Origin of the sequence: Pseudomonas sp. R1-7 (genome assembly GCF_051132105.1) — a bacterium.
GTDB lineage: Bacteria > Pseudomonadota > Gammaproteobacteria > Pseudomonadales > Pseudomonadaceae > Aquipseudomonas.
Map to the genome: position 1 here is coordinate 5,523,015 of NZ_CP071661.1, position 55,838 is coordinate 5,578,852.

The window sequence follows — 55,838 nt, forward strand, 5'->3', positions numbered from 1 at the left end:
CTCGCCGCCAACGGCGCCAGCAGCTACGAATACCCCACGGCGCTGGACATGCAGGGTGGGCAACTGGAGCAGAAGTACATCCTCGAAGCACTCGGCACCGGGCTGTACATCAGTAACCTCTGGTACCTGAACTACTCGGACCAACCGGCGGCGCGCCTGACCGGCATGACCCGCTTCGCCACGTTCTGGGTCGAGAACGGCCGGATCCAGGCACCGGTGAGTACGATGCGTTTCGACGACAGCGTCTACAGCCTGCTCGGCTCGCAACTCGAAGCGCTGACCCGGGAGCGGGAACTTCTGCTCTCGGCCAGCACCTACAGCCAGCGGGCCACGGCCTCGATGTTGTTGCCGGGAGCGTTGGTGAAGCGGTTGACGTTGACGTTGTAGCATCAAGAAGGTGGCTTTGTACCTCAGTGGCGAGGGAGCTTGCTCCCGCTGGGGTGCGAAGCGCCCCCAAACCGGCCAACACGGTGTAGCTGAAAGACCGCGTCGCCTGGGTGCGACTGCTGCGCAGCCGAGCGGGAGCAAGCTCCCTCGCCGCAAGAGCTTCTCCGCCACAAGTAATTGTTCACTTTCCATCCAAGAGGTCCCATGCCCAACCGCGCTCCCCTCGATGCCGTCACCGCCCGCTGGCTCCCCTGGGTGGTGGCAATCGCTTTCTTCATGCAGTCCCTGGACGGCACCATCCTCAATACCGCCCTGCCCGCCATGGCCAGCGACCTGGCGGAAAACCCGCTGCGCATGCAGGGTGTGATCATTGCCTACATGCTCACCGTGGCCTTGCTGATCCCGGCCTCGGGATGGATCGCCGACCGCTTCGGCACCAAGAAAATTTTCTTCGGCGCGATCCTGCTGTTCAGCTTCGGCTCGCTGCTGTGCGCCTTGTCCAATTCGTTGAGCATGCTGATCGGCGCCAGGGTGATCCAAGGCCTGGGCGGTGCGCTGATGTTGCCGGTGGGGCGGCTGGTGGTATTGCGGGCCTATCCACGCTCGGAGCTGGTGCGGATCATGGGCTTCATCACCATCCCCGGCCTGCTCGGTCCGCTGATCGGCCCGACCATGGGCGGCTGGATGGTCGAATACATGACCTGGCATTGGATCTTCATCATCAATCTGCCGGTGGGTGTGATCGGCTGCTACGCGGTGTGGAAATTCATCCCAGACCTGCGCGGCACTGAGCGCACACGCTTCGATGGCCTGGGCTTCTTGTTGTTCGGCGCGGCAATGGTGCTGATCACCATCGCCATGGAAGGCCTTGGGGAACTGCACCTGCCTCATCTGCGGGTGATGTTGCTGCTGTTCGGCGGCATGGCCTGCCTGGCGGCGTATTGGTTGCGGGCGGGGCACGTCGAGAACGCGCTGTTTCCACCGTCACTGTTCAAGACCCGGACCTTTGCGGTGGGCATTCTCGGCAATCTGTTTGCGCGCCTGGGCAGCGGCGCCCTGCCGTTCCTGGTGCCGTTGTTGTTGCAAGTCGCCTTGGGTTATTCGCCCTCCCAGGCCGGGATGAGCATGCTGCCCCTGGCGGCCGCGGCGATGGTCGCCAAATCGGTCGCCCGGCCGCTGATCGAACGCTTCGGCTATCGCATCGTCCTGACCGCCAATACCCTGGCCCTGGGCGTGATGCTGGCGAGCATGGGCTTGGTCAGCGAGCAGACACCGTACTGGCTGTTGCTCGCGCATCTGGCAGTGCTGGGAGCGATCAACTCGCTGCAATTCACCGCGATGAACACCGTGACCTTGATTGACCTGGACGACGCCAGCGCCAGTAGCGGCAACAGCTTGTTGTCGGTAGTGGCGCAACTGTCCCTGAGCCTGGGCGTGGCTTGCGCCGGCGCCTTGCTCGGCGGTTTCACCGCCCAGGTCGGCAATGACGGCGTGGACACGGTGCTGGGCGCGTTCCAATTGACCTTCTTGACGGTGGGGATCATGGCGATGTTGGCGGCGACGATTTTCTCGCAACTGTCGAAGCAGGATGGACGGCGGCAGAAGCGGCCGGATGAGCATATCGAGCATTAAGCTGGGCTCAGCGGGCTTTTGTGGCGAGGGAGCTTGCCCCCTCGCCACAGGGCTCCGCGTTCTGGCTACACAGCTCGTCCAGATCTTTCGAAGAAAGTGGCACGAGGCTGTTACACTGCGCGACATTTTGTTTTGCAGGCCCGTCCCGTGACCACCATCGCCACCGCTTTTAATACTTTGCCGCTGTCCGCCGCCATGCTGGCTAACCTCGAATCACTCGGTTATGCCCAGATGACGCCGATCCAGGCGCAAAGCTTGCCGGTGATCCTCAAGGGCATGGACCTGATCGCCCAGGCCAAGACCGGCAGCGGCAAGACCGCAGCCTTCGGCATCGGCCTGCTGAACCCGATCAACCCGCGCTATTTCGGCTGCCAGGCCCTGGTAATATGCCCGACCCGTGAGCTGGCCGACCAGGTCGCCAAGGAAATCCGCCGCCTGGCCCGTGCCGAAGACAACATCAAGGTCCTGACCCTGTGCGGCGGCGTGTCCTTCGGCCCGCAGATTGCCTCCCTCGAACACGGTGCCCACATCATCGTCGGCACGCCGGGCCGCATCCAGCAGCACCTGCGCAAGGGTTCGCTGGTGCTCGACGGCCTCAACACGCTGATCCTCGACGAAGCCGACCGCATGCTCGACATGGGTTTCTACGACGCCATCGAAGACATCATCCAGCAGACCCCGGAACGCCGCCAGACGCTGCTGTTCTCCGCCACTTACCCGGTGGGCATCAAGCAACTCGCCTCCAAGTTCATGCGTGACCCGCAGCAAGTGAAGGCCGAGGCATTCCACTCCGACGCGCAGATCGAACAACGTTTCTACGAGATCTCCCCCGAGGAGCGCATGGACGCCGTGGTAAAGGTGCTGGCGCATTTCCGTCCGGCCTCCTGCGTGGCCTTCTGCTTCACCAAGCAGCAGGTCCAGGAAACCGTCGATCACCTGACGGCCAAGGGCATCTCCGCCGTGGGCCTGCACGGCGACCTGGAACAGCGTGACCGCGACCAGGTGCTGGCGATGTTCGCCAACCGCAGCACCTCGGTGCTGGTGGCCACTGACGTGGCGGCCCGCGGCCTGGACATCGATGCCCTGGACATGGTGATCAATGTCGAACTGGCCAGGGACTCGGAAATCCACATCCACCGTGTCGGCCGCACCGGGCGCGCCGGTGAGAAAGGCATCGCCATCAGCCTCGTGGCGCCGTCCGAAGCCCACCGCGCCCAAGCCATCGAGCAACTGCAGAAGTCGCCACTGAGCTGGGACCAATTGGACAACCTCAAGCCCCAGGGCGGCGGCCCGCTGCTGCCGGCCATGAGCACGCTGTGCATCGGCGCCGGGCGCAAGGACAAGGTCCGCCCCGGTGATATCCTCGGCGCCCTGACCGGCGAAGCCGGCATCCCTGGCGCCCAGGTCGGCAAGATTGCGATCTTCGATTTCCAGGCCTACGTGGCGGTGGAACGCGGCATCGCCAAGCAGGCACTGCAACGCCTGAACGATGGCAAGATCAAGGGCCGCTCGTTGCGGGTGCGGATCCTGTAACCGATCGCCTGACGAACAGAGATCAAACTGTGGGAGCGAGCTTGCTCGCGATGGCGGTGGATCAGCGGCATTAATGCTGCCTGACACGCCACCATCGCGAGCAAGCTCGCTCCCACATTCAGTTATGTGGGAAAGCCGAGAGGACACCGTTTTGCGCTCTACCGAAGTCGTGATCATTGGCGCTGGCGCCGCGGGGTTGATGTGCGCGCTGACCGCAGCCGCGCGCGGGCGGCAGGTGATGTTGCTGGACCACGCCAACAAGGCCGGCAAGAAGATCCTCATGTCGGGCGGTGGGCGCTGCAATTTCACCAACATGTACACCGAGCCGGGCAATTTCCTCTCGCAGAACCCGCATTTCTGCAAATCCGCCCTGGCCCGCTACACCCAGTGGGATTTCATCGCGCTGGTGGCCAAGCACGGTGTGCCCTATCACGAGAAAAAGCTCGGCCAGCTGTTCTGCGATAACAAGTCCAGCGACATCCTCGGCCTGCTGCTGGATGAATGCGACCAGGCCGGCGTCAAGCTGCACCTGGACACCTCCATCGAGCAGATCGAAAAGGCCGAGGGCGGCTATCAGTTGCAGACCACCCTTGGGCCCATCGCCTGCCAGTCCCTGGTGATCGCCACCGGCGGGCTATCGATCCCGACCCTGGGCGCGACCGGTTTCGGCTATCAAGTCGCGAAGCAGTTCGGCCATCAGTTGTTGCCGACCCGCGCCGGGCTGGTGCCGTTCACCATTACCGATCAACTCAAGGCACTATGCACCGAACTGTCGGGGACGTCGGTGGATTGCCTGGTGAGCTGCAACGACCAGAGCTTTCGCGAGAACATCCTGTTCACCCATCGCGGCCTGAGCGGCCCGGCGATCCTGCAGATTTCGTCGTTCTGGGAGCCAGGGGACACGGTGCAGATCAACCTGCTGCCCGACCACGACGTGCCGCAATGGCTGCAACAGCAACAAGCCGAACGCCCCAATAGCGAATTGAAGACACTGCTGGGCGAGCTGTTCACGAAGAAAATGGCCACCCTGCTGGCGGATACCTGGTTCGTCTCCAAGCCGATGAAGCAATACACCCACGCGGAGCTCGCCGACATCGCCGAAAAGCTGGCGAGCTGGAACGTGGTTCCGGCAGGCACCGAAGGCTACCGCACCGCCGAAGTCACCCTTGGCGGCGTCGACACCCGGGAGGTGTCGTCCAAGACCATGGAGTCGCTGAAAAGCCCGGGGCTGTTTTTCATTGGCGAGGTGCTGGACGTCACCGGGCACCTGGGCGGGTTCAATTTCCAATGGGCCTGGGCTTCGGGATATGCGGCGGCGCAGTACGTCTGACCCCGCCCCATGTTGAACGCGCTTCTGTGGCGAGGGAGCTTGCTCCCTCGCCACAGAGTAGAGGTGTGTCCTTCGCATGCCGGAACACTTTTTGCTGCCAGATGTGATCGCCGCCATTGCATCGGCGTCCTTACTGCCTCAACTTAGCGTCATTGCCCGTCAGGCCCTTGCACTTCATGTCATCGACCTCGTTTAGCCAATCACTGCGTCGCCTTTGGGCGCTGGACAAGTTCAGTTATAGCGTGCGGGTGTTCATCGCCCTGACCGGCAGCATGGGCCTGTGCTGGTACCTGGATGAGATGGCGATGCTGATTCCCCTGTTCCTGGGCATCATCGCCAGCGCCCTGGCCGAGACCGACGACAGCTGGCAGGGCCGTCTCAATGCGCTGGCGGTGACATTGGTGTGCTTCAGCGTTGCCGCGCTGTCGGTGGAACTCCTGTTTCCCTACCCGATCCTGTTCATCGTCGCCCTGGCGTTGGCGGCATTCGGCCTGACCATGCTCGGCGCGCTGGGCGAGCGTTATGGGGCGATTGCCTCCGCGACCCTGATTCTCTCGGTCTACACCATGATCGGGGTGGACCAGCGCGGTGGCGCGGTCACCGATTTCTGGCATGAACCCTTGCTCCTGGTGGCGGGCGCCGCCTGGTACGGCCTGCTCTCGGTGTTGTGGCACGCGCTCTTTTCGAACCAGCCCGTGCAGCAGAGCCTGGCGCGCCTTTTCCGTGAGCTGGGGCGCTACCTGAAGCTCAAGTCATTGCTGCTCGAACCGGTCCGCCAACTGGATGTCGAAGCGCGACGCTTGGAGCTGGCCCAGCAGAACGGCCGGGTGGTCGCCGCACTCAACAGTGCGAAGGAAATCATCCTGCACCGCGTTGGCAATGGCCGGCCGGGTTCGAAAGTCAGCCGTTACCTGAAACTCTATTTTCTCGCCCAAGACATCCACGAACGCGCGAGCTCCTCCCATTATCCCTATAACGCGCTGGCCGAAGCTTTCTTCCACAGCGATGTGCTGTTCCGCTGCCAGCGCCTGCTGCGCCAACAAGGCAAGGCCTGCCAGGCACTGGCCGAATCGATCCAGCTACGCCAACCGTTCGTCTACGACGACAGCTTCGCCGATGCCCTGAACGATCTGCATGCGTCCCTTGAACACCTGCGCATCCAGAGCAACCCGGCCTGGCGCGGCTTGCTGCGGTCGTTGCGAGCGCTGTCGGTGAACCTGGGCACGATGGACCGCCTGCTCAGCGACGCAAGCAACCCCGACGCCCTGGCCGATGCTACCGATAGCAGCCTGCTGGACCGTTCTCCGCGCAACCTCAAGGACGTCTGGCTACGCCTGCGCACACAACTCACCCCCACTTCGCTGTTGTTTCGCCACGCCCTGCGCCTGCCCCTGGCCTTGAGCATCGGCTACGCCATGGTGCACTTGATCCACCCTTCCCAGGGCTATTGGATCATCCTCACCACATTGTTCGTCTGCCAACCCAACTACGGCGCCACCCGGCGCAAGCTCGGCCAGCGGATCATCGGCACCGCCATCGGCCTGACGGTGGCCTGGGCACTGTTCGACCTGTTCCCCAACCCGCTGGTGCAATCGTGCTTCGCCATCGTCGCCGGCGTCATCTTCTTCACCAACCGCACCACCCGCTACACCCTGGCGACCGGCGCGATCACGATCATGGTGTTGTTCTGTTTCAACCAGGTGGGCGACGGCTACGGACTGCTGTTGCCACGGCTGTTCGATACCTTGCTGGGCAGCCTGATTGCCGGGCTGGCGGTGTTCCTGTTCCTGCCTGACTGGCAAGGGCGGCGGCTGAACAAGGTGCTGGCCAACACCCTGACCTGCAACAGCATTTATTTGCGGCAGATCATGCAGCAATACGCGGCTGGTAAAAGCGATGACTTGGCCTATCGCCTGGCCCGGCGCAACGCCCATAACGCCGACGCGGCGCTGTCCACCACGCTGGCGAACATGCTGATGGAGCCAGGCCATTTCCGTAAGGAAGCCGATGTCGGGTTCCGCTTCCTGGTGCTCTCCCATACCCTGCTCAGCTACCTGTCGGGCTTGGGCGCCCACCGGGGCACCGAGTTACCGACAGAGGTGCGCGAGTATCTGATCGACGGCGCGGGCGTAAAACTGGCGGCCAGCATCGATGAGATCGCCCAGGGGCTGGCGAGCAAACAGCCGATCGCGATCCAGAGTGACGAAGAAGAAGCCCTCGCCAGCAAGCTTGAGCAAATGCCCGATGAAATCGACGAAGGCCAGCGGCTGGTGCAGACACAACTGGCGTTGATCTGTCGTCAGTTGGGACCGTTGCGCACCTTGGCGGCGCATTTGATCAAGGACACCAGCGAGGCTTGAGGCCTTGGGTACCCAAGCTATTGCCATCGCGAGCAAGCTCGCTCCCACAGGGACATGCGTGTAACTGTGGGAGATTCTATGGTTGAGGGGAAGCCCTCAAGCCGCTTTTGGTTGGTATTCGCTTTGCCCTTTCAGCAGAGCGAATACGATCCGAGCAAGCTTGCGTGCCAGTATCACTAACGCCTGGGTGGTAGCGAAGCCTCGAGCTCTTAGTCTTTCATAAAAGCCTTTCCAGGCAGGCGTACGGCTGGCCGACATGGCTGCGTTGTGCAAAAGCCGACGAACTTCCGGATCGCCTCGTTTGCTCAAGCTTCGGCGGTCGTCTTTTTGTCCTGATTGGGACACTCGCAAATCCATCCCCAAGAAGGCAATAAAGGCGTCTGCATTTTTGAAGTCGCCCCGCTGAAACGCCGTAAGCAAGCGGGCTCCGGTCAGAAACCCGATGCCCTCGACCTTCAGGCAACGGTTCAGTTGCCCTAGCAAACCAGCATTTTTCAGATGATCCTTGATCGTCTTCTCGATCAATGCCTCAAGCCTTTGCATAGCTGCGATTTGCTCGGCGAAAGCGGTCTTGAGCAGCGGCTCATTGGCCCAGCTTTGTACCAGGGCGACTCGAGCCTGAACCAAGGCAGCGCGACGGCGGAAAAGGCTTAGAAGCTGGCGATACAACGGAGATGGCGGCGCCCATGGATGAAGCTCGTGCCCTTCGTTCTTCAGGTAACGAGCCAACAGCTTGGCGTCCAACGCATCGGTTTTGGCGCGGATTTTTACGCCTTTGCGGTAATGATGAAGTTCATAACCGCCCATCATGTAGATTGTGCAACCGGCCTCATAGGCCAAATCAGCAAAGTCCAAGTGATAAGTATTGGTCGACTCAATGGCCACATCGACGGGGCCCGGCAGTACTTTCAACCACCGTTTGATGGCCGCCTTGTCGTTGGGAATCGCTTCCAACACATCAAGCTCTGCGTGATAGATCACCAGCTCGTTCTTGGCGACATCCACGCCCACGATCGGCTTTGTGACAGAAACCGGCATTGCCATTGAAAATCCTCCGGGCTAAGGTTTGAACACTTGAAGGGGTCACCCAGAGGCGCAGGCTTGTCTCTATCGTCGATCCAGGCCGAAGCATTCTTTATCGGCGCTTGGGTGAAAGGAGGAGGGGCGAAATCTCCCACGGTCTGTACTGCGCGAACAGTCAGAATCGAGCCTTGTCCCTCCTCCTCCCTTCAAGTCCTACCATACAAGCGAGCTTGCTCGCGATGAGGCCGGCCCAGGCGCCCTCACATCCCATGCGCCTTCAATAGTCGCTGATAGCTCCCATCGGCCTTCATCGCCGCGATCTCGCGATCAAAGCCGGCCACGATCTGCTCATGCTCGGGGTTCTTCAAGCTGACCAGGATGTGCAGGCTGTTTTCGCTCAACGGCTTGGGCAGGAATTCCACGGCATTGCGCACCTTGGGGGACTCATGGGCCAGGTAGTAACGGGCGACGTACTCATCCTCCAGGGTCAGCTTCACCCGGTCGGCGGCCAGCATGCGCACGGCCATCGCGAAATTATGCACAGGGACCTTCTGCATCTGCGCATCCTCATCGAATGCCTTGGCGTAGGCGTAGCCGCGCACCACGGCGATGGGGTAGGCGTACAGCTGCTGGAGGTTGTCGAACTCGATGGCCGCGTCCTTGCGCTTGATGAAGCGCACGCGGTTGAGCAGGTACTCGGCCGAAAACTGACCCACATGGGTGCGCTCCTCGGCGTACCAGGCGTTGATCAGCACGTCATAGCGCCCTTCCCCTATACCCAGCATCGCCCGGGCCCAGGGCACCTGCTCGAAGTCGCTGGCATAACCGGCCCGTGCCAGCGCAGTGGTGACGATGTCAGTGGCCAAGCCGCCATTGACCAACGTCGAATCGGTGAAAGGCGGCCAAGCATCCGCGACCAGACGCAATTTCTGCGCGCAAGCGTGGTGGCTCAGCAACAGCAATCCGACCAAAGCAAGAGCTCGATGCAATCGCGGCATGCCAAACATCCTTGACGGGTTCAAAGCCCGGTTTGTTTTTAGCCGAAACCCAAGGATGTCCTGGGACATCCGGTCCTAACGTTAGCTCATCGAAACCGTTGCGCAGTGCTGAAATCAAGATTACACAAAGAAGACAGGGCCGCGACACATCCATGATGGCATTTTGGCCTTTATCCCAGATTTTTCGTCTAATCCCAGAAGAGACTTCCGACGCAAGGGCGCCTAATATCGGCATCAGGTTCTCAAGGAAATTCAAAAAATGGACATCGACTGGGTCTGCAAACATCACAACGACCTGAACAAGGAACAGCTGTACGCCATCCTCAAGTTGCGCGCCGAGGTCTTCGTGGTGGAGCAGAACTGCGCCTACCCGGATGTCGACGGGCTCGACCTGGAAGGCGACACCTACCACCTGATGGCTTGGCGGGACAATCGCCTGATTGCCTACCTGCGCTTGCTCGATCCACATTCGCAAAACAGCGACGTCGTCATCGGCCGGGTGGTCATCGCGCCAGAAGCGCGCGGCCAGGGACTGGGGCATATGCTGATGGAGCACGCCCTCCAGCAGGCGGAAAAGCATTGGCCGGGGACGTCGATTTCGCTATCGGCCCAGGCGCATCTGCAGGGATATTATGGGCGGTATGGGTTTGAGGTAGTGGGGGTGGAATATCTGGAGGATGGGATTCCACATATAGGCATGCATCGGCCCTGAGGACACCATCGCGAGCAAGCTCGCTCCCACGGGAGCATGCATTCCGATGTGGGAGCGAGCCTGCTCGCGATAGGGCAAGCCAGCCACTCTGAAACTTCAGGGATACCCAAGCACCGCCTTTATCCGCTCCAGGTTCTGCTCGATCCACCGCCGATCGATTGCCCCCCAATCATGAATCCGATACTGCCCGGCATGGTTGCGCGCGCCTTTCTCTTGCTCGAATTCACAAATGATGTCCAGGTCCGCCAACGCCGCAACAGTGTCCTGGGCCGTACGCCGGGGCATGCCGGTGACTTCGGTAAGGGCCGGGACATTGCTGGCCAGACCGCTGTCGATCAGGTAAGCCACATACAAACGACGATAAAAGCTGCTCTTGGTCTTGCTGACGTCCATCCGCTCATTCCTTGTCTTGTTGCAGATCCCGCCAGGTCAGGTACACCCGCAAGTCGAATTCCAACTGGTGATAGCCCGGCAGCATGTGTTCGCAGAGTTTGTAGAACGCCTTGTTGTGGTCCGACTCCTTGAAATGGGCCAGTTCGTGCACCACGATCATCTTCAGGAACTCAGGCGCCGCGTCCTTGAACAACGAGGCAATGCGGATTTCCTTCTTGGCCTTGAGCTTGCCGCCCTGCACCCGCGACACCGCCGTGTGCAAGCCGAGTGCGCGGTGGGTCAGGTCGAGACGGTTGTCGAACAGCACCTTGTCGATCGCCGGTGCGTTACGCAGGTATTGCTGCTTGAGATCCAGCGCATAACCGTACAACGCCTTGTCGCTCTGGATCGGGTGGCGACCGGGATAGCGCTGGTGCAGGTAATCGCCCAGCCGATCCTGGGCAATCAACTGCTCCACCTGGGCTTGCAGCGCGGCGGGATAGGCCTGGAGGTATTTGAGCGGGGTCATCGGGCGCCAACACAATCACAAAAGACCGCCAGTGTAGCGAATTCAGGCCTGTACCGCGCTCCAGTCGAACGGACGGGCAAAGGCATCGGTATCCTCGGCCATCAAGGGCCGCGCCACCAAGAAGCCCTGCACATATTCGCAACCGTGGTCCTTGAGCCACTGGTATTGCGCCGCTGTTTCAACGCCCTCGGCGATGACTCGCAAGCCCAATTGCCCGCATAGATCGATAACCGAGGCGGCCAACGCGGCATCCCGTGGCGAGTCCGGCAAGCGTGCGATCAAATGCCGGTCGAGCTTGAGCGTATCGAGTTCGAGGTCACGCAGATGCGCCAGCGAGCAAGGGCCCGAACCGAAATCGTCCAACGCCACCCGCACCCCGAGGTGACGCAGCAGCCGCAACTGTTTGTGCGTCTCGTCCGGGTTGCGCATCAGCGCATCTTCAGTCACCTCGACTTCCAGTTGCCGGGGCTTCAAGGCATGGCGCTCCAGGACCTGGCGCAATTCGGTGACCAGGTTGGGCATGCCGAACTGGGTGCTGCTCAGGCTCACGCCCAAGACCAGGTCGTCCGCGAACACCCGTTCCCAGACTTTACGCTGGGCCGCACTGCGATGATAAATCCAGCTACCCAGCCGGCTGATCAACCGCACCTCCTCCAGCAACGGCAGGAACAAGCCCGGCGGCACATCGCCGACGCTCGGATGTTGCCAGCGCAACAGCGCCTCGAAGCCACGAGTGCGTCCATCGCGGATGCTCACCTGCGGCTGGTAGACCATATTGAAGTCGCGGTTCTCGATAGCCGAACGCACGCTCTCTTCCAGCATCAGGCGTGAACGGGCCCGACCGTTCATTTCGTGGTCGTAGAAACGGTACTGCTGGCGACCGGCACGCTTGGCTTCGTACATGGCAATGTCGGAGGCGCGCAGCAAACCGTCGAGGTTGGACCCGCAGTCCGGATAGGTCGCGATACCAATGCTGGCCCCCAGCGCCACGTCCATGCCGTCGATCTGCTGGCAGACCGAAACCCGCTCGATGAGCTTTTCGGCAATCTTCGCCGCTTGTTCAGGCAACTCCAGATCCAGCAGCGCCGTGAATTCGTCACCGCCGAGCCGCGCCAGGATGTCGAACGGACGCAGGCACGCCTTCAGCTGTTCCGAGACCCAGCGCAGCACTCGATCACCGGCATCATGGCCCAAGGAATCATTGACCCGCTTGAAACCATCGAGGTCCAGGTACAACAACACCCAATTGCTTTCCAGGCGCTCGCTGCGCATCAGCAGGTTTTCCGCCGTCTGATAGAACCCCCGACGGTTAAGCAGGCCGGTCAAGGGGTCAGTCACCGCCTGGAACTCGAGCTGCTGGTGCAGGTGGCGTACCACCGACATGTCCTGGAGCGTGACAACCATGGCCTTCTGCTCCATCGGCAGCGGCGCGCAGGACAAGGCCACCGACACCTGCTGGCCAGGCGCGGTGCGCAACACGGCATCGTGCAGCCGCCAGGTTTCGCCACGCCGATAGGCGGTATGGATCGGGGAATCGAGCCATTCCGGGATATGGGGCTTCTGCAGGAATTCGAGGAACGCCATGCCTTGCAATCGGTCGGCGGTGGCGTTGAGCAAGCGGCAGGTGGAAGGGTTGGCGAAACGGATACACCCGCTCTCGTCCACTACCAGGATTCCTTCGGCGGCGTTATCCAACACCGAGGCGTTGAAGGCACGGGCGGCCTCCAGGTCCTGGCTCAAACGCTGCAAGGCCCGACGATTGCGCTGGTGTTCCAGAAGGGCGTGCACCTTGGGCTTGAGGATCTGCGGGTCGAATGGCTTGAACAGGTAATCCACCGCGCCACTGGCGTAGCCTTTGATCACCGCATCCTGGGACTGCTCATTGGCCGTCAGGAAGATGATCGGCGTAAGCCGCGTGCGCTGGCTGCCGCGCATCAGGCGCGCCACTTCGAAGCCGTCCATGTCCGGCATCTGCACATCCAGCAGGACCAGGTCGATGTCGTGTTCGAGCAGCAGGTTAAGAGCCTCCACACCCGAGGACGCGGTCATCACCTGCCAATCCTGACGCTGCAATAACGCTCGCATGCTAAGCAGGTTTTCAGGGTAGTCATCGACAATCAAAAGGACAGAGCTGTCTTCGCCAAACGGGGGTTGCGCGCATTCCATGCTGCTTCTCTTATCGGGGCGCCATGTCCGTCTTGCTCGCAAGACGGACAACATACAGTGATCTCACTCTAGACCGGGATTTTGAAAAGCAGTAGGTGTCATCGCGCCATCATCCAGACAAAGCCCGAAATAGCCGACTAACGGTCACCCCTCTCAGGCACAAAAGCTGCAATGACCCCTACGACAGTCAATTGACGTCAAACAATCGCCGAGCGGTCAACAAGAAAAGCCCCTATCCAGCGTTTCGACACGCTTCAAAAGGGCGGTTTAAAGCCTCCCGACGCGGCGTACACCTTTTACATCCCGATACGTAGGAACCTGGACATGATCGATCTCGCAACCTGGAACTTGAGCATTCCTGAAGGCGCCCCGCCGGCAACCATTCAAACCTCGCAACTGGTCCAAGGCTTCAAGAACCAGTACTTCAACTCTGAAACCGGCACCGTATTTTTCTGGGCTCCGGTGACAGGCGCCACGACGGCCAACGCCATTTACCCTCGCAGCGAACTGCGCGAGACCAACAGCGATGGCACGCTGCGCAATTGGTTGTACCCCGCGGCGGATAACACCCTGCGCGCAACCGTGACAGTCAACCAGGTGCCGAGCACTGGGAAGATCGTGATCGGTCAGATTCACACCAAGGACAGCAACAGTCCGATGGTGAAGCTGGAATACCAATACAAGGCCTATAGTTCCACCGGCAATATCGTCGCCAAGGTACGCCTTCGCCCCGATGATGCATCGGGCCAGGTCATCACCATCGCCACTGGCGTGAAGCTCAACCGCAGCTTTTCCTACATGATCCACTTGAGCCCAAAGGGTGCACTGGGTATTACCGCGGCGGGCTACAACTGGCGGACCACCGTCGATCCGACCTGGAAAGTAAAACCGCTCTACTTCAAGGCGGGCGTGTATGTCCAGGACAACACCGGTTATGTCACCGAGGGTGGGAAGGTGACGTTCAGCCTGCTGGAAATCAAACACACCACTCTTTGATCATTGCTCCACCGGCCATAACAGCACAGGGACGGTGCTGTCGGCACATCTTCCAAGGCATCCGTTCAGGATGCTTTTTTATTTGCGCGCCTCGAGCGTCAAATAGCCATCGCGCAATCGTTCCCTCTAAAAATCACTTAGTCGACCAACGGTCGTACATCTCGGGCACAAAACCGCAAAACGCCACTCTGACGGTCTGCTGGCGCCAACTGACCGCCGGACGATCGTGCCAATTTCTCGTCTGGGCTTGCTTATGGCCTCAGCAAAAGCGCGTCTTAAAGCCTCCGGCTGTGGCGTAAATCATTTCTTCTTCTCAGAAAGGATCCGAACATGGTCGATATGGCAACCTGGAACCTGAGCATTCCCGAAGGCAGCCCGCCGAAAACCATCGAAACCCCTCGCTTGATAGACGGGTTCCGGGACAAGTATTTCAACTCCGAAGGCAGCACGGTGTACTTCTGGTCTCCCGTCACCGGCACCAAGACTGAAAATGCGATCTATCCGCGCAGCGAATTGCGCGAAACCTACAGAGACGGGAGATTGCGCAACTGGGTCTATCCAGACGCCGACAATTTCTTGCGGGCAACGCTCGCCGTCAATCAAGTGCCCAGCAGCGGTAAGATCGTGATTGGCCAGATCCATGCGAAGGACAGCAGCAAGCCCATGGTCAAGCTGGAATATCAATACAAGGACGCCAGCTCCACCGGCAACATTGTCGCCAAGGTCCGCATGCGCCCCGATGACAGCGAAGGCAGGGTTATCACCGTTGCCACGGGGGTAAAGCTCAACCGATCGTTCTCCTACCGGATTCACCTCGATCGTACCGGCGACCTGGGCATTACCGCCGCTGGCAATAGTTGGTACACCACGGTCGGTGCCGCCTGGCGCGACAAGCCGTTGTACTTCAAGGCCGGGGTGTACGTGCAGGACAACACGGGCTATACCAGCGAAGGTGGGAAGGTGACGTTCAGCGTGTTGGATATCGATCACAATACCTGAGATTTCACGTCCTAAAATCTCGTAGGAATTTACACCCTGTGGCGAGGGAGCTTGCTCCCGCTGGGTCGGTCCGACGCCTCGGCGAAGCAGCCCGCTCTTTCTAGGCTTTACCGTATGCGCCGGTTTTTCACGGGCCGGCACACTCAAGTCGAGTTCATTTTCTGGACCAGCGGTTTGTTCCTGAGCCGCAACGGTTCCGAATCATAAAGTGCGGCAAGCCGACCCGCGTCCCACTCCCTTCGCATCCCCTCCAGCAGTCCTCCATCAATTCGATGCCCGCTGCTCGCCAGCGCCTGGCTCATTGCATCGGCGATTCGCTCGATGATCAAAGCGGGTTTATCAACTTTGCAATGCTTGCGACCAAACTCGATCAACTGCTTGCGATCCGGATATGTTTTTAACTTGTTCAGCTTGATCGCCAATGTGCGATCTACCAGCGAGCGGCCAGACTTTGGGTTGTAGTGCTCATACACCGTGGTCGTGGTGACATCGAAAACCGGCGCCAACCGCACGCTTTCCGGAGCGTCCGGATGCGTATAGATAACACCAAAGTTTTTAAGATGGGCATCGCCATTGCGCACCATGACCGAGAGGCACACCGAAGAAAAAAAACGCTCCAACTCGCGAACCGGTTCAGCATGACGACATACCTGCTCCACTACTGCGGCGAGAATTTCGTAGCTTTGAGAGTATTTGTAGTTGTCGTGGGGATCTTTGTGCAGGCCGAGCAACACCGCCATGTCTTCGAAGCCCAGCCGTCCGGACGAGGTCAGGTCGAACCTTTCCATGACAAACAACTCGCCGTTTTCCGAGAGCCAGAATGGCGGCGTTTCGAGCCCGGCCAGGCGAGCCGCCTCCAAGCAAAGGAATTCATTTTGCGCCAGATGGGCATACTCCTCGGCACCGGATTTAACGATCAGATCGGAGCTGAGCAGGGTTTTTCGATCACCCGTCAGCTTGTCCAAGTCAGGCACGAGCACCTTGGGCTGTACACCCGAAATACCCGACTCGAAATACGTATCGACCAGGAAATCAAAAACGCTTTGTGAAATGTCTGCCGACAGAATGTCCTGCAGCCCGACCTGGGCACGAATCGGCACCGAAGCCTCGACAGGATTCAAATAGCTGAGTCGCCCGATTTGATTGCCGCCTATTACCGACAGCAGGCGCATATCATCGACCTGCATATGCCTGGCCATCCGACGCTTGATCTGGTCCGCCAGAAAACCCTCAGGCACATTCATGTCAAATATCGGATGAAGGACATTGCTAACCGAGGGCGTCGGGTCATAGGGCATGACCAGCGAGACCTCCCGAGGCGCCTCGGCACTGGCATACGCAAACGAGAACTGCGAACCTTTGGATAAGTCGCCGCTATAGCCTTGTGGTGTCATGACATTGAGCAGCTTGACCCTATTCATCATGTTCCACCAGTTCCGCCAGGGATTTGAGATCGATGCGTCTATCGACGATTTCCAGAGCCATTCCCAGCGCCGACACGACCCGAAACAAGGTATAGACGGCCACATTTTCACCCGCTTCAAGATCAATAATTGTCTTGCGATTGCAGCTGGCTTTTTCGGCGAGTCGCTGTTGGCTATAGCCCTTGGCACGGCGCAGCGTACGTACTCTTTCGCCTAAGGCAGAAGGATTCAGGATAAGCATAATGTCCACCATAAGGGACTTTTTAATAGATAAATAAGATTATGTCCACTCTAACGGACATTTCAAGGCGGCGCACCGCACTTCATCTGACAGCAGCAGGAGGGGCGCTTAGCGTACTCGACAGAAATAACGATGCTTGAAATTCCGCTTCCGAAATTCTCGTAGGAATTTACGCCCCGTGGCGAGGGAGCTTGCTCCCGCTGGGCGGCGAAGCGGCCCCTCTTTCCTCCAGACCTACCGCATTTGCCGGTTTTGCGGCGGCTGCGCCCCCGAGCGGGAGCAAGCTCCCTCGCCACGGGGGCCGGTGCGTCCTACAGGGGAGATTTTGGCGTTGGGAATCTGCTCTATAGTTCGGGGGTCTGCTGGCTTTGGTCGGTGGGCAGGGGTTTCGCAGCCCTGGTGGGTTAGAATCACGACCGTCAGAAATCGATGTAGGCCTATCCCGCCTACCTCGGCTTTTCATGGCGGCTGTGTGTGGGAGATCTTCGGGTCTGCCGGGTTTCTCTAACTCCTCGGTCTGCGAACCCGCACATGGCTGCCACCCAATTTGTTTCGCAGCGAACGGTGGCAAATATCTATTTGAGTTAGAGGTTTGTCATGAAAGCCGAACAATTGCCCACTCGCTTCACTCCGCTCACCCCGATCGCCACCACCCAGCCCGTCCTGTTCATCGATAAAACCGTCCCACTGATCGAGCTCCACGCCTGCGCCAGTGAACGTTTGCATGCCACGCTCGACTACCTGACGCTCATGGCCTGCGCCACCTTGCGCGACTCGGCTGCTGGCGATTTCAATACTCTCACCAATGTCGCCCGGATCCTGGACCAGTACGTCACCGACGTGTTCGGTGTCATTGAACAGCGCGGCCTCGAAGATCAATAGAGGTCCCCTGTGTGCGAGCCTGCTCGCGAAGCGGCAAAGCAGTGATATCCACTGACACACCGCGAGCGCGAGCAAGGCTCACCTAATCCGCAGGCAAAGTCATCGGACGATAGGAGGTCATGTGCATATTCTTTTGAGCAGAGTAGGATTAAATCCCATCTTACCCAGGAGGCTCATCATGCGTAGCACTCAACAGTTCAGCATCACGCTGCCTAACCAGATGGCTGACGTAGTGAAAGCCAAGGTGGCTGCCGGTGAGTACGCCACTGAAAGCGAAGTCATTCGGGATGGCCTCCGAGCACTGCTAGCTCGTGATCGTGCGTTGGAAAACTGGCTCGTAGGCCAAGTGGCCCCAGCTTATGACGCGTTGAAAACCGATCCTTCGCGAGCATTGAACGTGGACCAGGTGCGCTCCCGATTGGCGGCAGAGCACGAAAATTCCACTGTGAAACCGTGAATGGCTTACACCGTCGAGTTTGCACCGGAAGCCCTTGAGCAATTAGCTGTCCTCTACCGCTACATTGCCACAGCGGCTTCGCCGGAAATGGCCCGTCGGTATACCGACGCCATCGTGACCTACTGTGAAGAACTACAGACGTTCCCGCACCGAGGGAACCAAAGGCACGAGATACGCCCGGGTTTGCGTATCACAAACTACCGTAAACGGACCGTGATCGCCTTTGCTGTTGAAGCCGAGCTGGTTTCCATTCTGGGCGTGTTTTATGGCGGACAAGACTTTGAGGGCGCTTTGCAGAGTGGATTGGACGATTAAAACCAGCTCACTCGCGAAGCGGCCAACCCAAGCACCGTCTGTACACACAAATCCGCCCCATAAAAAAACCCGCATCACTGCGGGTTTTCTAACAACGCTAAACCATCAATTAACCTTCGCGTTCAACTCACCCTTCAAATACCGCTGATACATAGCCTCCAGAGAGATCGGCTTGATCTTCGAAGCATTACCCGCCGTACCAAACGCCTCATAACGCGCAATACACACATCACGCATCGCAGTCACAGTCGCCCCAAAGAACTTGCGCGGGTCGAACTCGCTAGGATTGGTCGCCATCAAGCGACGCATCGCACCAGTAGAAGCCAAACGCAAGTCAGTGTCGATGTTGACCTTGCGCACGCCATACTTGATACCTTCGACGATTTCCTCAACCGGCACGCCGTAGGTTTCCTTGATGTCGCCACCGTACTGGTTGATGATCGCCAGCCACTCCTGCGGCACCGACGAAGAACCGTGCATCACCAGGTGAGTGTTGGGAATACGCTTGTGGATTTCCTTGATGCGGTCGATGGCCAGCACGTCGCCGGTAGGCGGCTTGGTGAACTTGTAGGCGCCGTGGCTGGTGCCGATGGCGATGGCCAAGGCGTCGACCTGGGTTTTCTTGACGAAGTCCGCGGCTTCTTCCGGGTCGGTCAGCATCTGGCTGTGATCCAGGACGCCTTCGGCACCGATGCCGTCTTCTTCGCCGGCCATGCCGGTTTCCAGCGAGCCCAGGCAACCCAGTTCACCTTCCACCGAGACGCCGCAGGCGTGGGCCATGGCGACGGTCTGCTGGGTCACGCGCACGTTGTATTCGTAGTCGGTCGGGGTCTTGCCGTCTTCACCAAGGGAACCGTCCATCATCACCGAGCTGAAGCCCAGTTGGATGGAGCGCTGGCAGACGTCAGGACTGGTGCCGTGGTCCTGGTGCATGCACACCGGGATGTGCGGGAATTCTTCGATCGCCGCCAGGATCAGGTGGCGCAGGAATGGCGCGCCGGCGTATTTGCGGGCACCGGCCGAAGCCTGGACGATCACCGGGGAGTCAGTCTTGTCAGCGGCTTCCATGATGGCGCGCATCTGCTCAAGGTTGTTGACGTTAAAGGCTGGGACGCCGTAGCCGAACTCGGCTGCGTGGTCCAGCATCTGACGCATGCTGATAAGTGCCATTGTGTGTGTCTCTCCCGGTCGAGGGTCGTTAATCGTGCCAGCCTGCCGGAGCGGCGGCGGCTATTCAAGTCATTGCGGATCGGGGGCTGGCCCCGGCCCGCGTGTTCGGTGTCGCAAATTCAACGTCTTGCACAGGACCCCGTGGGAACGGGCCTGCGATGTGTCTGTTACTGCGCCCTGCAACCTCGCCCAATCAGGTCATTGGTGGCGACCCAATACACCAGGCCTTCCTCACCCTTGACGTGCAGCGCCAGCATGTCATCGCTGTACAGCGAACCTTCAGCGCCCGGCTCCAGCTTGAGCCGATAAACCTTCTCGGCGCCACCCAAGCGTACATCGACTTCCTTGCGCGCGGCGTCGGTATAACGCCAGAGCACCTTGGCTTCGCTGTCACATGTCCAACTCGTCCAGCCCTCTGCAACGGGTTCGGACGACTGCAAAAACCCCAGTTGCGAGCAACCGGCCAACAATGCCAACGCCATGACGGCGACAAAGCCTTTCATCCGTGTTCCCCAACCGACGGCAGAGGCCGCCGGCCATGAGTTAATGAGTCTGACCCGTCAAGGGCAACCATGTTCCTTGACCGGCGCTTGCGTCTCGTATTTATCCAGGCCATCCGGCCCGGAACGCTTGTTCAGCACCGGATTGGTCTCGGCCTGCCAGTCAGCCTGGTAGCAACCTTCCTCGGGCGCGGGCGCCGTATCATCCGGCGCCGTGCCTTTCGGGCTGCTGGAACAGGCGACGAGCAACGTCGCGGCCATCAGCGCCATGAACGTCTTGACCATCGGAACACTCCTTTGCCTGGTCAACGTCGCCTCAGGCCTTGGCCCGGCTTTCCAGGACTTCCACGGCTGGCAACACTTTGCCCTCGACGAATTCGAGGAACGCGCCACCGCCGGTAGAAATGTAGGAGATCTGCTCGGCCACGCCATATTTATCGATAGCCGCCAGGGTGTCGCCGCCGCCCGCGATGGAAAACGCAGCGCTCTCGGCAATGGCCTGGGCCAGTACCTTGGTGCCGTTGCCGAACTGGTCGAATTCGAAGACACCGACCGGACCGTTCCACAGGATGGTCTGGGAGGATTTCAGCAGTTCGGCGAAATTGGCTGCAGTTTGCGGACCAATGTCGAGGATCATGTCGTCTTCGGCCACATCGGCGATCAGCTTGACGGTAGCGGCGGCGCTTTCAGCGAACTCCTTGGCGACCACCACATCCACCGGCAGCGGTACGCTGACCTTGGAAGCGATTTCACGAGCGGTGTCCAGCAGGTCCGGCTCATACAGCGATTTGCCGACCGGATGGCCAGCGGCGGCAAGGAACGTGTTGGCAATGCCACCCCCGACGATCAACTGGTTGCAGACCTGGCTCAGGCTGTTGAGCACGTCCAGCTTGGTTGACACCTTGGAGCCGGCAACGATGGCCGCCATCGGCTGGGCGGGAGAACCCAGGGCCTTGCCCAGCGCATCCAGTTCGGCGGCCAACAGTGGACCTGCGGCAGCGACTTTGGCGAACTTCGCCACGCCATGAGTCGAGCCCTCGGCGCGGTGAGCGGTGCCGAAGGCGTCCATCACGAACACGTCGCACAGGGCGGCATATTGCTGGGCCAGTTCATCGGCGTTCTTTTTCTCGCCCTTGTTGAAGCGCACGTTTTCGAACAGCACGACATCGCCAGCCTTGACGTCGACACCACCCAGGTAATCGGCGACCAGCGGCACGTCGCGGCCCAGGGCCTTGCTCAGGTAGTCGGCGACAGGCTTGAGGCTGTTCTCCGCCGAGAACTCGCCCTCGGTCGGACGGCCCAGGTGAGAACAGACCATCACCGCAGCGCCTTTTTCCAGGGCCAGCTTGATGGTCGGCAGCGAGGCCAGGATGCGCGCGTCGCTGGTGACGACACCGTCCTTGACGGGGACGTTGAGGTCTTCGCGGATCAGTACGCGCTTACCTTGCAGATCGAGGTCGGACATCTTCAACACGGTCATGGGTCGCAATTCCTGGGTAACTGTTTAGAGAGCAGGTTTATTGGAAGCTGTTTGCAGGTAGTGCTCGGCAACGTCCAGCATTCGATTGGCAAAACCCCATTCGTTGTCGAACCAGGCCAGGATATTCACAAGCCTCGGCCCGGAAACGCGGGTCTGGCTGGCATCGACGATGGCCGAATGTGGATCGTGGTTAAAATCACAGCTGGCATGAGGCAACTCGGTATAGGCCAATAGGCCTTTGAGCGGGCCACTGGTGGCGGCTTCACGCAGGATCCGGTTGACCTCGGTGGCGTCGGTATCGCTCACGGTCTGCATCGTGATGTCGAGGCAGGACACGTTGACCGTCGGCACCCGCACGGCTTTGGCCTGAATTCGCCCGGCAAGTTCCGGCAGCAGCCGTTCTATGCCACGCGCCAGACCAGTGGACACCGGAATCACCGACTGGAAGGCCGAGCGGGTACGCCGCAGGTCCTCATGGTGATAGGCGTCGATCACCGGTTGGTCGTTCATTGCCGAGTGGATCGTGGTAATGGACACGTATTCCAGGCCAATGGCCTGGTCCAGCAGGCGCAACAGCGGCACGCCGCAATTGGTGGTGCAGGACGCGTTGGACACCAGCAACTCTTCGCCGGTCAGGCAATCCTGGTTCACACCGTAGACGATGGTTGCGTCCACGTCCGCTTCGCTGGCCATCGGCTGGGAGAACAGCACCCGTGGCGCGCCCGCAGCGATAAAACGCTGGCCATCGTCGCGGGTGTTATAGGCGCCGGAGCATTCAAGCACCAGATCGACGCCCAGGGAGGCCCAATCGATGCCTTCGGGGGTGGCACTGCGCAAGACCTTCACGCAATCGCCATTGATATGCAGACAGTCGCCTTCGACCCGCACTTCGCCGGGAAACCGGCCGTGGGTGGAGTCAAAGCGTGTCAGGTATTCGATGCTGGCCATGTCAGCCAGATCGTTGATGGCCACAATCTCGAACCCAGCCTTCGCCCCTCGCTCGAACAACGCACGCAAGACGCAACGACCAATGCGGCCGTAGCCGTTGAGTGCAACTTTGTAGGGACGCGGTTGGGGCATGGGGGTTCTCTGATCGGGTGAATCCGTTAAGACCAGCATTGCTTACACCACCGCTATCGCGAGCAAGCTCGCTCCCACAGGGTCGGTGGGGATCCTTGTGGGAGCGAGCTTGCTCGCGATGCGTCAGCACAGACAACCTATTACAGATCAGTCTTCCAGCAGCTCTTCAGCCTGCCCCAGGATGTTGTCCAGGGTGAAGCCGAATTCCTCGAACAGCGCCGACGCAGGTGCCGATTCGCCATAGGTGGTCATGCCGATCACGCGGCCTTCCAGGCCCACGTACTTGTACCAGTAATCGGCGTGAGCAGCCTCGATGGCGATCCGCGCACTGACTTGCAGCGGCAACACCGCTTGCTTGTAGCCGGCGTCCTGGGCGTCGAACACGCTGGTGCATGGCATGGACACCACGCGCACGTTGCGGCCCTGCTCGGTCAGCTTGTCGTAGGCCTGGACGGCCAGGCCGACTTCCGAACCGGTGGCGATCAGGATCAACTCAGGTTCGCCGATGCAATCCTTGAGCACGTAGCCGCCACGGCTGATGTCGCCGATCTGGCCGGCATCGCGGGCCTGGTGCTGCAGGTTCTGGCGGGAGAAGATCAGCGCCGACGGGCCGTCGTTGCGCTCGATGGCGTATTTCCAGGCCACCGCCGATTCCACGGCGTCGCATGGGCGCCAGGTGTCCAGGTTCGGCGTGCAACGCAGGCTCGCCAGTTGTTCGATCGGCTGGTGCGTCGGGCCGTCTTCGCCCAGGCCGATGGAGTCGTGGGTGAACACATACAGGATGCGTTTTTTCATCAACGCCGACATGCGTACGGCGTTGCGGGCGTATTCCATGAACATCAGGAAGGTCGCGCCGTAAGGCACCAGGCCGCCGTGCAGGGCAACACCGTTCATGATCGCGCTCATGCCGAACTCGCGAACGCCGTAGTACATGTAGTTGCCGCTGGCGTCTTCGGCCGTCACGCCTTTGCAGCCCTTCCACAGGGTCAGGTTGGAACCGGCCAGGTCGGCCGAGCCGCCCAGCAGTTCCGGCAGCAATGGGCCAAAGGCGTTCAAGGTATTCTGGCTGGCCTTGCGGCTGGCGATGGTTTCGCCCTTGGCGGCAACCTCGGCAATGTAGGCAGACGCCTTTTCGGCGAAGTCGGCCGGCAGTTCGCCACTGAGGCGACGCACCAGCTCGTTGGCCAGCTCAGGGAATTCGGCGGAATAGGCGGCAAAGCGCTGGTCCCACTCGGCTTCGGCGGCGCGGCCTTTTTCCTTGGCGTCCCATTCGGCATAGATGTCCGCCGGGATTTCGAAAGGACCGTGCTCCCACTTCAGCGCGGCACGGGTCAGGGCGATTTCCTCGGCACCCAATGGCGCGCCGTGGCAGTCTTCCTTGCCCTGCTTGTTCGGCGAACCGAAACCAATGGTGGTCTTGCAGCAGATCAGGGTTGGCTGCGCGCTCTTGCGGGCAGTCTCGATGGCGATCTTGATTTCTTCCGGGTCGTGACCGTCGACGTTGCGGATCACCAGCCAGTTGTAGGCTTCGAAACGCTTGGGCGTGTCGTCGGTAAACCAGCCTTCGACTTCGCCGTCGATGGAGATGCCGTTGTCGTCGTAGAAAGCGATCAGCTTGTCCAGGCCCAAGGTACCGGCCAAGGAAGCGACTTCGTGGGAAATGCCTTCCATCATGCAGCCATCACCCAGGAACACGTAGGTGTGGTGATCGACAACATCGTGGCCTGGGCGATTGAACTGCGCCGCCAGGACTTTTTCCGCCAGGGCAAAACCTACGGCGTTGGCCAGGCCTTGGCCCAAGGGGCCGGTGGTGGTTTCCACGCCAGGCGTATAGCCATATTCCGGGTGGCCCGGGGTGCGGCTGTGCAGTTGGCGGAAGTTCTTCAGGTCATCGATCGACAGGTCATAACCGGTCAGGTGCAGCAGCGAGTAGATCAACATCGAGCCGTGGCCGTTGGACAGCACGAAGCGGTCACGGTCGGCGAACGAAGGGTTGCTCGGGTTGTGCTTGAGGTAGTCGCGCCACAGCACCTCGGCGATATCCGCCATACCCATGGGGGCGCCGGGATGGCCGCTGTTGGCTTTTTGCACGGCATCCATGCTGAGGGCACGAATGGCATTGGCACGCTCACGACGGCTGGGCATCGCTGATCTCCTGGGTTTTGAATAACGAAACTGAAAAAAGGCGAGCATTTTCCCTCACCCACCCGCCCCGGGGCAATCAGATACTCGTCCAAAGGCGATATTTGCGGCGGATAAAGTCGCATCGGCCAGGTGAAACCTTTCCGCTGATGGTGGATAGAGTCAAGCACATGGGAGGAAGTGCCATTTATCGACCAATATCAAAACTTTTTGATATTGACCTTGCGATGCGCCAGACCCGTCACTAGACTGCCGCCCATGAACTTACGCGTGCCTTCCATTCGCCATGATGACAGCGATGAGCTGGCGGCCCTTTGCAAGGCCGGCGGCGATCCGTTGCGGCTCAATGTATTGCGCGCCCTGGCCAACGACTCATTCGGGGTATTGGAACTGGCGCAGATCTTCGGCATCGGCCAGTCCGGCATGAGCCATCACCTCAAGGTCCTGGCCCAGGCCGACCTGGTGGCGACGCGGCGCGAAGGCAACGCGATTTTCTACCGGCGCGCCCTGCCCCACAGCGACTTGCTGGGCGGTAAATTGCACGCCGCGCTGCTCGAGGAGGTGGACGAACTGGACCTGCCGATGGAGGTGCAGGACCGCATCGCCCAGGTCCACGGGCAACGTGCCGCCGCCAGCCAGGATTTTTTCGCACGGGTCGCCGAGAAATTTCGCGCCCAGCAGGACCTGATCGCCGGGCTGCCGCAATACCGTGATAGCGTCGTGGCGCTGCTCGACAAGCTGAGCTTCGAGCCCTGCGCCACGGCGATGGAAGTCGGCCCCGGCGACGGCGCTTTCCTGCCGGAACTGGCGCGGCGCTTCAACCAGGTGACGGCGCTGGACAACAGCCCGGCCATGCTCGAGCTGGCTCGCCAGGTGTGCGAGCGCGAGTCCCTGGCTAATGTCAGCCTGCAACTGGCCGATGCCCTGAACGGCGTAAGCCTGCGGGCCGATTGCGTTGTATTGAACATGGTACTTCACCATTTTGCCGCACCGGCCGATGCGCTCAAGCACATGGCCAACCTGCTGCAACCGGGCGGTAGCCTGTTGGTGACAGAGTTATGCAGCCACAACCAGAGTTGGGCCAAGGAGGCCTGCGGTGATCTCTGGCTGGGGTTTGAACAGGACGATCTGGCCCGTTGGGCCACCGCTGCGGGTCTCGTGCCCGGGGAAAGCCTCTATGTAGGCTTACGTAATGGTTTCCAGATCCAGGTCCGCCATTTTCAGCGGCCGGCTGGCGACACTCACCATCGGTAACTTGTAGGAAAACATCGAGATGAGCGAATACTCCCTTTTCACCTCCGAGTCCGTGTCTGAAGGGCATCCGGACAAAATCGCCGACCAGATTTCTGATGCGGTGCTGGACGCCATCATTGCTGAAGACAAGTTCGCCCGCGTGGCGTGCGAGACTCTGGTGAAAACGGGCGTGGCGATCATCGCCGGCGAAGTCACCACTTCGGCCTGGGTCGACCTGGAACAGATCGTTCGCGACGTGATCCTGGGCATCGGCTACAACAGCTCCGACGTCGGCTTCGACGGCGCGACCTGCGGCGTGATGAACATCATCGGCAAGCAGTCCCCGGACATCAACCAGGGCGTTGACCGCGCCAAGCCGGAAGACCAGGGCGCGGGCGACCAGGGCCTGATGTTCGGCTACGCCAGCAACGAAACCGACGTGCTGATGCCGGCCCCGATCACCTTCTCGCACCAATTGGTCCAGCGCCAGGCCGAGGCTCGCAAATCCGGCCTGCTGCCTTGGCTGCGCCCGGACGCCAAGTCGCAAGTGACCTGCCGTTATGAAGGCGGCAAGGTCGTTGGCATCGACGCCGTCGTGCTGTCGACCCAGCACAACCCGGAAGTGTCCTACAAGGACCTGCGCGAAGGCGTGATGGAGCTGATCGTCAAGCACGTGCTGCCTGCCGAACTGCTGTCCAAGGACACCCAGTTCCATATCAACCCGACTGGCCAGTTCATCATCGGCGGCCCGGTGGGCGACTGCGGCCTGACCGGTCGCAAGATCATCGTCGACAGCTACGGCGGCATGGCCCGTCACGGCGGCGGCGCGTTCTCCGGCAAGGATCCATCCAAGGTTGACCGTTCGGCGGCGTACGCCGGTCGTTATGTCGCCAAGAACATCGTTGCCGCCGGCCTGGCCGAGCGCTGCGAGATCCAGGTGTCCTACGCCATCGGCGTCGCCCAGCCTACGTCCATCTCGCTGAATACCTTCGGCACCGGCAAGATTGGCGACGACAAGATCATCCAGCTGGTGCGTGAAGTGTTCGACCTGCGTCCTTACGCGATCACCACCATGCTCGACCTGCTGCACCCGATGTACCAGGACACCGCAGCCTACGGCCACTTCGGTCGCACGCCGCAGACCAAGACCGTGGGCGACGACACCTTCACCACGTTCACCTGGGAAAAAACCGACCGCGCCGACGCACTGCGCGCCGCTGCCGGCCTGTAATACCCGCTGCGATGAAAAAGCCCCTGGCGATGTAGAGTCGCCAGGGGCTTTTTTTCGCCTTTATGGCGGGGGGCACTGTTACGTTCGCCGCGCCACCAACAAGAACGACGCAGCGCTCGCCAACAGCCCCGCACACATCCGATTGAACAAGCGCTTGCCGCTTGGCCGTGCAAACAGTCGCCGCGCATAAATTCCCATGTAGCAGTACAAGCCGATCGCCACGCACTCCAGGGCCAGGAACAGCGCGCCCAATACAGCAAACTGTTGGGTGACGGTGTCCGCACGATCAACGAACTGCGGCAAGAAAGCGGTAAACAATAGAATTGCCTTGGGATTGCCGATCGCCACCAGGAACTCCTGGCGCGCCAGGCTGGCCATGCTCATGGAAACGGTCGCCGCCTCGCCCCCGGACTCGGGATGCGCACGCCACAACTGCACGGCGAGATAAAACAGATAGCCGGCGCCAACCAGCTTGATGCCCAGGAATAACAATTCCGAAGTATGCAACACAGCCGTCAGCCCCACCGCTGCCAAGGCAATCATGATTGCAAATGCCAGCAGTCGACCGATACCGCCGCTGCACGCTCGGACAAAGCCATAACGCGAGGCATTGCTGATGGACAGCAGGTTGTTCGGGCCCGGCGCCATATTCAGCGCGAAGCAGGCCGGGATGAAGACAGCGAGTGTCGTCAGGTCCATCGGTTGCACTCCTGGCATATCGGATCGAGCGTCCATTCTGCACCGGCCATCGACGTGTTCAAGGGACAGTTGCGCAACCAAATCGCCCTGGACTGTACCACCCGCACTTCGCCTTCAGGTTTCGCAAAACCCGGTAACGCTCTGGGTCTCGCAACTTTTCCCACAGTGGCTAGCCTTCAGGGACTCAACCAAGCAAGGATGCTTCGATGCCGCCGTTTTTGTACGCACTCGCCTGTCTTTTATTCATCGCCCTACCCGCAATGGCTGCGCCTTGTCCCGACTGGCCCACGGAACGTGCGCGTGCAGAGATCGCCGCGCTGCAGCAACAAATCGACACCTGGGACGACAGCTATCACCGGCTCGGCCAATCACAGGTGGCCGACGAACTCTACGATCAATCCCGCACACAGTTGAGCCATTGGCGCGGCTGCTTCAATCTTCCGGTAATCGATGATGCCCTGCGCTCGGCGGGCGGAACGGTGCGCCACCCTGTCGTCCATACGGGCCTGGAAAAACTGAAGGATGCCGAGGCCGTCGGTGCTTGGCTGCGCGGTCGCGAGGAGGTCTGGGCCCAACCGAAAGTCGATGGCGTGGCGGTGACGCTGGTGTATCGGAAGGGCCACCTGTACCAGGCGATCAGTCGCGGCGATGGCGTCCTGGGACATGACTGGACCGTTAACGCACGAAAGATACACGCCATCCCGCAACGGCTGCGCCAAGCCGTGGACCTGGTCGTCCAGGGCGAGTTGTACTGGCGCCAGGAGGCCCACGTCCAGGCCGACCGCGGCAGCATGAACGCCCGCGGGACCATGGCGGGCCTGATGGCACGTACCAACCTGACGACGCAAGACGGGATCTATATAGGCCTGTTTGTCTGGGAATGGCCCGGGGGGCCAGACACACTGACCGACCGTATGATTGCGCTGGGTGAGCTGGGCTTCGCTGACACTCTCGACTACAACCAACCTGTCCGGGACCTGGCCGATGCCGAGCGGTGGCGCGACCACTGGTATCGCACCCCGCTGCCATTTGCCAGCGACGGAATCGTTCTACGCCAGAGTCGTCGTCCTCCTGCCGATCGCTGGAAGGCCCGGGCGCCGTACTGGAGCGTCGCCTGGAAATATCCGTATGCCCAAGCAATGGCCGAAGTACGCCAGGTGAACTTCAAGATCGGTCGCACTGGGCGTATCACGCCCGTCCTGGAACTTGAACGCATCAGACTCGACGACCGCTGGATTCGCCGTGTAAGCGTCAGCTCCCTCAAGCGCTGGGAAGAGATGGACATTCGCCCCGGCGATCAGGTCGCCATCAGCCTGGCCGGCTTGACCATTCCGCGCCTCGATGGGGTCGTGCTTCGCAGCCTCGAACGCCAGGCAGTCAACGCGCCCGCAGTAGCCGACCACCATCCGCTGAGTTGCTGGCAACCCACGCCCGGTTGCGAAAGCCAGTTTCTGGCGCGACTGAACTGGCTCAGCGGCAAAAACGGTCTCGACCTTCCCCATGTTGGTCCTGGCACTTGGGAAAAGCTGCTGGCCGCTGGTCGACTCGACGGATTACTGGATTGGTTGACCCTCGATGCCGCCGACCTTGCTAACATTGCCGGTTTCGGGGAGCGCAGCAGCGCCCGCCTGCTTGCCAGCCTGGACGGCGCCCGGCAGCGGCCCTTTCACCAATGGCTCAAGGCCCTTGGCTTGCCGCCCACAGCGCAGGCCAGGCTGGGCGGATCGTGGCAGGCGCTGGCCGAGCGCAGCACCGAACAATGGCAAGCCGAAGCCGGCATCGGGCCGGGACGCGCGGCGCAACTGAGCGCTTTTTTTCGCGACCCGCAGGTGCTGGCCTTGAGAGAAACACTACACACCGCCGGGGTCGACGGTTTTTAATTCAACCCTGGGGCGGTTGAACCCAAAGGGCGGACACGCGTTCCAACAGCGCATCGACACAGACCGCCCGCAAGTCTTTATACGGAGTTGCTATGAATTTCCTGTCCCCCGTTGCCCTGCTCGCCTTGTGTGGCGTCATGGCTACGCCTTTGATGGCGACTGAGCAGCCCCCGGAACTGACCGGTTGCGCGGCAAAGCGCCAGGGCATCATCAATCAGATCGAACTGGCCAAGTCGCGAGGCAACCCGGACCAGCAAGCGGGCCTCGAAACAGCACTGAATGAGGTCACCACCCACTGCACGGACGCGTCCTTGCGCAAGGAGCGGGAAACCAAGGTGCTCGAGGCCAAGCATGAGGTGAGTCGCCGCCAGGCCGACCTGGAAAAAGCCATGAAAAAAGGCGACGCTGAACGGATCAACAAGCGCAAGGACAAACTGGCGGCTTCCCGCAAGGAATTGCAGGAAGCGGTGAATGAGTTGGACAAATAAGCTCCACCCTTGCAGCTGTTTTCAGTGATCCCGAAACTCCTTGTGACAGGCACTGCAGGCGTCCTCGACCTTTTGCACCGCCGGCCCCAACTGGCTGGCCCTGTAAGGCTGGACCTTGCTGGCCGTCACCAAATCAGCGGTAGCGGTCTCAAGGTTGTGGGCCATTTCCTGGAAGCGTGCCTGTTTTTGCCAGACCTCATCCGTGGCGCTGGTATGGTCTTCTTCACGAACCGGCGGGAAGTGCTTCCAGGGCTCGCGAGACAGCTGGTCCAACTTGACCGCGCCATCGGCGAAACGCGCACCGTCGAATGGAATACGACCACGCAGCATGCCGCCCAACTCTTCGTTGGTCTTGAGCATCTGCTTGAAAATAGCCTTGCGTTGGCCGAGGGGGGAGTTGGGATCGACACCACCGCAGCCGGATAACATCAGGCAGGCCAGCACGGCCATGGAAAATCGTCTTACAAACATCTTTGCCTCGGGGCTGGAAATGGCCGTTAGTATCCCCGGGTCGTCAGAAAAGACCAATGGCCCTATCAACAATAAGGGTTGTCGAGCGCGCGAAGGCACCCGACGACTGCAAAGGAAATCTTCATGAATAGCCGCCTCAAGCCATGGCACAAACGCCTGGCGTTGACCCTGCCGTTGATCGCACTGCTGGCCGGCTGCAATCGCGGTGAAAAGGTCGAAGAGCCCAAGACCCATGCCCTCGCCACTTATGTCAGCGCACCCTGGGAAGCACTGCCGTCGGTGTCTGATGAGGACTTGCTGGCCGGCTTCGGCTCATGGCGCAGCGCATGCACGCGGCTCAAGGCCGACCCGACCTGGGGCCCAACCTGCGCGGCAGCGGCGAATGTGCCGCAAACCGCACAGGATGTACGCAGCTTCCTCAAGCAGACCCTGGACGTCTATGGTTTGCGCTCGGGGGACAACAGCCCCAACGGCCTGATCACCGGCTACTACGAACCGGTCTACCCCGGCAGCCTTACCCAGACCGCCACCGCCAATGTGCCGGTCTATGGCGTTCCGGAGGACATGATCATTGTGTCGCTGGACAGTATTTATCCTGAGCTCAAGGGCAAACGCCTGCGCGGCCGCCTTGAAGGCCGTGTGCTCAAGCCCTACGACGACGCGGCCACCATCGAAAACAACGGGGTGAAGGCGCCTGTCATCGCCTGGCTGACAGACCCGATGAACCTTCAATTCCTGCAAATCCAGGGCTCGGGACGCATTCGCCTCGACGATGGCCGTCAACTGCGCATCGGCTATGCCGACCAGAACGGCCATCCGTATCGCCCCATTGGCCGCTGGCTGGTCGAGCAGGGTGAGCTGAAGAAGGAAGACGTGACCATGGGCACCATCAGTGCCTGGGCCAAGGCCAACCCGAACCGTATTCCCGAACTGCTGGCGAGCAATCCGAGTTATGTATTCTTCAACCGCAACCCCGACAGCAACGAAGGCCCGAGAGGCTCGTTGAACGTCCCACTCACCGCAGGTTACAGCGTGGCGGTTGACCGCAAGGTCATTCCCCTGGGCAGTCTGTTGTGGCTATCCACGACTCGCCCGGACGGCAGCGCCTTGAACCGCCCCGTCGCCGCCCAGGACACCGGCGGGGCGATTGCCGGCGAAGTGCGGGCTGACCTGTTCTGGGGAACGGGCGACGCCGCCGGGCAACTGGCCGGGGATATGAAGCAACAAGGCCAGATCTGGATGCTGTGGCCCAAGGGGATGCCGTTGCCCCAGGTGCCGCAGGTGGCGAATGCGGTGACCGCCAACCCCTAGAAACCCACGGGAGCTCTGGTGGACGCACAACTTGTGCACGACCAGATCAACTGTGGGAGCGAGTTTGCTCGCGAAGAGGCCAGCAAAAACACCAAAAACCTAAATCCAGGCTCAGGCCGAAACAAAGAAGAAGCTCAAGACCAACCCAACCCCCACGAACCACACCAGCGAACGCAAGATTGCCCAGTCAGCCAAGTAGCAAATGATGTAAAGCAGGCGGCTGGTGATAAACAGCACCGCCAGCACGTTGATGGTCACCAGTTCGGCATTGCCGGCCAGGTGGGCGACGATCACGGCGGCGGCAAAGAACGGGGAGATCTCGAAGCTGTTCAGTTGCGCGGCGTAGGCTCGCCGGGGAGCGCCTTCGAGTGAATCGAGAAAGTCCCGGGGATCGTGGTTATCTTGCAGCCTATATCTCCCGCCCGCCTTGGCGATGCCAATACACAGGTAAGGCAGGAGGAAAGCGATCAAAACACACCACAGGGCAACCGTCATACCGCATTTTCCTTTTTTGGTTTTAGAGAATCGAGGGCAAGCGTCTCAGGTTTTATCACCAGCATGCCAACCAGCACCAGCCCGCAGGCTAAGAGTCGCGGCCGGCCGAAAGGTTCTTTCAGGTAGCACATGCGGCAGAGCATGCGCTCAACTCCGTCCGTAGAATTGACTCGCGCTACAGCAACAGCTGTTTATACTGCACTCGACCACGCCGCACTCAGTTGCGCATAGATCAATTCCAATAATTCCGCTGCCGCCCCGTTCGTTCGAACCAAGGCGTCGGCATGCGTATGCCTGATCCGAGCGTCAAGACTATAGACAGAGACCTTGCGCATGCCACTCGCCTTGCTTGCTTTGGCCGTTGCCGCTTTCGGCATCGGCACGACTGAATTCGTCATCATGGGCCTGCTGCCCGACGTCGCCCGTGACCTGGCCGTGAGTATTCCCCATGCTGGGCTGCTGATCACCGGTTATGCCTTGGGTGTGGTATTTGGCGCGCCGATCCTGGCGATCGGCACCGCGAACATGCCGCGCAAGGCCACGCTGTTGGGCATGACCCTGATGTTCATTCTCGGCAATGTGCTCTGCGCCCTGGCGCCGAACTACACCACGCTGATGGCAGCCCGGGTCATTACCGCCTTATGCCACGGCGCGTTTTTTGGTATTGGCTCGGTGGTGGCGGCAGGGTTGGTGGCGCCGAACAAACGGGCCCAGGCTATCGCGATGATGTTCACCGGCCTGACCCTGGCCAATGTCCTGGGCGTGCCGCTGGGTACGGCCTTGGGTCAATACGCCGGCTGGCGATCGACGTTCTGGGCGGTTTCGGCGATCGGGGTAATTGCAGCCATCGCCCAGTGGGTCTGGCTGCCCAAGGAAATTCCCATGGACAAGGCCAACCTTGCCAGCGAGTTCAAGGTGCTGGGCAAGGCCAACGTGTTATTGGCCCTGGGCATGAGTGTCCTTGCCTCTACCAGCCTGTTCAGCGTATTCACCTACATCGCGCCGATCCTGCAGGACATCACCGGCGTCAGCCCTCACGGTGTCACCGTCATGTTGTTGCTTTTCGGGGTCGGCCTGACGGCGGGCAGTTTCCTGGGTGGACGCCTGGCGGACCGGCGCCTGTTGCCGTCCCTGGTAGGCATGGCGCTGGCCGTGGTGCTGGTGCTCGCCGCCTTTAGCCAGACCAGCCGATCGGTGATTCCGGCGGCGATCACGCTGGTGCTGTGGGGCGTTTTCGCCTTTTCCCTGTGCCCGATCCTGCAATTGCTGATCATTGACCAGGCCCACGAGGCCCCGAATCTCGGCTCGACCCTGAACCAGAGCGCCTTCAACCTCGGCAACGCCGCCGGTGCCTGGATCGGCGGGCTGGTCGTCGCCAGCGGTGCCGACCTCGCCGATCTGCCATGGACCGGCGCCCTGGTCGGCGGGCTGACCGTATTGACCGCCCTTTATTTTATTTTTCGGCAGCGTCGCCTGGACGCCGTGGCAGGCTTTGCCGACTGAGGGGCGTATTGGTTTCGCTGCGCACCTGCGCGTGGCTGATCAGGGCGAAGATGAAACTGCCACCGATGATGTTCCCCGCCAAGGTCGGCGCGGCAAACACCATCCAGAAGTCCTCCCAGGACAGCTGGCCGGCAAACACCAAGTAAGACACTTCAGCCGAGCCGACGACGATGTGGGTGAAATCCCCAAGCGCCATGAGGTAAGTGATCATCACGATGATCCACATCTTGGCGCTTTCCATGGACGGGATCATCCAGACCATCGTGGCGATCATCCAGCCGGAAATGATGCCCTTGGCGAACATCTGGCCGGTGTCGTTTTCCATCACCTTGCGACCGATATCCAGGAAGGCCAGGTCGGTGCGCTGGTCGAAAATCGGCAGGTGCAGCATCACGTAGGCCACCAGCAACGTGCCGCACAGGTTGCCCACCAACACCACGCCCCATAACCGGAACAGCCGGCCAAAATTGCCCAAGGTTGGTTTGCTCATGATCGGCAGCACAGCGGTCAGCGTGTTTTCGGTAAACAGTTGCTGGCGTGCGAGGATCACCGCCAGGAAGCCCGCGCAGTAGCCAAGACTTGCGATCACCTTGAAACCTTCGTGATCCGGCAATCGAGAGTTGAGCAACCCCATCGCCATCAACGACAACCCCATGGTCAACCCGGCTGCCAGGGCCGACCACCACAGCGCCGCCACGCTGCGCTCCAACTCCTGGTCGCCCTGGGTGCGGATGATTTCATGCAATACCGCCGCCCGTGGCGGCTGGTTGCGGTCGACCTCGTGCTGTTCCTCTGCCGAGAGATCAGGGGTCTTGCCGTCTTTTTGAGTGTCCATACAGCTCCTGAACCGGTGGCGTGATGTACCTACGACACACGGCGTCCGGAGCTGTTCAGTGGTGTCCGCAAATGAGAGGCATACCAACCTTACTCGACAGCATCGTCCTTGAACTGGTCCTTGACGTACTTGATCTCGGTCCGGCCATGGGGCGCGGGCAGGCCGTCTTCGCCGAGATTGACGAAGACCATTTTTTCCACCGTCAGGATGCTTTTACGGGTGATCTTGTTACGAACTTCACAGGTCAGGGTGATGGAGGTGCGACCGAACTCGGTGGCGGTGATGCCCAATTCGATGATGTCTCCCTGGCGCGAAGCGCTGACGAAATTGATCTCTGAGATGTACTTGGTCACCACACGCTGGTTACCCAGCTGGACGATGGCGTAAATGGCCGCTTCTTCGTCGATCCAGCGCAACAGGCTGCCGCCGAACAGGGTGCCATTGGGGTTGAGGTCTTCGGGCTTGACCCATTTGCGGGTATGGAAATTCATGAATACTCCTGCGCGTCTGGCCGATGAATGCCCGCATCATGGCAGACCGGCCAGATACGCTCTACGCTGCGGCACCTATAACGATCATCGGCATTTTTGATTTGCCGACGGAAACCCTTTGGAAGATCCGATTAGCTCGTTATAATCGCCACCGCTTCATCCGGTCCACCCTTTGGACCGGTCCCGCCACCTGTCCGAGGGGCGCTGCAGCAGGCTCGACCTGTCAGGCTCGGATGGGGCGTTGCTTGTAGGGGTTACCCGCACAGGCTCTAAACGCACAACGGCGCCCATTCGCATACATTACGAATGGAGGCTCTTCATGAGCGCTGTTATCACGCCTGCTGCTTTTACCGACTACAAGGTCGCCGACATGTCCCTGGCTGCCTGGGGCCGTCGCGAAATCATCATCGCCGAATCCGAAATGCCAGCCCTGATGGGTCTGCGTCGCAAGTACTCTGGCGAACAGCCATTGAAAGGCGCCAAAATCCTCGGCTGCATCCACATGACCATCCAGACCGCCGTGCTGATCGAAACCCTGGTTGCCCTGGGTGCCGAAGTTCGCTGGTCGTCCTGCAACATTTTCTCGACCCAGGACCAGGCCGCTGCCGCCATCGCTGCTGCCGGCATCCCGGTCTTCGCCTGGAAAGGCGAGACCGAACAAGAGTACGAGTGGTGCCTGGAGCAGACCATCCTCAAGGATGGCCAGCCATGGGACACCAACATGATTCTTGACGACGGTGGCGACCTGACCGAACTGCTGCACAAGAAATACCCGGCCGTGCTGGACAAAGTCCACGGCGTGACCGAAGAAACCACCACCGGCGTGCACCGCCTGCTGGACATGCTGGCCAAGGGCGAGCTGAAGATCCCGGCCATCAACGTCAACGACTCGGTGACCAAGAGCAAGAACGACAACAAGTACGGCTGCCGTCACAGCCTCAACGACGCCATCAAGCGCGGCACCGACCATTTGCTGTCCGGCAAGCAGGCCCTGGTGATCGGCTACGGTGACGTGGGCAAGGGCTCGGCCCAGTCCCTGCGCCAGGAAGGCATGATCGTCAAGGTATCCGAAGTCGACCCGATCTGTGCCATGCAAGCCTGCATGGACGGTTTCGAACTGGTTTCGCCGTTCATCGACGGGATCAACGACGGCACCGAAGGCAGCATCGACAAGGCACTGCTGGGCAAGATCGACCTGATCGTGACCACCACCGGTAACGTGAATGTCTGCGACGCCAACATGCTCAAAGCCCTGAAGAAGCGCGCCGTGGTCTGCAACATCGGCCACTTCGACAATGAAATCGACACCGCTTTCATGCGCAAGAACTGGGCATGGGAAGAAGTCAAGCCACAGGTCCACAAGGTGCACCGCACCGGCGCTGGCAGCTTCGATCCGCAGAACGACGACTACCTGATCCTGCTGGCCGAAGGCCGCCTGGTCAACCTGGGCAACGCCACCGGCCACCCAAGCCGCATCATGGACGGCTCGTTCGCCAACCAGGTCCTGGCCCAGATCTTCCTGTTCGGCCAGAAATACGCCGACCTGTCGCCGGCCCAGAAAGCCGAGCGCCTGACCGTGGAAGTGCTACCGAAGAAACTCGACGAAGAAGTGGCCCTGGAAATGGTCCGCGGCTTCGGCGGCGTGGTCACCCAGTTGACCAAGCAGCAGGCTGACTACATCGGCGTCACCGTCGAAGGCCCGTTCAAGCCGCACGCTTACCGCTACTGATCGGCGTCGCCTGCTCCCCTTGTGGGAGCGGGCTCGCTCGCGAAGACGGAACTCCGGGCGCATCAATGTTGAATGTTGAAGCGCTTTCGCGAGCACGCCCGCTCCCACATTGTGCTGTGCACGGCTCCAAGCCTACGAGTTTCCAAGGATATGACCATGTCCCAAGACCGTCGCTACAGCTTCGAGTTCTTCCCGACGAAGACCGATGCTGGGCATGAAAAGCTGATCGCCACTGCCCGCCAGCTGGCAAGCTACAACCCTGATTTTTTCTCCTGCACCTACGGCGCCGGCGGTTCGACCCGCGACCGCACGATGAACACCGTGTTGCAGCTCGAAAGCGAAGTCAAAGTCCCGGCCGCTCCGCACCTGTCTTGCGTGGGCGACAGCAAGGACGACCTGCGCAGCCTGCTGACCCAATACAAGGCTGCTGGAATCAAGCGCATCGTAGCCCTGCGCGGCGACTTGCCGTCGGGCATGGGCATGGCCAGCGGAGAGCTGCGCCACGCCAATGAACTGGTTGAATTCATTCGCGAAGAAACCGGCGAGCACTTCCACATTGAAATCGCCGCCTACCCGGAGATGCATCCGCAGGCGCGCAATTTTGAAGATGACCTGCGCAATTTCGTTCGCAAGGCCAACGCCGGTGCCAACAGTGCGATAACCCAGTACTTCTTCAACGCCGACAGCTATTTCTATTTCGTCGAGCGGGTTCGCCAGATGGGCGTGGACATTCCTGTGGTACCGGGAATCATGCCAATCACCAACTACAGCAAACTGGCACGTTTCTCTGACGCCTGCGGCGCGGAAATCCCGCGCTGGATCCGCAAGCAACTGGAAGCCTACGGCGACGACACGACCAGCATCCAGCGCTTCGGTGAAGAGGTCATCACACAAATGTGTGAACGTTTGCTGCAGGGCGGCGCACCGGGGCTGCACTTCTATACCCTGAACCAGGCCGAGCCTAGCCTTGCGGTATGGAACAACCTCAAGCTGCCGCGTTGAGCCCAGCCTGATGTGCGGTACACAAGACCCTGGGACAACCAGGGTCTTTTTTTCGCGCCCGTGCAAACAGAGCACAGCCCGCGTGCCAGAGCGCTCTAGCTATTTGACAGGCTCTCGTCGTAACCTCCGGTCATGCCTGTATTCGCCCAGCTGACGACAACCCTCCTTCTCTTGTGCCTGAGCTTCACTGCCCAGGCCGAAAAGTTGCGCATCGTCACCGAACCCTGGGCACCCTATGTCTACGAGGAAAACGGCAAGACCCTTGGCCTGGATTATGAAACCACGGCCATTGTCTTCAAACGCCTGGGCATCGATGTGGAATGGCAATTGCTGCCGTGGAAACGTTGCCTGGCCATGCTCGAGCAGGGGTTGGCAGACGGCGCGCTGGACATCTTCCACAGCGATGAACGCGATGCCCTGCTGCTTTACCCCAGCGAACCGCTGTCGGACGTGGAGTTCGTCATGTTCTACGCCAATGCCAGCCCCCACCCTTTTCGTACGCTCGATGACTTGGACGGCCTGACCATCGGCACCTCGCCCGGTTATCTGTATAGCCAGGCGTTCCGAGAGTCGACACGGTTCAAGCGCGAAACGGCCCCCACCCATGAAGCCAACTTCGGCAAACTGCAGCTGGGTCGGATCGACCTGCTCATCACCGATCGCCGGGTGGGCCGGCATGTGCTCGATAAGCTGCGACTCGGCGACCAGATCACCGAGAATCCAGTGGTCGTAAGCCGCCAAAGCCAATACCTGGCGGTACGGCGCAGGGCCGGCATGGATTTGCTCGTGCAACGCTTCGGCGCTGAACTCAAGCGTTTCAAGCACGAACCGGCCTATGCCGAATTGAGCGCTCGTTATGGCGCCATTCCGGTGGCCGAGCCGGCGGGGCAAGACGCGGCATCGCGCTGAAATGCACCGTTGAGCAGCAGGAAAGCAGCGCAAGGCGATTGCTCTGTTATACTCCGGCCTTCCCGCCAGGCTCACGCCCGGACGCCCGGTCTTGCAAAAGGCATCCCGACACCGCTACAGCGCAGCTTCCAGCCCGCGCGAGCCCTGTCCGGACCTGTCTTCCAGACCCGGCAGGACCGGACGGGATGAGGTCTCTGATCGACCGCATTCGCGCCAGGCAAGACTATCCCATTGGGCCAGGCCCTCACTAAAAACAGGATTACTCATGTCCTTTGCTTCCCTCGGTCTCTCCGAGGCTTTAGTCGGCGCCATCGAAGCCGCCGGCTACACCCAGCCTACCCCGGTGCAACAGCGGGCCATCCCCGCCGTGTTGCAAGGTCGCGACCTGATGGTTGCTGCACAGACAGGTACTGGCAAGACCGGCGGTTTCGCCCTTCCGATCCTGGAGCGGCTGTTCCCTAACGGTCATCCAGACAAATCCCAGCGCCACGGCCCACGCCAACCGCGCGTCTTGGTCCTGACTCCAACCCGCGAACTGGCCGCCCAGGTGCACGAGAGCTTCAAGGTCTACGCTCGCGACCTGAAATTCGTCAGCGCTTGCATTTTCGGCGGTGTCGGCATGAACCCGCAGGTCCAGGCAATGGCGCGTGGCGTCGATGTGCTGGTGGCCTGTCCCGGCCGTCTCCTGGACCTGGCCGGGCAAGGCAGTGTCGACCTGTCCCACGTGGAAATCCTCGTGCTGGACGAAGCCGACCGCATGCTCGACATGGGTTTTGTCCATGACGTGAAGAAAGTGCTGGCGCGCCTGCCGGCCAAGCGCCAGAACCTGCTGTTCTCGGCGACCTTCTCCAAGGACATTACCGACCTTGCCGGCAAGCTGTTGCACAACCCGGAACGTATCGAAGTCACCCCACCGAACACCACGGTCGAGCGTATCGAGCAACGGGTTTTCCGCCTGCCGGCCAGCCACAAGCGTGCCCTGCTGGCGCATTTGATCACCACTGGCGCCTGGGAACAGGTCCTGGTGTTCACCCGCACCAAGCATGGCGCCAACCGCCTGGCTGAATACCTCGACAAACATGGCCTGCCAGCCGTGGCGATCCACGGCAACAAGAGCCAGAACGCCCGCACCAAGGCCCTGGCCGACTTCAAGGCTGGCGAAGTGCGCATCCTGGTCGCCACCGACATCGCCGCCCGAGGCCTGGATATCGACCAACTGCCACATGTGGTCAACTTCGAGCTGCCGAACGTCGATGAAGACTACGTGCACCGTATCGGCCGTACCGGCCGGGCCGGTCGTTCGGGCGAAGCGATTTCCCTGGTCGCGCCGGACGAGGAAAAGCTGCTCAAGAGCATTGAGCGCATGACCAAGCAGAAGATTCCCGACGGCGATCTGATGGGCTTCGATGCCAGCACGATCGAGGCCGAAAAGCCGGAAGTACGCGAGCGTCCGGACGTGCGCAATCCGCGCAACCCACGCGGCCCGAGGGGCGATGGCCCGAATGGCAGCGGTGGCGGTCGCAAGGATAAAGGCAAGGACAAGGGCAAGGAAAAATCGGCCAGCAACGGTCGCGGCGAGCGCCCGGCCCGCGAGCAGAAGCCTCGCGAAGGTACGCCGGCCCGCGAACAGCAGCGCCCTGCTCCTCGCGCCGCGGCCGATCGTGCCCCGGACGAGTTCCTCGACGACGATATCGATAACTTCGGCAACCGTGTCGACTACGTGCCACAGCAAAAGCCGGCCCAGGGTCGCGGTCGCCGACCTGGCGCCCCGGCACAAGGCGCAGGTTCGGGCGCACCACGCGGCGGCCAGCCACAAGGGCGCCAGAACGGTCCGCGCAACAGCAACGGCTCGTCCACCGGCACCCCGCCAGCCAAACGCAGTGGCCCGCGTAACGGCGCCCCACGTGACGGCCAGGCCCGCCGCGAAGAATCCCGCCCTCGCCGCCAGGCCCGTGGTGATGACCAGCCACGTCAGGAACCCGCCGTGCAGAACCCGCGTGGCAACCAGCCTAAAATCATCCACAAGGAATCGAAAACCGATCGTTTCCCGACGCCTGAACAGCTGGACCAATTGCCAAGCCGTCCGCGTGGCGAAAAGCCGGCCTTGCTGACGCGCAATCGCTGAGTTTTCCAAGCCATGAAAATGCCCTGGTTTTTGCGAGCCGGGGCATTTTTTTGGCCCCACACCATTCCAATGTGGGAGCGAGCTTGCTCGCGATAGCGGTGGCTCAGTCACCATCAACGTGGCAGAACTGACGCCATCGCGAGCAAGCTCGCTCCCACAGGGTTATCTGTGTCTCCGAAATCCGCACAAAAAAACGCCCCTGGCCGCAAGACCAGGGGCGTTTTTTTGTCAGGCGCGAACGTTACTTCGCTTTGACACCTTCAAATGTCACGTACAGCTCGACCATGTCGGACGCTGGGCCCAGGTCCTTCTGCTTGCCGAAGTCGGAACGCTTGATGGTGGTGGTACCTTCGAAGCCGGCACGGTAGCCGCCCCATGGATCCTTGCCTTCACCCAGGAACGTAGCCTTGACCACGACCGGCTTGGTCACGCCCAGCAGGGTCAGGTCGCCGGTCACGTCGGCAGTGTTCTTACCGGTGGACTTGACGCTGGTGGACACGAAGGTGGCCTTGCCGAACTTGCTGGCGTTCAGGAAGTCAGCGCTGGCGATGTGCTTGTCGCGCTCGGCGTGGTTGGTAAACACGCTGGCGGTGTTGACGTTGAACTCGATCTTGCTGTCTTCAGGCTTGGCGGCGTCAAAGCTGAACTTGCCGTCGATGTCCTTGAAGGTACCGGTGATGTAGCTATAGCCCAGGTGGCTGATCTTGAAATCAACGAAGGCGTGCTGGCCTTCCTTGTCGACCACATAGTCTGCAGCCATGGCCTGGCCGGCAGACAGCAGGGCAGAACCGATTGCCAGGGCGGCGAGCGTCTTTTTCAACATGCTTTCTATTCCTTTGGAGTCGAGGTTGAACATCAGGCTTGGCGCCCCAGCATTCGCTTGAGGGTCGCGTCACGGTCGATAAAGTGGTGCTTCAATGCTGCCAACGCATGAAGGCCGGAAAAAATTACCAGCGCCCATGCGAGATACAGGTGGATCTGGCCGGCGACGTCTGCCTGATCGGGCAGTCCAGACACCAGCGCGGGTACTTCAAACAGACCAAACACCGAGATCCCGACGCCGTCTGCGGTGGAAATCAGGTAACCGGCGATCATCACGGCGAACAGCCCGAGATACAGCGCGCTGTGGCCAAGCTTGGCGCCGACGCGAGTCAAGCGTCCGTAGGTTTCCAGGGTCGGCGGCGGCGGGCTGACAAAACGCCAGATCACCCGCAGCACCATCACCGCCAACAGCACGAGGCCGATGCTTTTATGCAGCTCCGGCGCGTCTTTGCGCCAAGTGCTGTAGTAATCCAGCCCGACCATCCACAGGCCCAGCGCAAACAACCCGTACACCGCCAGGGCAACGGCCCAGTGCGAAACGATGCTGACCCAGCCATAGCGAGAAGAAGAGTTGCGTAGCTGCATTGCTCATATCCTGTAAAAACTGTGACCAAGACTAGCGAGTTATCTATCGATTTAAAGCGGAAATTTTCGCTTTGAAATATCGAGAAATACGATCATCAGTCTGGAAGCAGTGCGTTAAGGAAAGATTAAAGCGGATGCGTTGCGTGATGGCGAGGCGGATGCAGCTCGGAGGCCAAAGCCCGCGTCTGGCCTACCGTCTACTGAAGTCATTTATTGACGCATTCAGCCCTGTAGGGATCCATGTCACATCGATAAACCCATTGAGGATCATGCTTTTTAAGTACCGTTTGAACATCTGCACAACCACTGACACCCAACAACATCAATACAGTTAAAGCCGTTATCCATTTCATGGTTCGTTCCAGTCCCTACGAGCTTAAAGCTCTGAATTATTCATGCAGCGAGCACTCAGGCTTGTAGGGATCGAACGTGCACTTGTAATCCCATTGAGGGTCCCGCTTTGGAGACACAGGAACCATCAGGGGATCATGACCTTTGCCATACACACACCCATACATCGAAACCAGTACGATCACTCCCATCAGTATTTTCATACGTCGCTCCTGTTTTTCGAGGAGCCTAGACTTATGGCGAAGCGCACTCTATCGCCTGCTTCCCGTTAAAGGGTGGGACGTTTCCGATATATCGTAAGGACGTGTAGGACGTCAGCGTTCGTTACACAACGCTGGGCGCTGGAGGACAGCGTCGGCGCGCCTGAATGTCGAAAAAAACGCGACCCTTGGGTCGCGTTTCTTCCGGGGAGAGTTACTGAGCCTTGGTCTCAGTGGTCGTCGCCGGTTTGGCGACCGGCTTCTTGACCGGCTCGGCCTTTTTCACCGGGGCCTTGGCCGGGGCTTTTTTGGCCGGTGCCTTGGCGGCCGGTTTTTTCGCCGCTGGTTTGGCCGCCGCTTTCTTGGCCGGCTCGACTCTCGCCGGGGCCGGCGCGGGTGGTTCTACCGGGGCCGGAGCTGGAGCAGGCGCAGGCGCGGGAGGCGGTGCTACCGGCTCGGGGGCCTTGACCGGCTCGGCCTTCTTGTCGTCATCCGAGCCACCGAACAGGTTGCTGAAGAAGTTGCCTTTCTTCGCCGCCACCGCACCGGCTGCCGCCGCGGCAACCGGAGCCACCTTGGCCGGTTCAAAGGATTTGCCAGCGGCCAGGTCTTCAACTTGGCTGGCGGCACGTTGGCCACTGCGCAGCGCGCCTTCCAAAGTGCCTGGATACATAGCGTCAGTGTGTTCACCGGCAAAGGCTACACGCTGCAAGGGCTTTTCCCACAGGCGCCAGTATTTGCTGATCTGGCCCGGACCAAACGCCAGGTAAGCGCCGCCCATGGACGGGTCGGTGCTGTAGCGGCGGATTTCATAACCGGTGAATGCGCCACGGGCCTGTGGATAAAACGCGTGCAGGCGAATCAGCACCTGGTCGACCATCTGCTTGTCGCCAAAGGCCTGCATCACCCGGGCGTTGTCGCCGGACAGGTTGATGACCACGTTGGCGCCGCCCTTCATGGCCGGCTCGATCCACATCATGCCCAGGCCGGTGTTGCTGTAGATCTCGCCCGACATGCGCGCCTTGCTGTCCCAGACCGGGGTCTTGAACTTGAGCATGATCTGGTCGCGCCAGCCGTAGTTGGTGCCTTTGATCGCGCCCTGATGCTGGGCATCCAAGGCCGGCGTCAGCTGGATCTTGTTCAACGCCCGCAGTGGCACGGCGAGTACCACGTAGTCAGCCTGGTAACCGACACTGCCGACCTTGACGGTGACACCGTCCTTGTCTTGGGAAATGGCTGATACCGGGGCACCGGTCTTGATGGTTTTCAGTTGCTTGACGAACGCCTGGGCCAATACCGGGCTGCCACCCAGCAGGCGCGAGGCGCGCCGGTCACGGTCGGACACGCCGCGATAGACACGGTTCTGCTGGGCAAAATACAACAGCGACAAGCGCGACGGCTCGTCATAGCGCGTGCGTATTTCCTGATTGACCAATTGCCGCGCGGTGGCGGGCAATTGCAAACGGTCGAGCCAGTTGGACACAGTGATCTGGTCGAGGGCGTGCAGCGTGTTGGTGGCCGCCGGGTTCAGCGGATCGTCGATAGACCGCGCCAGCTCATCCACGGTGGTTTCATAGCGCTTGAGCGCTTCGGCTGTGGCGGGCTGTTTGGTCGCCAGGTCGGCGGCGGTGAAATAGGTGCCGTCGATCAGATAGCTGGGAGTCCGCACGAATTCCGGTGCCGGCGTGGTGCTCAGCTTGAACGTGGAAACGTACTTGTTCAGCACCGGCTGGGTCTTTTCGTTGCCGATCCACTCGCTGGTGGCCATGCCCGACCGGCCACCCAGGCTCGGCTTGGCTTCCAGCAGCGTCACGGCCCAGCCCTTGTTCTGCAATTCATAGGCCGCCGTCAGGCCGGCCAATCCACCGCCGATGACGATCGCCGTCGGTTGTTTGTCCTTCGCCAGCGCCGAAACGCTGAACAGCCCTATCATCACCAGCGCACAGGCGCGCAGCCAACCAGCAGACATTCAACGAACTCCGGATTAAAACGTAGGAAAATTCAGCTTTCGAGCCCGTCGGCTCTCGGTTTTTCGAGCCAGCCGGCTCCGGGAACGGCGAAGAATACGTCAGCCATCAAAGCGCCGCCAGCGACGTCTATCGCCTTGTCCATAGTAGCCGGAACGACACAATGGGTTGTCCCCACGTCCGCCATTGCATAGGCTTGCGCGATTGTTTTGCCCGCGCCCGCCGCGAGCTGCCTCGAGGAGACTGTACATGGGCCTGAATAACCAGTGGATGCAACGCGACCTCGCGGTGCTGTGGCACCCCTGCACCCAGATGAAAGATCACGAACAACTGCCGTTGATCCCTATCAAGCGCGGTGAAGGCGTGTGGCTTGAAGACTTCGAAGGCAAGCGCTACCTCGATGCCGTCAGCTCCTGGTGGGTCAACGTGTTCGGCCACGCCAACCCGCGCATCAACCAGCGCATCAAGGACCAGGTCGATCAGCTAGAGCATGTGATCCTCGCCGGTTTCAGCCACCAACCGGTGATCGAGCTGTCCGAGCGCCTGGTGAAAATGACGCCCGAAGGCCTGACCCGGTGTTTTTATGCCGACAACGGCTCGTCCTGCATCGAAGTCGCGATGAAGATGAGCTTTCACTACTGGATCAATCGCGGCCAGCCCGCCAAGAAACGCTTCGTCACCCTGAGCAACAGCTACCACGGCGAAACCATCGCGGCGATGTCGGTGGGTGACGTGCCGTTGTTCACCGAAACCTACAAGGCGCTGTTGCTGGACACGATCAAGGTGCCCAGCCCCGACTGCTACCACCGCCCCGAGGGCATGGGCTGGGAAGAACATTCGCGAAACATGTTCGCGGCCATGGAACAGACCCTGGCCGAACACCACGACAGCGTCGCCGCGGTGATCGTCGAGCCGCTGATCCAGGGCGCCGGCGGCATGCGCATGTATCACCCGGTGTACCTGAAGTTGCTGCGCGAAGCCTGCGACCGCTATGGCGTGCATCTGATCCACGATGAGATCGCTGTCGGCTTCGGTCGCACCGGGACGATGTTTGCCTGTGAACAGGCCGGTATCACACCGGACTTCCTTTGCCTGTCCAAGGCATTGACTGGCGGCTATTTGCCGCTGGCGGCGTGCATGACCACCGATGATGTCTACAGCGCGTTCTACGACGACTACCCGACCCTGCGCGCATTCCTGCATTCCCACAGCTACACGGGCAACCCGCTGGCCTGCGCGGCGGCCCTGGCGACGCTGGATATCTTCGAAGAAGACAACGTCATCCAGACCAACCAGGCCCTGGCCCAGCGCATGGCGAGCGCCACCGCGCACCTGGCCGATCACCCGAACGTGGCAGAAGTACGCCAGACCGGCATGGTGCTGGCCATCGAGATGGTCAAGGACAAGGCCAGCAAAACCGCGTACCCGTGGCAGGAACGCCGTGGCCTTGCGGTGTTCCAGCATGCCTTGGAACGCGGTGCGCTGCTGCGACCGCTGGGCAGCGTGGTCTATTTCCTGCCACCGTACGTCATCACCCCGGAGCAGATCGATTTCCTCGCCGAAGTGGCCAGCGAAGGCATCGACATTGCCACCCGGGACACGGTCAGCGTGGCGGTGCCGAAGGACTTCCATCCTGGCTATCGGGATCCGGGCTGAATCCGCTTTCCTGTTGAAACACTGTTGTGGTGAGGGATTTATCCCCTCGCCACAGGTTTAACTTTCCAGAGACTCCACATGAGACTGTCCCGCTTCTTCATCGACACACCCCTGAGCCTCGGCGACCACGAGCTGCCCGAAGCCCAGGCCCACTACATCGGTCGGGTGCTGCGCATGGCCGAGGGCGATGCGGTGCAGGTGTTTGACGGCTCCGGCCAGGAGTTTCGCGGAACCCTGGCCGAGGTCGGCAAGAAACGCGTGCGCGTGCAGCTCGACGAGCAGTTTGCCGGGCAGGCCGAATCGCCGCTGCGCATCCACCTCGGCCAGGGCCTGTCCCGGGGCGAGCGCATGGACTGGGCGATCCAGAAGGCCACCGAGCTGGGCGTCAATGAGATCACACCGATCTTCACCGAACGCTGCGAAGTGCGCCTCAAGGACGAGCGCGCCGACAAGCGCCTGCTGCATTGGCGGCAGGTGGCGATCAGTGCCTGCGAGCAATGCGGACGCTCCACCGTGCCGGTGATTCACCCGCCGTTGCTGTTGGCGGACTGGTTGAAGCAGGCCGAGGCCGAATTGAAACTGGTGCTGCACCCGGTGGCCAATCCGCTGACCAGCCACCCCAAGCCATCGTCCCTGGCGTTCCTGATCGGTCCCGAGGGCGGGTTGTCGGACGCCGAAGTCGAGCAGGCCAGGATCGCCGGCTACCACGCCGCCCGCCTCGGCCCCCGCGTGCTGCGCACCGAAACCGCGCCAGTGGTGGCGCTGGCGGTGGCGCAGCAGTTGTGGGGGGATTTCTAAAAGTCTGATGTAACTCCCACAGTAGATTGTGGATGTCCGTGCGACCTACTGCACCGGATCACTCGTCGGCTTGGCAATGATCGCCTTCAATTCGCTGGTCATCGGGAATTCCAGGTTCAGGCCCTTGGGCGGGATCGGCTTCTGGAACCAGCGATCGTAGATCGCGTTGATTTCCCCAGACTTGTACAAGTCCGCCAGGGTTGCGTTGACCAGCGCCAGGAATCGCGGATCGTCCTTGCGCACCATGCAGCTGTAGATTTCCCGCGACTGTTCTTCTCCGACCACGACCCATTTATGCGGATCACGCGCCTTGGCCCGCTCGCCGTAGAGCAGCGCGTCGTCCATGTAGAACGCCGCCGCCCGGCCGGTCTCGAGCATCTGGAAGGCCTCGCCGTGGTCCTTGGCGCTGATGACGAACATGTCGACGTTGTTGTCCTGGTTGTAGCTCTTGAGGAATCGCTCATTGGTGGTGCCGGCGGTGGTCACCACATTCTTTCCGCGCAGGTCGGCGAAGCTGTGGATACCGCTGTCCTTGGCTGTCAGCAGTTGGCCCTTCACGTAAATGAAACCGTAGGAAAACGCCACCTGCTTCTGCCGCTCGGCCGTTACGCCGGTGGAGCCGCATTCCAGGTCCACGGTGCCGTTCTGCACCAGTGGGATGCGGGTCTGGGACGTGACGAGGTTGTACTTCACGTTCAGTTGCGGCAACGCCAGTTGGTGCTGGATGCGCGCGACGATCTTGCTTGCCAGCTCCACCGAGTAGCCCATCGGTTTGCCGCTGTTATCCGCGATATAGGAAAACGGCACGGAGGCGTCGCGGTAGCCCAAGGTGATGCTCTTGCTGCTGGCGATCTTATCCAGGGTGCCCGTCGGTGGTGCTTCATTGGCGAAAGCCGAAGCGCTCAGCAGCAGGCTCAGGGTGCAGCCTATCAACGTGATTTTTTGCATTGTTATTCTCCGTTGCGGGTGGGTCAGGCGGCGCGGGGCGTGAGGCCTCGCATGTCGATGGACGGTGTACGTTGGCGGATCAGTTCACTGAGCAAGCGGCCGCTGCCGCACGCCAGGGTAAAGCCCAAGGCGCCATGGCCCAGGTTGAGCCACAGGTTGCGATAGCCGGTGGCGCCAATCAGCGGCACACCGCTGGGCGTGGCCGGACGCATGCCCGCCCACTCGACGGCGCGCTCGTAATTTCCAGCCAAGGGGAAGGTTTCCATGGCCTGGCGACGGATCAGGGCCAGGCGCCTGGGGTCCGGTGCCGGATCAAAACCGACGATGTCCACCATCGCTGCCACTCGCAACTGCTCACCGATGCGAGCGTAGACGACCTTGCGGTCATAGTCGGTGATGCTCAGCTCCGGCGCCCGATGTGGCGCCTCGATCGGAACCGTCAGGCTGTAGCCCTTGAGCGGATATAGCGGCAGTCGCAGCCCAGGCACCGCGAGCGCTGCACTGCGATGGCCGGCGGCGATCACCACGGCGTCCACGTCCAGGCGATCTGCGCCCAGGTTGATCGCCTGCACCGTACCGTCGGCATGATGGACAGCGGTCACCGCACGCCCCAAGAGGAACTCGCAGCGCCCCGAAGCCTGTAGCCGCGCCGCCATCTGGAGACAGAAAGCATGGCAATCGGCGGCCTCCTCGTCCGGCGTGTAGATCCCACCCACGAACGGCACGCCCACCAGCGCGGGCTCCAGGCTGGCGCATTCGGCAGGGCCGAGTACTTGCTGATGACCCAGGTCAGTCACTCGCCGCCGAGCATGCTCGAAGTGGCTGACGTTTCGAAACGTCACCAATTTGCCGTTGCGCCGCCAATCAAAGCCGTCGAGACGATCATCTTCGCGCCAACGCTGCAACGTCGCCTGGCTCAACAGCGCCAGGCGCAACAGATGCTCACCGTTGCGGCGGTTGACCGAGGTCCGGCACGCGGCAATAAACGACGCCATCCAGCGCCACTGGGCCGGGTCGAGGCGCGGGCGCAACTTCAGTGGCGAATCCGCGCGCAGAATCCAGCCCAGGGCCTGCCAGGGCACCCCGGCATCCGCCAGCGGCGTGACGTACCGATAGGACAACTGGCCGCCATTGGCGAAGCTGGTTTCGCTGCCCAGCGCGTCCCGGGCTTCGACGAGCGTGACGTCGATACCTTCGCGAACCAGCGCATAAGCCGTCGCCAGCCCGATCACGCCGCCACCGATGATGCAAACCCGCTGAGCCATGTCCGTCTCACACCTGTTTCGAATAGCCCAAGGTTAGGATCGGATGACAGCGTTCGAACAATGAATAAAGATGGGCTTCCTATAAACAAAGGTTATGGGCTCGCCATGCGCCTTCGTCATATCGAGATTTTCCAGGCCATCCGCCAGACCGGCTCCATCAGCGGTGCCGCGCAGTTGCTGCACGTCTCCCAGCCGGCCGTGACCAAGGTGTTGCAGCATGCCGAGCAGCAATTGGGCTTTGCGCTATTCCTGCGAGTGCGCGGCAAGTTGCAGGCCACGCCTGAGGCGCTGGAACTGGAGCGCGAGGTCGACAAGGTCAGCGAAAGCCTTCAAGGCGTACGGCGCCTGGCCCAGAGCCTGCGCCGCGAGCCGGGCCACAGCCTGCGGATCGGCGCTACGCCAGCCTTGGCCCTGTCGTTGATGCCGGCGGCGATCCATCAATGGACCCGACGATACCCGGACATCGACTGCGAGTTATCCAGCGCCCACAGCCGCGAACTGACGCAAAACCTGCTGATGCGTGAAATCGACATCGCCCTGACCTTGCAACCGCCCGATCACCCTGGCCTCAAGGCCCAACCCCTCGCCAGTGGCGTGTTGGTCGCCTTGGCGCCAAACGGTCACTGGCCCGAGGCGACGATCGGCACGCCCATGCCGCTGCAAGCCTTGGCCGGTGCGCCATTGATCGGCCTGTCCAGTACCGACCCGCTCTCGGCCAGGCTGGACGGTTACCTCAAGTCAGTGGAGCCGCCGCCACGCGTGAGCATTTCCGTGCAGACCTATTCACTGGCCCGGGCCATGGTCGAATCGGGCGCCGGGCTGGCGGTGATCGACCCGTTCACGGCGTTGGGCGCTTCGAGCACCCGCACGGCCATCCGGCCCTTGTCGCCGCCACTGCCCATTTCCCTGTACGCCGTGACCCGGGCCAACGAGGCCCCGGCCCATACGATGGGTGCCCTGCTGGAGATTTTTGCCAGCCAGGCCCAGGCACAATTGGATCGCCTGTTTGGAACGGCTCAAAGCACGTAGAACAGAATCGCCACGAAATGCAGCAGGCTGCCGGCGATGACAAACAGGTGCCAGATGCCATGGGCATGGCGCAGGCGATGGTCCAGCGCGAAGAAAATGATGCCGACGGTGTACAACACGCCGCCCGAAGCCAGCCAGGCAAACCCGGTGCTGCCCAGCGCCGCCAGCAATGGCTTGACCGCCACCAGGACGATCCAGCCCATCACCGCATAAATGACGATCGACAGGATCCGTGCTTCAGAGCGTGGCTTGATTTCCTGCAGGATGCCGATCAAGGCCAGCCCCCAGACAATCCCGAACAACGTCCAACCCCACGGCCCGCGCAGCGTCACCAGGCAGAACGGCGTGTAGCTGCCGGCGATCAACAGGTAGATCGAAAAATGATCGACCTTCTGCATGATTTCTTTCTTGCGTCCGCGCACGCTGTGATAAACCGTCGAGGCGCTGTAGAGCGCCAGCAAGGTAAACCCATAGATCGCCACGCTGACGATCTTCCAGGGATCGCCGGCCATCCCGGCAACCACCAGCAACCACACCGCGCCGATAAACGCCGCGACAGCCCCCACCAGGTGCGTCCAGGCGTTGAGTCGTTCCCCGTGATACATCCCGATCCCACCCCACATTCCGAAACTGGCGCCAAGGCTCAGGCCTGGCGCTTGAAAGTGCAATACCCGTACAAATCCCCTCGCCACAAAGGCCGCTTGGGGCACAATCAGCCCATACGAATAAGAGTCCGCCCCCATGCTGATCGACGAAGAATTGACCCTGAAAAAACTCGAGGTGTTCCTGGCCTTCATGCGCACCGGCAATCTGGCGCGGGCGGCCGCCGATCTGCAGACCAGCAATGTCAGCGTGCACCGGGCCATTCATTCCCTGGAAAGCGCCCTGCGTTGCCCGTTGTTCAAGCATGAAGGCCGCAACCTCACGCCTTTGGAAAGCGCCTACGTGTTGGAAGAGCGTGCGCAGAAACTGATCCAGGATGTAATCGAAAGCGTTCGGTTGACCCGCGAGGCGGCCGGTTTTTCCGCTGAACGCTTCAAGCTCGGCTCGCTGTATTCGCTGACGGTCAAGACTGTGCCGCAGCTGATCATGGGCCTGAAGATCCGCCGCAGCGAACTTAATATCGACCTGATCATGGGCTCGAACATCGACTTGTTGTACAAGCTCAAGAACATGGAAGTCGACGCGATCCTGGTGTCGCTGGACGACAGCGTCAACGATCCGGACTGTGAGCAGATCGCGCTGTTTTCCGATGACATTTTCCTCGCCACACCGGCGGACTCACCCTTCGCCCAGCGCAGCGAAGTCGACCTGGCCGAAGTGCGCGACGAGACCTTCATCACCCTCACCCAGGGCTTCGCCACGCATCAGGACGGTGTACGGGTGTTCAAGCAAGCGGGGTTCGAGCCGAAGGTGGCGATGCAGGTCAACGACATCTTCACGCTGCTGAGCATGGTCAGCTCCGGGGTGGGCTATGCCTTGCTGCCGGGCAGGATCGCGGCGGTGTATGAAAACCGTGTGAAACTGATCCCCTTGCAGGAAAAGTACCGGTTGCAACAGCACATCGGCGTGGTGTTCCTGAAGGCCAAGGAGCGTGATCCGAACCTGTTGGCGCTGTTGGCCGAGTGCCGGATGTATGCCAATCGTCAGGTTTGAAACCGCGCTCGCGTAGGCGCCAGCGCGGTTAGCGAAGAGACTAAGCCCTACCCCATCAACCCGCGCATGATCAAAAACAACAGCGAAGGCCCGAGCAAGCACCCAAGTGCCGTATAGAACGCCGCCGTCAGGCAGCCATACGGCACCAGCTTCGGATCGGTCGCCGCCAGGCCGCCGGCCACGCCGCTGGACGTGCCCATCAACCCGCCGAAGATCACCGCGCTGCGGGGGTTGTTGAGGCCGATGAAGGGCGCCACGAACGGCGTCGCGACCATCACCAGGATCGCCTTGATCAGCCCGGCGGCAATGGACAGCGCCATCACCTCGGAACTGGCCCCGATCGCCGCCCCGGTCACCGGTCCGACGATATAGGTCACCGCTCCTGCGCCAATGGTGGTCAGGCTCACCGAATCGGTATAACCGAAGGCCATCGCCACGCCAACGCCGGCAATGAATGAAGTCCCGACTCCGACGAACAAGGCCAGCACGCCAACGAAACCGGCACGCTTGAGCTCCTCGACACTGACACCGAACGCCGTGGCAACGATGGCAAAATCCCGCAGCATGGCGCCGCCCAGCAGTCCGATCCCGGACAGCAGCGGGATGTCCACCACGCCTTTCTGCCCGCCAGTCATGGCCCCGCCGATGTAGGAGAGCACCAGCCCCAGCAGGATCGCGATGGCCGAACCGTGCAGGCGTCCTTTGGTGAACGTATTACTGATCCAGTAGGACACCCACATGGTGATGCCGACGATGGCAAAACCGCTGATCAGGCTGTAGCCGGTAATGACTTTCATCATGGATTCGTACATGGCGGTCACCCTACCGTTTTCACGGACACGTTGGATTGAGGGTCCTTGTTGCCGATGCGCACCAGCACCGGCACCAACGCAAAGGCAATCACCACCGCCAGAGTCCCCGCCAGGATCGCCATCGGCCCGCCTTTCAGCGCGCCATAGACGTTTTGCTGCGCGGCCATCGCCACCACGATCGGGATATAGATGGCGCTCCAGAATTCCACGCCGGCCTCGGATTTGCCCGTGAACAGGCCGCGTTTGTTCAGGTAGCTGCCCAGGCCGATCAACAGCAGCATCGCAATGCCGACTCCGCCGACGTTGGCCGGCACGCCGATCAATTTGCCCAGCATCTCACCGATGAAAATACCCGCCAGGGTACAAAAGGCCAGAAACGCCACACCGTAGATAATCATTGTTGTAGTCCTCAAAATGCATCGTCGAAGTTGTTGTTTTTGTGCTTCGCCAGCTTGAGTCGGTGTCTAGGGTTGGCGGTGTCCCTCCTCATGCAGCAGCGCTTGCAGCGTGTCGAGCCGCGCGCCGTCAAACGCCATGACAGTGCCTTGCTCGAACACCCGGCGCGCCAGTCCGGTCAGCACCGCGCCGGGCGGCAATTCGATTTGCAGGCGCACGCCTCGCTCGTAGGCGCTCTGCACCGTGCCGCGCCAATCGACGACCCGGCACATGTTGAAGGCCAGGTCGTCGCGCAGGGCTTCGGTGTTGAGCACCGGCCGGGCGCGGCTGCCGCTGAGATAGCCCAGGGATGGCGCCTTCAACGACACATTGGCGAAGGCCTCGGACAGCGTCCGCGCAGGAGCCTCCAGCAACGGGCAATGGGATGGCACGCTGACTGCCAACCGACAGGCCTTGCCCGCGCCCTGGCTACGCGCCATTCCAGTAACGAGGCCCATGGCTTCGTCGCTGCCGGCAATAACCACCTGGTTATCGGCATTGATGTTGGCCAGGTAGACCGGCGTTGTTTCGCTGTGTACCTGGGCCAGCAAGGCTTCCACGGCGGCGAGGTCTAGGCCGATGATTGCGGTCATGCCGTAGCCTTGTGGATACGCCCGCTGCATCAACTCGCCGCGCAGACTGACCAGTCGCAGCGCATCCGCAAAATCCAGCGCCCCGGCCACGACCGCCGCCGGATACGCACCGATGGACAACCCCGCCACGTAATCCGGTGCGGGGGCCTGCTCCAGCAACCGACGGGCCGCCGCCACGCCGGCAATCAGCAAGCACAGCTGCACGGCGCGGGTCGATTGCAACGCATGGGCAGAGTCCAACAGCAAGACATCCTCGCCAAGCACATCACCCGCCTCTTCCAGGGTCAGCGGCGCCAACCCATGGAGCATGCCCACGCGCTGCGCACCCTGGCCGGGAAAAACGAAGAGGCTGCTCACGCGACCTGCTCCGTTGGAGATTGCCAAGGATCGCTCACCAGGCGGGCCTGGATATCATCCTTGAGCAAGACCCGCCTCGACGAACCCGCCCACTCACGCAGGGCGACGGCGCCGCAAGGCGTTTGCAACTGCGTGTCCACGGCGCAGTCCAAGGCATCCAGCAGCGCCAGCAGTTCCTTGGCCTGGAGACGATTCAGACGACGCGGCGTGCGCAGGATCAAATCCAGGTCACTGCGTTCATGCAGCGCCTCGATGCCGGTGGCAAGCTCGAACCCGGCGCTGCCGCCGATGCCCCAGGCCCAACCACTGGCATCGAGCAGCGGCCGCAGCCGGGCCAGCGCGTGCAAGGCCGGCAGGTCGCGACGGGATTCGACATGGCAAAGGTCTTCCGGGCGCACCCGGCGCTGGATCGCAGCTAGTGGCATCGACGTGGGGTAACGCTGCTCCCGGGATCGACCCCGCAAGCCCACCGCGATGTGCCCAGGCGAGGCCAGCGCACGACGCACCACCACCGGTTGCCCGAGGTCGAGGGACTCGACAGCCCAGCCCGGCGCATCCGCAGGCAACTGCAAGGCAGTCATCCCCCAGAGCAGGTCATGGGCCAGAAACGTGCTCACCACTGCGCCCTCAGCAATTGGCGAACATGGCTGGAAGCTGCGCGGTTGGCGGCCCCCAAACGTCCGCTGAGATCCCGAGGCGCACTGGCCGCGTCGTTGATCGCTTGTTGCAGACAATCAATCACCCGGCCCAGATCCGCCGTCGCCGGCTGCTCGATCTGTTCCACCGACAAGGTTTCCCAGAGCAAACCCAGGCTGGCGTAGCTGTCGATGTCATAGGCCATCGGCGGCACGCTGGCGGCCAGGGCTTCGAGCTCTTCGACGCTGCGCAGGGTGACCCGCGCTGCCGAGGCCTTGCCCATGGCGTGGACCATCACGCCTGGATCGCGCAGGGCAATCAGACGGTTGGCCTGGTAGCCGTGGGCCAGGAACGCGCCGGACATGGCCTTGCCCACCAGCAAGCCAATCACCGGATGCCCGGCCAATCGGGCACGGGCATAACTGTCCGCAGCGCCGGCCAAGGCCTGATGAATGCCCAAGGCTTCTTCGCGCCGGCCATAGGCCTGGCTGGGGACATCGACGATGGCGATCAGCGCACGTTTGCACGGCGCATTGCGGTCGGCTTCGATGGCATCGTCAACAGCCTTGGCCAGGCCCCAGCCTTCGAGCAAGCCGAC

At 61.0% G+C, this 55,838-nt stretch carries 53 protein-coding genes, 1 pseudogene and 1 riboswitch (2 of these 55 cut by a window edge); of the genes and pseudogenes, 25 read left to right on the forward strand and 29 right to left on the reverse strand.

The features are described 5' to 3' along the window. From J3P79_RS24910 to yccS, 5 genes are all read left to right on the forward strand, one after another. Positions 1-387 carry the 3' end of a TldD/PmbA family protein gene (locus tag J3P79_RS24910; RefSeq protein WP_434606425.1) on the forward strand. The gene continues 951 nt to the left of window position 1, outside the view, so only the last 387 of its 1,338 coding nucleotides appear in the window; the start codon falls outside the window, past its left edge; the stop codon is at positions 385-387. A gap of 204 nt (positions 388-591) precedes the next feature. After that, positions 592-2,019 (forward strand): multidrug transporter subunit MdtD, encoded by a 1,428-nt coding sequence (mdtD, locus tag J3P79_RS24915; protein WP_434606428.1) that lies wholly within the window; start codon positions 592-594, stop codon positions 2,017-2,019. Positions 2,020-2,214: 195 nt separating this feature from the next. After that, positions 2,215-3,552 (forward strand): ATP-dependent RNA helicase DbpA, encoded by a 1,338-nt coding sequence (gene dbpA, locus J3P79_RS24920; protein WP_434611602.1) that lies wholly within the window; start codon positions 2,215-2,217, stop codon positions 3,550-3,552. 151 nt (positions 3,553-3,703) lie between these two features. Continuing rightward, positions 3,704-4,882: an NAD(P)/FAD-dependent oxidoreductase gene (locus J3P79_RS24925; protein ID WP_434606430.1), complete on the forward strand. Its 1,179-nt coding sequence runs from the start codon at positions 3,704-3,706 to the stop codon at positions 4,880-4,882. 176 nt (positions 4,883-5,058) lie between these two features. Beyond that, entirely contained in the window at positions 5,059-7,242 is a 2,184-nt protein-coding gene (gene yccS, locus J3P79_RS24930; protein WP_434606433.1) for a YccS family putative transporter, read from the forward strand. A gap of 96 nt (positions 7,243-7,338) precedes the next feature. On the opposite strand, the gene J3P79_RS24935 is transcribed toward yccS, so the two are convergent. Next, positions 7,339-8,286, reverse strand: coding sequence for an IS110 family transposase (locus J3P79_RS24935; RefSeq protein ID WP_434604829.1), 948 nt, complete (start codon positions 8,284-8,286; stop codon positions 7,339-7,341). A 239-nt stretch (positions 8,287-8,525) separates the two neighbouring features. Further along, a complete protein-coding gene (locus J3P79_RS24940; RefSeq protein ID WP_434606436.1) occupies positions 8,526-9,263 on the reverse strand; it encodes a substrate-binding periplasmic protein in 738 nt (245 codons plus the stop codon). 259 nt (positions 9,264-9,522) lie between these two features. On the opposite strand from J3P79_RS24940, the gene J3P79_RS24945 reads away from it, so the two are divergent. Continuing rightward, positions 9,523-9,975 (forward strand): GNAT family N-acetyltransferase, encoded by a 453-nt coding sequence (locus tag J3P79_RS24945; RefSeq protein ID WP_434606438.1) that lies wholly within the window; start codon positions 9,523-9,525, stop codon positions 9,973-9,975. Positions 9,976-10,071: 96 nt separating this feature from the next. Here the strand turns inward: J3P79_RS24945 and J3P79_RS24950 are convergent, their stop codons facing one another. From J3P79_RS24950 to J3P79_RS24960, 3 genes are read right to left on the reverse strand one after another with little or no spacing between them, the layout of a single operon-like run. After that, positions 10,072-10,368, reverse strand: a complete 297-nt coding sequence (locus tag J3P79_RS24950) for a winged helix-turn-helix domain-containing protein (protein ID WP_434606440.1) — start codon at positions 10,366-10,368, stop codon at positions 10,072-10,074. A 4-nt stretch (positions 10,369-10,372) separates the two neighbouring features. Continuing rightward, positions 10,373-10,876 carry a M48 metallopeptidase family protein gene (locus J3P79_RS24955; protein ID WP_045157174.1) on the reverse strand — a complete coding sequence of 168 codons (504 nt, stop codon included), beginning with the start codon at positions 10,874-10,876 and terminating at the stop codon, positions 10,373-10,375. Positions 10,877-10,918: 42 nt separating this feature from the next. Further along, positions 10,919-13,042: a putative bifunctional diguanylate cyclase/phosphodiesterase gene (locus tag J3P79_RS24960; RefSeq protein WP_434606443.1), complete on the reverse strand. Its 2,124-nt coding sequence runs from the start codon at positions 13,040-13,042 to the stop codon at positions 10,919-10,921. Between the two features lie 324 nt (positions 13,043-13,366). On the opposite strand from J3P79_RS24960, the gene J3P79_RS24965 reads away from it, so the two are divergent. Together J3P79_RS24965 and J3P79_RS24970 are read left to right on the forward strand one after the other, a co-directional pair. Then, positions 13,367-14,038: a polysaccharide lyase family 7 protein gene (locus J3P79_RS24965; RefSeq protein ID WP_434606446.1), complete on the forward strand. Its 672-nt coding sequence runs from the start codon at positions 13,367-13,369 to the stop codon at positions 14,036-14,038. 330 nt (positions 14,039-14,368) lie between these two features. Next, positions 14,369-15,037: a polysaccharide lyase family 7 protein gene (locus tag J3P79_RS24970; RefSeq protein WP_434606448.1), complete on the forward strand. Its 669-nt coding sequence runs from the start codon at positions 14,369-14,371 to the stop codon at positions 15,035-15,037. 143 nt (positions 15,038-15,180) lie between these two features. Here J3P79_RS24970 and J3P79_RS24975 read toward each other — a convergent pair whose 3' ends face one another. Both J3P79_RS24975 and J3P79_RS24980 read right to left on the reverse strand, forming a co-directional pair. After that, a complete protein-coding gene (locus J3P79_RS24975; protein ID WP_434606451.1) occupies positions 15,181-16,458 on the reverse strand; it encodes a type II toxin-antitoxin system HipA family toxin in 1,278 nt (425 codons plus the stop codon). Continuing rightward, the gene (locus tag J3P79_RS24980; protein ID WP_434606454.1) at positions 16,451-16,702 is read right to left on the reverse strand and encodes a helix-turn-helix transcriptional regulator; all 252 of its coding nucleotides are present in this window, start codon (positions 16,700-16,702) and stop codon (positions 16,451-16,453) included. The genes J3P79_RS24975 and J3P79_RS24980 overlap by 8 nt, the downstream gene beginning before the upstream one ends. A gap of 597 nt (positions 16,703-17,299) precedes the next feature. On the opposite strand from J3P79_RS24980, the gene J3P79_RS24985 reads away from it, so the two are divergent. The 3 genes from J3P79_RS24985 to J3P79_RS24995 all read left to right on the forward strand — a co-directional run bounded on the left by J3P79_RS24985 (position 17,300) and on the right by J3P79_RS24995 (position 18,356). Beyond that, complete coding sequence (locus tag J3P79_RS24985; RefSeq protein WP_434606455.1) at positions 17,300-17,584, forward strand: fructose-bisphosphate aldolase; 285 nt, start codon at positions 17,300-17,302, stop codon at positions 17,582-17,584. Between the two features lie 178 nt (positions 17,585-17,762). Then, the gene (locus tag J3P79_RS24990) at positions 17,763-18,041 is read left to right on the forward strand and encodes a ribbon-helix-helix domain-containing protein (protein ID WP_420764978.1); all 279 of its coding nucleotides are present in this window, start codon (positions 17,763-17,765) and stop codon (positions 18,039-18,041) included. Next, positions 18,042-18,356: a type II toxin-antitoxin system RelE/ParE family toxin gene (locus J3P79_RS24995; RefSeq protein WP_434606457.1), complete on the forward strand. Its 315-nt coding sequence runs from the start codon at positions 18,042-18,044 to the stop codon at positions 18,354-18,356. A gap of 105 nt (positions 18,357-18,461) precedes the next feature. Here the strand turns inward: J3P79_RS24995 and fba are convergent, their stop codons facing one another. From fba to tkt, 6 genes are all read right to left on the reverse strand, one after another. Then, positions 18,462-19,526: a class II fructose-bisphosphate aldolase gene (gene fba, locus J3P79_RS25000; RefSeq protein WP_003177554.1), complete on the reverse strand. Its 1,065-nt coding sequence runs from the start codon at positions 19,524-19,526 to the stop codon at positions 18,462-18,464. A 167-nt stretch (positions 19,527-19,693) separates the two neighbouring features. Next, positions 19,694-20,029 carry an MliC family protein gene (locus tag J3P79_RS25005; RefSeq protein ID WP_039590570.1) on the reverse strand — a complete coding sequence of 112 codons (336 nt, stop codon included), beginning with the start codon at positions 20,027-20,029 and terminating at the stop codon, positions 19,694-19,696. Between the two features lie 57 nt (positions 20,030-20,086). Further along, entirely contained in the window at positions 20,087-20,311 is a 225-nt protein-coding gene (locus tag J3P79_RS25010; protein WP_039590569.1) for a hypothetical protein, read from the reverse strand. Positions 20,312-20,342: 31 nt separating this feature from the next. Further along, positions 20,343-21,506, reverse strand: a complete 1,164-nt coding sequence (locus J3P79_RS25015; protein ID WP_434606461.1) for a phosphoglycerate kinase — start codon at positions 21,504-21,506, stop codon at positions 20,343-20,345. Between the two features lie 24 nt (positions 21,507-21,530). Further along, a complete protein-coding gene (gene epd / locus J3P79_RS25020) occupies positions 21,531-22,586 on the reverse strand; it encodes an erythrose-4-phosphate dehydrogenase (protein ID WP_030137857.1) in 1,056 nt (351 codons plus the stop codon). 147 nt (positions 22,587-22,733) lie between these two features. Continuing rightward, positions 22,734-24,731 carry a transketolase gene (gene tkt / locus J3P79_RS25025; protein WP_434606464.1) on the reverse strand — a complete coding sequence of 666 codons (1,998 nt, stop codon included), beginning with the start codon at positions 24,729-24,731 and terminating at the stop codon, positions 22,734-22,736. A gap of 255 nt (positions 24,732-24,986) precedes the next feature. Between tkt and J3P79_RS25030 the strand changes: the two genes are divergently transcribed. Both J3P79_RS25030 and metK read left to right on the forward strand, forming a co-directional pair. Next, positions 24,987-25,982 (forward strand): ArsR/SmtB family transcription factor, encoded by a 996-nt coding sequence (locus tag J3P79_RS25030; protein WP_434606467.1) that lies wholly within the window; start codon positions 24,987-24,989, stop codon positions 25,980-25,982. Between the two features lie 19 nt (positions 25,983-26,001). Continuing rightward, entirely contained in the window at positions 26,002-27,192 is a 1,191-nt protein-coding gene (metK, locus tag J3P79_RS25035; RefSeq protein ID WP_030137860.1) for a methionine adenosyltransferase, read from the forward strand. Positions 27,193-27,270: 78 nt separating this feature from the next. On the opposite strand, the gene J3P79_RS25040 is transcribed toward metK, so the two are convergent. Continuing rightward, on the reverse strand, positions 27,271-27,891 hold the full coding sequence (locus J3P79_RS25040; RefSeq protein WP_434606470.1) for a LysE family translocator: 621 nt from the start codon (positions 27,889-27,891) through the stop codon (positions 27,271-27,273). A 206-nt stretch (positions 27,892-28,097) separates the two neighbouring features. Between J3P79_RS25040 and ligB the strand changes: the two genes are divergently transcribed. Together ligB and J3P79_RS25050 are read left to right on the forward strand one after the other, a co-directional pair. Continuing rightward, on the forward strand, positions 28,098-29,771 hold the full coding sequence (gene ligB / locus J3P79_RS25045; RefSeq protein WP_434606473.1) for an NAD-dependent DNA ligase LigB: 1,674 nt from the start codon (positions 28,098-28,100) through the stop codon (positions 29,769-29,771). A 92-nt stretch (positions 29,772-29,863) separates the two neighbouring features. Next, positions 29,864-30,259 (forward strand): DUF1090 domain-containing protein, encoded by a 396-nt coding sequence (locus J3P79_RS25050; protein ID WP_434606475.1) that lies wholly within the window; start codon positions 29,864-29,866, stop codon positions 30,257-30,259. Between the two features lie 21 nt (positions 30,260-30,280). On the opposite strand, the gene J3P79_RS25055 is transcribed toward J3P79_RS25050, so the two are convergent. Continuing rightward, positions 30,281-30,730, reverse strand: a complete 450-nt coding sequence (locus tag J3P79_RS25055) for a c-type cytochrome (protein WP_434606476.1) — start codon at positions 30,728-30,730, stop codon at positions 30,281-30,283. Positions 30,731-30,853: 123 nt separating this feature from the next. On the opposite strand from J3P79_RS25055, the gene mltA reads away from it, so the two are divergent. After that, complete coding sequence (mltA, locus tag J3P79_RS25060) at positions 30,854-32,041, forward strand: murein transglycosylase A (RefSeq protein WP_434606479.1); 1,188 nt, start codon at positions 30,854-30,856, stop codon at positions 32,039-32,041. Positions 32,042-32,152: 111 nt separating this feature from the next. Here the strand turns inward: mltA and J3P79_RS25065 are convergent, their stop codons facing one another. Then, positions 32,153-32,536 (reverse strand): MAPEG family protein, encoded by a 384-nt coding sequence (locus J3P79_RS25065; RefSeq protein WP_045157182.1) that lies wholly within the window; start codon positions 32,534-32,536, stop codon positions 32,153-32,155. Positions 32,537-32,869: 333 nt separating this feature from the next. Between J3P79_RS25065 and J3P79_RS25070 the strand changes: the two genes are divergently transcribed. Further along, positions 32,870-34,039 (forward strand): MFS transporter, encoded by a 1,170-nt coding sequence (locus tag J3P79_RS25070; protein WP_434606482.1) that lies wholly within the window; start codon positions 32,870-32,872, stop codon positions 34,037-34,039. Here the strand turns inward: J3P79_RS25070 and J3P79_RS25075 are convergent. After that, a complete protein-coding gene (locus J3P79_RS25075; RefSeq protein ID WP_434606484.1) occupies positions 33,990-34,874 on the reverse strand; it encodes a formate/nitrite transporter family protein in 885 nt (294 codons plus the stop codon). The two genes, J3P79_RS25070 and J3P79_RS25075, sit on opposite strands and share 50 nt — an antisense overlap. Before the next feature lie 89 nt (positions 34,875-34,963). Further along, positions 34,964-35,365: an acyl-CoA thioesterase gene (locus J3P79_RS25080; RefSeq protein ID WP_039590542.1), complete on the reverse strand. Its 402-nt coding sequence runs from the start codon at positions 35,363-35,365 to the stop codon at positions 34,964-34,966. Between the two features lie 190 nt (positions 35,366-35,555). Then, positions 35,556-35,661, forward strand: a riboswitch (S-adenosyl-L-homocysteine riboswitch). A gap of 23 nt (positions 35,662-35,684) precedes the next feature. Between J3P79_RS25080 and ahcY the strand changes: the two genes are divergently transcribed. From ahcY to J3P79_RS25100, 4 genes and pseudogenes are all read left to right on the forward strand, one after another. Continuing rightward, positions 35,685-37,094, forward strand: coding sequence for an adenosylhomocysteinase (gene ahcY, locus J3P79_RS25085; RefSeq protein WP_434606486.1), 1,410 nt, complete (start codon positions 35,685-35,687; stop codon positions 37,092-37,094). 156 nt (positions 37,095-37,250) lie between these two features. Continuing rightward, positions 37,251-38,096, forward strand: a complete 846-nt coding sequence (gene metF, locus J3P79_RS25090; protein WP_434606488.1) for a methylenetetrahydrofolate reductase [NAD(P)H] — start codon at positions 37,251-37,253, stop codon at positions 38,094-38,096. A gap of 132 nt (positions 38,097-38,228) precedes the next feature. Further along, a pseudogene (locus J3P79_RS25095) lies at positions 38,229-39,040 on the forward strand (substrate-binding periplasmic protein); the annotation flags it as partial. A 230-nt stretch (positions 39,041-39,270) separates the two neighbouring features. After that, entirely contained in the window at positions 39,271-41,130 is a 1,860-nt protein-coding gene (locus J3P79_RS25100; RefSeq protein ID WP_434606489.1) for a DEAD/DEAH box helicase, read from the forward strand. A gap of 241 nt (positions 41,131-41,371) precedes the next feature. On the opposite strand, the gene J3P79_RS25105 is transcribed toward J3P79_RS25100, so the two are convergent. From J3P79_RS25105 to J3P79_RS25115, 3 genes are all read right to left on the reverse strand, one after another. Further along, positions 41,372-41,953, reverse strand: a complete 582-nt coding sequence (locus tag J3P79_RS25105) for a YceI family protein (RefSeq protein WP_434606492.1) — start codon at positions 41,951-41,953, stop codon at positions 41,372-41,374. A gap of 32 nt (positions 41,954-41,985) precedes the next feature. Further along, complete coding sequence (locus J3P79_RS25110; protein ID WP_039590535.1) at positions 41,986-42,537, reverse strand: cytochrome b; 552 nt, start codon at positions 42,535-42,537, stop codon at positions 41,986-41,988. A 765-nt stretch (positions 42,538-43,302) separates the two neighbouring features. Then, positions 43,303-45,057: a flavin monoamine oxidase family protein gene (locus tag J3P79_RS25115; RefSeq protein ID WP_434606494.1), complete on the reverse strand. Its 1,755-nt coding sequence runs from the start codon at positions 45,055-45,057 to the stop codon at positions 43,303-43,305. Between the two features lie 247 nt (positions 45,058-45,304). Between J3P79_RS25115 and J3P79_RS25120 the strand changes: the two genes are divergently transcribed. Beyond that, complete coding sequence (locus J3P79_RS25120; protein ID WP_434606495.1) at positions 45,305-46,711, forward strand: adenosylmethionine--8-amino-7-oxononanoate transaminase; 1,407 nt, start codon at positions 45,305-45,307, stop codon at positions 46,709-46,711. 78 nt (positions 46,712-46,789) lie between these two features. Next, the gene (locus tag J3P79_RS25125; RefSeq protein ID WP_434606496.1) at positions 46,790-47,509 is read left to right on the forward strand and encodes a 16S rRNA (uracil(1498)-N(3))-methyltransferase; all 720 of its coding nucleotides are present in this window, start codon (positions 46,790-46,792) and stop codon (positions 47,507-47,509) included. 45 nt (positions 47,510-47,554) lie between these two features. Here the strand turns inward: J3P79_RS25125 and J3P79_RS25130 are convergent, their stop codons facing one another. Together J3P79_RS25130 and J3P79_RS25135 are read right to left on the reverse strand one after the other, a co-directional pair. Continuing rightward, a complete protein-coding gene (locus tag J3P79_RS25130) occupies positions 47,555-48,457 on the reverse strand; it encodes a transporter substrate-binding domain-containing protein (RefSeq protein WP_434606499.1) in 903 nt (300 codons plus the stop codon). Positions 48,458-48,480: 23 nt separating this feature from the next. Then, on the reverse strand, positions 48,481-49,722 hold the full coding sequence (locus J3P79_RS25135) for a D-amino acid dehydrogenase (protein ID WP_434606502.1): 1,242 nt from the start codon (positions 49,720-49,722) through the stop codon (positions 48,481-48,483). A gap of 105 nt (positions 49,723-49,827) precedes the next feature. Here J3P79_RS25135 and J3P79_RS25140 point away from each other — a divergent pair, with 105 nt between their 5' ends. Next, positions 49,828-50,751, forward strand: coding sequence for a LysR family transcriptional regulator (locus J3P79_RS25140; RefSeq protein WP_434606505.1), 924 nt, complete (start codon positions 49,828-49,830; stop codon positions 50,749-50,751). Here J3P79_RS25140 and trhA read toward each other — a convergent pair. After that, the gene (gene trhA, locus J3P79_RS25145; protein WP_434606507.1) at positions 50,739-51,356 is read right to left on the reverse strand and encodes a PAQR family membrane homeostasis protein TrhA; all 618 of its coding nucleotides are present in this window, start codon (positions 51,354-51,356) and stop codon (positions 50,739-50,741) included. The two genes, J3P79_RS25140 and trhA, sit on opposite strands and share 13 nt — an antisense overlap. A 136-nt stretch (positions 51,357-51,492) precedes the next feature. Here trhA and J3P79_RS25150 point away from each other — a divergent pair, with 136 nt between their 5' ends. Then, the gene (locus tag J3P79_RS25150) at positions 51,493-52,407 is read left to right on the forward strand and encodes a LysR family transcriptional regulator (protein ID WP_434606509.1); all 915 of its coding nucleotides are present in this window, start codon (positions 51,493-51,495) and stop codon (positions 52,405-52,407) included. A 47-nt stretch (positions 52,408-52,454) separates the two neighbouring features. On the opposite strand, the gene madM is transcribed toward J3P79_RS25150, so the two are convergent. The 5 genes from madM to mdcE all read right to left on the reverse strand — a co-directional run. Continuing rightward, positions 52,455-53,219, reverse strand: coding sequence for a malonate transporter subunit MadM (gene madM, locus J3P79_RS25155; RefSeq protein WP_045157297.1), 765 nt, complete (start codon positions 53,217-53,219; stop codon positions 52,455-52,457). A 5-nt stretch (positions 53,220-53,224) separates the two neighbouring features. Then, positions 53,225-53,617 (reverse strand): malonate transporter subunit MadL, encoded by a 393-nt coding sequence (gene madL / locus J3P79_RS25160; RefSeq protein ID WP_045157192.1) that lies wholly within the window; start codon positions 53,615-53,617, stop codon positions 53,225-53,227. Positions 53,618-53,683: 66 nt separating this feature from the next. Further along, entirely contained in the window at positions 53,684-54,604 is a 921-nt protein-coding gene (mdcH, locus tag J3P79_RS25165) for a malonate decarboxylase subunit epsilon (RefSeq protein ID WP_434606513.1), read from the reverse strand. Continuing rightward, a complete protein-coding gene (locus J3P79_RS25170) occupies positions 54,601-55,224 on the reverse strand; it encodes a malonate decarboxylase holo-ACP synthase (RefSeq protein WP_434606515.1) in 624 nt (207 codons plus the stop codon). The genes mdcH and J3P79_RS25170 overlap by 4 nt, the downstream gene beginning before the upstream one ends. Further along, positions 55,218-55,838 carry the 3' portion of a biotin-independent malonate decarboxylase subunit gamma gene (mdcE, locus tag J3P79_RS25175; RefSeq protein ID WP_045157195.1) on the reverse strand. 183 nt of this gene lie beyond the right edge of the window, so only the last 621 of its 804 coding nucleotides appear in the window; its start codon lies beyond the right edge, outside the window — the gene reads right to left on this strand; the stop codon is at positions 55,218-55,220. The genes J3P79_RS25170 and mdcE overlap by 7 nt, the downstream gene beginning before the upstream one ends.

Excerpts from the sequence above, each read along its gene's own strand:
- madM (WP_045157297.1), bottom strand. The coding sequence starts at position 53,219 with ATGTACGAATCCATGATGAAAGTCATTACCGGCTACAGCCTGATCAGC.
- J3P79_RS24970 (WP_434606448.1), top strand. The coding sequence starts at position 14,369 with ATGGTCGATATGGCAACCTGGAACCTGAGCATTCCCGAAGGCAGCCCG.
- J3P79_RS25105 (WP_434606492.1), bottom strand. The coding sequence starts at position 41,953 with ATGTTGAAAAAGACGCTCGCCGCCCTGGCAATCGGTTCTGCCCTGCTG.
- J3P79_RS25015 (WP_434606461.1), bottom strand. The coding sequence starts at position 21,506 with ATGACCGTGTTGAAGATGTCCGACCTCGATCTGCAAGGTAAGCGCGTA.
- J3P79_RS25100 (WP_434606489.1), top strand. The coding sequence starts at position 39,271 with ATGTCCTTTGCTTCCCTCGGTCTCTCCGAGGCTTTAGTCGGCGCCATC.
- J3P79_RS25050 (WP_434606475.1), top strand. The coding sequence starts at position 29,864 with ATGAATTTCCTGTCCCCCGTTGCCCTGCTCGCCTTGTGTGGCGTCATG.
- J3P79_RS24985 (WP_434606455.1), top strand. The coding sequence starts at position 17,300 with ATGAAAGCCGAACAATTGCCCACTCGCTTCACTCCGCTCACCCCGATC.
- dbpA (WP_434611602.1), top strand. The coding sequence starts at position 2,215 with ATGCTGGCTAACCTCGAATCACTCGGTTATGCCCAGATGACGCCGATC.
- tkt (WP_434606464.1), bottom strand. The coding sequence starts at position 24,731 with ATGCCCAGCCGTCGTGAGCGTGCCAATGCCATTCGTGCCCTCAGCATG.
- J3P79_RS25115 (WP_434606494.1), bottom strand. The coding sequence starts at position 45,057 with ATGTCTGCTGGTTGGCTGCGCGCCTGTGCGCTGGTGATGATAGGGCTG.
- J3P79_RS24950 (WP_434606440.1), bottom strand. The coding sequence starts at position 10,368 with ATGGACGTCAGCAAGACCAAGAGCAGCTTTTATCGTCGTTTGTATGTG.
- J3P79_RS25080 (WP_039590542.1), bottom strand. The coding sequence starts at position 35,365 with ATGAATTTCCATACCCGCAAATGGGTCAAGCCCGAAGACCTCAACCCC.
- J3P79_RS25055 (WP_434606476.1), bottom strand. The coding sequence starts at position 30,730 with ATGTTTGTAAGACGATTTTCCATGGCCGTGCTGGCCTGCCTGATGTTA.
- epd (WP_030137857.1), bottom strand. The coding sequence starts at position 22,586 with ATGCCCCAACCGCGTCCCTACAAAGTTGCACTCAACGGCTACGGCCGC.
- J3P79_RS25135 (WP_434606502.1), bottom strand. The coding sequence starts at position 49,722 with ATGGCTCAGCGGGTTTGCATCATCGGTGGCGGCGTGATCGGGCTGGCG.
- J3P79_RS24990 (WP_420764978.1), top strand. The coding sequence starts at position 17,763 with ATGCGTAGCACTCAACAGTTCAGCATCACGCTGCCTAACCAGATGGCT.
- J3P79_RS25150 (WP_434606509.1), top strand. The coding sequence starts at position 51,493 with ATGCTGATCGACGAAGAATTGACCCTGAAAAAACTCGAGGTGTTCCTG.
- madL (WP_045157192.1), bottom strand. The coding sequence starts at position 53,617 with ATGATTATCTACGGTGTGGCGTTTCTGGCCTTTTGTACCCTGGCGGGT.
- ahcY (WP_434606486.1), top strand. The coding sequence starts at position 35,685 with ATGAGCGCTGTTATCACGCCTGCTGCTTTTACCGACTACAAGGTCGCC.
- metF (WP_434606488.1), top strand. The coding sequence starts at position 37,251 with ATGTCCCAAGACCGTCGCTACAGCTTCGAGTTCTTCCCGACGAAGACC.
- metK (WP_030137860.1), top strand. The coding sequence starts at position 26,002 with ATGAGCGAATACTCCCTTTTCACCTCCGAGTCCGTGTCTGAAGGGCAT.
- J3P79_RS25010 (WP_039590569.1), bottom strand. The coding sequence starts at position 20,311 with ATGGTCAAGACGTTCATGGCGCTGATGGCCGCGACGTTGCTCGTCGCC.
- ligB (WP_434606473.1), top strand. The coding sequence starts at position 28,098 with ATGCCGCCGTTTTTGTACGCACTCGCCTGTCTTTTATTCATCGCCCTA.
- J3P79_RS25110 (WP_039590535.1), bottom strand. The coding sequence starts at position 42,537 with ATGCAGCTACGCAACTCTTCTTCTCGCTATGGCTGGGTCAGCATCGTT.
- fba (WP_003177554.1), bottom strand. The coding sequence starts at position 19,526 with ATGGCACTTATCAGCATGCGTCAGATGCTGGACCACGCAGCCGAGTTC.
- J3P79_RS25130 (WP_434606499.1), bottom strand. The coding sequence starts at position 48,457 with ATGCAAAAAATCACGTTGATAGGCTGCACCCTGAGCCTGCTGCTGAGC.
- J3P79_RS25120 (WP_434606495.1), top strand. The coding sequence starts at position 45,305 with ATGGGCCTGAATAACCAGTGGATGCAACGCGACCTCGCGGTGCTGTGG.
- J3P79_RS24960 (WP_434606443.1), bottom strand. The coding sequence starts at position 13,042 with ATGGAATGCGCGCAACCCCCGTTTGGCGAAGACAGCTCTGTCCTTTTG.
- J3P79_RS24945 (WP_434606438.1), top strand. The coding sequence starts at position 9,523 with ATGGACATCGACTGGGTCTGCAAACATCACAACGACCTGAACAAGGAA.
- J3P79_RS25030 (WP_434606467.1), top strand. The coding sequence starts at position 24,987 with ATGAACTTACGCGTGCCTTCCATTCGCCATGATGACAGCGATGAGCTG.
- trhA (WP_434606507.1), bottom strand. The coding sequence starts at position 51,356 with ATGTATCACGGGGAACGACTCAACGCCTGGACGCACCTGGTGGGGGCT.
- J3P79_RS24955 (WP_045157174.1), bottom strand. The coding sequence starts at position 10,876 with ATGACCCCGCTCAAATACCTCCAGGCCTATCCCGCCGCGCTGCAAGCC.
- mdtD (WP_434606428.1), top strand. The coding sequence starts at position 592 with ATGCCCAACCGCGCTCCCCTCGATGCCGTCACCGCCCGCTGGCTCCCC.
- J3P79_RS24935 (WP_434604829.1), bottom strand. The coding sequence starts at position 8,286 with ATGGCAATGCCGGTTTCTGTCACAAAGCCGATCGTGGGCGTGGATGTC.
- J3P79_RS25065 (WP_045157182.1), bottom strand. The coding sequence starts at position 32,536 with ATGACGGTTGCCCTGTGGTGTGTTTTGATCGCTTTCCTCCTGCCTTAC.
- J3P79_RS24940 (WP_434606436.1), bottom strand. The coding sequence starts at position 9,263 with ATGCCGCGATTGCATCGAGCTCTTGCTTTGGTCGGATTGCTGTTGCTG.
- J3P79_RS25005 (WP_039590570.1), bottom strand. The coding sequence starts at position 20,029 with ATGAAAGGCTTTGTCGCCGTCATGGCGTTGGCATTGTTGGCCGGTTGC.
- yccS (WP_434606433.1), top strand. The coding sequence starts at position 5,059 with ATGTCATCGACCTCGTTTAGCCAATCACTGCGTCGCCTTTGGGCGCTG.
- J3P79_RS25140 (WP_434606505.1), top strand. The coding sequence starts at position 49,828 with ATGCGCCTTCGTCATATCGAGATTTTCCAGGCCATCCGCCAGACCGGC.
- mltA (WP_434606479.1), top strand. The coding sequence starts at position 30,854 with ATGAATAGCCGCCTCAAGCCATGGCACAAACGCCTGGCGTTGACCCTG.
- J3P79_RS25075 (WP_434606484.1), bottom strand. The coding sequence starts at position 34,874 with ATGGACACTCAAAAAGACGGCAAGACCCCTGATCTCTCGGCAGAGGAA.
- J3P79_RS24975 (WP_434606451.1), bottom strand. The coding sequence starts at position 16,458 with ATGAATAGGGTCAAGCTGCTCAATGTCATGACACCACAAGGCTATAGC.
- J3P79_RS25070 (WP_434606482.1), top strand. The coding sequence starts at position 32,870 with ATGCCACTCGCCTTGCTTGCTTTGGCCGTTGCCGCTTTCGGCATCGGC.
- J3P79_RS24980 (WP_434606454.1), bottom strand. The coding sequence starts at position 16,702 with ATGCTTATCCTGAATCCTTCTGCCTTAGGCGAAAGAGTACGTACGCTG.
- J3P79_RS25040 (WP_434606470.1), bottom strand. The coding sequence starts at position 27,891 with ATGGACCTGACGACACTCGCTGTCTTCATCCCGGCCTGCTTCGCGCTG.
- J3P79_RS24995 (WP_434606457.1), top strand. The coding sequence starts at position 18,042 with ATGGCTTACACCGTCGAGTTTGCACCGGAAGCCCTTGAGCAATTAGCT.
- J3P79_RS24965 (WP_434606446.1), top strand. The coding sequence starts at position 13,367 with ATGATCGATCTCGCAACCTGGAACTTGAGCATTCCTGAAGGCGCCCCG.
- J3P79_RS25125 (WP_434606496.1), top strand. The coding sequence starts at position 46,790 with ATGAGACTGTCCCGCTTCTTCATCGACACACCCCTGAGCCTCGGCGAC.